This window comes from Streptosporangium longisporum, assembly GCF_039534895.1.
GTDB classification, from domain to species: Bacteria; Actinomycetota; Actinomycetes; order Streptosporangiales; family Streptosporangiaceae; genus Streptosporangium; species Streptosporangium longisporum.
In genome coordinates this window covers 1-57,671 of record NZ_BAAAWD010000014.1, presented here as the reverse complement: position 1 = coordinate 57,671, position 57,671 = coordinate 1, and the positions used below count along the sequence as shown (strand labels likewise).

The following is a 57,671-nucleotide window of genomic DNA, read 5'->3' as shown; positions in this document are numbered from 1 at the left end:
GCAGGCCGGCGAACAGCCCACGGGCCTTGGCGGCGACCACCGCGGACCGGGCGACCTGGGCCTCGGTGTCGAGGTTGAGCGGTTCGCGCTGGCGGGCGGTCACCTGGTTGACCTGCTCCTGCGGGCCCACCGGGGTCACCAGGACCTGCGCGGAGGCGGTGTAGGAGGGCGGGGTGAGCCACAGCAGGGTGACGCCACCGCCGGTCCCGGCGAGGAGCATGGACAGGACGGCCAGCCGGCGGCGGCGCAGGAGCGACACGTAGTCCGCCAGGTCTCCACCTGAACGACGGGCGGGGGCGTCCGGTGACGGGCTCATGTTTCGCGGGTGCCTCTCCGGCGAGCAGCTGCGGGAACCCTTGGAACTATAGGTCGGCTTTTCCTTTCCCCGGAGGGGTACGCAGGATTTTCCTCGCGTTGGCCCGGCTGATCACGTCCATATAACGACTGTTTATTGGATATGTCCCGCCGTCGGCTCCGGGACTGTGGAATGGAGCGGCAAAGTCCAGGGCGAGGCACGTCCGGGCGATGGAAAGGTGTTCCCCCGAGACGGCCGGCGAATGCCTGCGGACGACATCTGCGAGGGATCGTTGCATCAGACAAATGGTTCTATAGAGGTAATTCCGCGTATGGTCAAAATAGGCGGTTCAGGGCTCGTCCTGGCGCTCGGGCTGGGGTGTGTGGCACTGGCCGTCGCGGGGGTGAGCGGGTGCCAGGGCGCCGCCTGCGCAGCCGGGGCCGCGGGCTCGGACACCGGTACCGCGGGCGCCCGGGGCGAGCAGGACGGCCACGACGGCCACGGCGGCCGTGGCGAGCAGGGCGGGTCAGGGGCCGCGGGGACTGCGGGGGCCGCCGATCCCGGTACCGCCGATGGCGGGCAGGGGCGCGGTTGCGAGGTCACCCGCACGCTCGTCCCCTCCTGCGGCGCCTGGTGGGGGGTCGCACCGGAGATCTTCACCGGACGGCGCCCGGAGCGGGCGCTGGAGCGCGCCGAGAGGCGGATGGGCCGTCCGGCCGCCGTCATGCACGTCTACCACCGCGGCGACGAGCTCTTCCCGACCTCCGCCGAGCGCGCCATCGCCCGTGACCCGGACGGCCGCAGGCTCCTGCTGGTCAACTGGAAGCCGTCCGCGGACCGCTCCCACACCTGGGCGGAGATCGCCGACGGCGCGCTGGACGCGCGGATCGACCGGCTTGCCGCCCACATCGTGCGGACCTTCCCCGAGAGGTTCTTCCTCACCGTTCACCACGAGCCCGAGAACGACGTCGTGGAGACCCCGGGCGCGGGGATGTCCGCCGCCGACTACGCGGCGATGTTCCGGCACGTGGTACGGCGGCTGCGCGCCGGTGGCGTGACCAACGCCGTCACGGTGATGACCTACATGGGCGCGCCCAACTGGGCCTCCAAGCCCTGGTTCGAGCGGCTCTACCCGGGCGACGACGTGGTCGACTGGGTGGCGATGGACCCCTACGCCGACCGCCGGGTCGACGGCTTCGACGCGCTGGTCGACAAGGTCCGTCCGGACTTCCCCCGGTGGCCCGGGTTCTACCGCTGGACGGGGGAGCGCTTCCCCGGCAAGCCCGTCATGGTGGCCGAGTGGGGCGTCTTCGAGCGGCCCGGCCGGCCCGGCTTCAAGGAGTCCTTCTTCGCCTCGGTACAGGCCCGGCTGCGCGACTACCCGAGGATCAAGGCGCTGGTCTACTTCGACTCGCCGCGCGCCCCCCGGGGGGACACCCGGTTCGACACGACGCCGGGCGCGCGCAGGGCCTTCGGCGAGCTCGCCGGCGACCCCCGCCTGCGCCCCGCCGTCCCCTCCGGCTGACCCGCACGCCCCTGCGCGGGCGGGATCAGCGGATCCAGCCGCCCTGGATCAGCGGATCGAGCACCTGGTGCACCGCCCGGTCCACACCGATGTCGGTGGTGTCGATCTCCAGGTCGGCGTCGTCCGGCTCCTCGTACGGGTCGGAGACGCCGGTGAAACCGGGGATGAGCCCGGCGCGGGCCTTGGCGTAGAGCCCCTTGCGGTCGCGGCGCTCGCACTCGGCCAGCGGGGTCGAGATGTGGACCAGCACGAAGTCGGCGCCGACGGCCTCGACCATCGCGCGCACCTCCTCGCGGGTGGCCGCGTACGGCGCGATGGGTGCGCAGATCGCCAGCCCGCCGTGCCGGGCGACCTCGGCGGCGACGAAGCCGATGCGGCGGATGTTGAGGTCGCGGTCCTCCTTGGAGAAGGTCAGCCCTGCCGAGAGCAGGTGGCGCACCACGTCGCCGTCGAGGAAGGTCACCGTGCGGCTGCCGCGCTCCAGCAGCGCGTCGTGCAGCCCGCGGGCGACGGTCGACTTGCCCGAGCCGGACAGGCCGGTGAAGAAGACCACCAGCCCCCGCCGGTGCGGCGGCCCGGGGATCGTCACGGGCTCCGGGCCGGCCAGGTGCTCGGTCGCGCCGTAGGCCTCGGCGATCCGCTCGCGCAGCTCCAGGTCCAGCGCGGGCTCCCGGGGCGCCAGCGGCACCACCGCCACCAGCGTGTCCTCGGGCAGCCGGTCGCGGGCCTTGAGCGCGGCGCGGACCACCGCGGGCCCGCCCTCGCCGTACGCCAGCGGGAGCAGCAGGATCGACGCCTCCAGCTCCTGGGCGGTCGCCAGCAGGTCGTCGAGGTCGCCCAGCGGCCCGCGCATGGTCACGGCCAGCACGGACTCGCGCTCGCCCAGCTCCTTGCGGATCTCCGCGGGTTGGCGGCGGAGCCGGGCGAACGGGCCGTGCTCGGGGGCGTCCAGCGCTTCGACCGGCCCGCAGACGAAGCCGTCCTCGCGCCCTTCCACGGTCAGCACGGCCAGCGCCGCGCCCTCGGGGTCGCGCAGGGTGATCCGGTCGCCGGGTGCGGCCGGATGGTCGTCCGGCAGCACCAGGGTGACCGGCACCGGCCACGGCGTGCCGTCGGCGAGCGTGCCGCGCTCGTCGACCGAATGCGCGTCGGCCGAGCTCAGAAAGCCCGTCAGCGGCGTGAAGGCGCCGGAGAGCAACAGCTCGAGGTCGGCCAGCTCACGGGCGTCGGGGGTCCACTCGAAAGGCGCCGTCATCTGCTCCACAATCCCGCTCGTCGGACGTTCCGGCCCGCCCGCCCCGGATGGCGCCCCCCTCGGGCGAGCCGGAGACGACCGGCGGCCGGATCTCAGACCAGCCGGGCGAAGTGGCTCTGGGGCTTGCGGATCACCATGGTCACCTCGTCGCGAGATGCGGGCCGGCGCCCCCTGGAGAGGGTCTCCACCGCCGAGCAGGCGGCGCGGGCAAGCTTACCGAGAGGTCCGTCCAGCGCGGGCCCGCTGCGGGCGGAGATGTCCTCGGTCACCATCAGCCCGCGTACCAGGCAGAAGGAGTGCATCCCCTCGCGGGAGGCGATCGGCTCGTAGACGGCCGGCAGCGGGCCCACCGTGCCCGGCGGGGTGAACCTGCGCCACAGCAGCCGCCGCAGCGCCGCCGGTGTCCGCCGGTCGCACACCCCGTACGCCGAGGCGCGGTCGCGCATCCTGACCAGCAGCAGCCCGCCGGGGCGCAGCCCGGTCAGCAGCCGGTCGAGCACCAGCTCGGCGTGCTCGATCCGTTCCAGCAGGAACGACACGTAGACGACGTCGAACGCGCGCGGCGGCACCGGCACCGAGCGCAGGTCGCCCAGCGTCCAGGAGTCCAGGTCCTTGCGGGCGGACGTGCTGGTGCGCAGGACGGGCAGGTCCTCGTCGATGCCGATGACCCTGGTCTCCATCTGCGCCAGATCGAGTGGTTCCGGCCATCCGCACCCGGCGATCAGGACGTCGAGCCGCCGGCCGAGCAGGCCGCTCCATTGGTCCCTGACCCGCTGACTCAGCAAATCGTCTCGGTCGACGACCGATCTCACCTCAGACATATAACGGAGAGTAGTCAACACAGCACGATTCATCGTGCATTTACCGCTCCATGCGAGGGCGGGCGGCGGGCCAAGTAGCCTTGACGGGGTACCCCGTGTCTTCTCCGGCCCGGGGACGTCGTGTTGCCGTCGTGGGGCTGTGGGCGAATCTGATGAGCCTTTCCGGACTTCTTGATCTTGTCGTCGGGGAGCCTAAGCTGGCTTCCCTCCTCCGGGACGTGCGCGGGGGCGACCCGTCCGACGTGGCGCTGGTCGCGCCGCCCGCGCTGCGGCCCTTCGCGGTGGCCGCGCTGGCCAGGGAGGGGGCCAAGGGCGCGGCCAGGACCGTGCTGGCGGTGACCGCCACCGGGCGCGAGGCCGAGGATCTCGCCTCGGCCCTGACCAGCCTGCTGGACGAGAGCACCGTGGCGGTCTTCCCCGCCTGGGAGACGCTCCCGCACGAGCGCCTGTCGCCGCGCGGCGACACCGTGGGCCAGCGGCTCGCGGTGCTGCGCAGGCTGGCCCACCCGGTCGAGGGTGACCACTCGGCCGGGCCGCTGCACGTGGTCGTCGCACCCGTCAGGGCCCTGCTCCAGCCGATCGTGCGCGGCCTGGGGGACCTGCGGCCGGTACGGCTGCGCGCCGGGGACGACGCCGACCTGGAGTCGGTGGTGCACGCCCTGGTGGAGAACGGCTACCACCGGGTGGACATGGTGGAGCGGCGCGGCGAGGTCGCCGTCAGGGGCGGCCTGCTCGACATCTTCCCGCCCACCGAGGAGCATCCGCTGCGCCTGGAGTTCTGGGGCGACACGGTCGAGGAGATCCGCTGGTTCAAGGTCGCCGACCAGCGGTCCCTGGAGGTGGCCGAGGACGGCCTGTTCGCCGCGCCGTGCCGGGAGTTGCTGCTGAACCCCGAGGTCAGGGCACGGGCGCGGGAGCTGGCCGAGGCGCACCCCGCGCTGGCCGAGATCCTGGAGCAGCTGGCCGAGGGCGTCCCGGTGGAGGGCATGGAGGCGTTCGCCCCGGTGCTGGCCGGGGAGATGGACCTGCTGATCGACCACCTGCCCGAGCAGTCGGCGATCTTCGTGTGCGACCCGGAGCGGATCCGCGGGCGGGCCGACGAGCTGGTGCGCACCAGCCAGGAGTTCCTGGAGGCGTCCTGGATCACCGCGGCCTCCGGTGGCGAGGCCCCGATCGACCTGGGGGAGGCGGCCTTCCGCACGCTGGAGGAGCTGCGCGACCACGCGCGCGAGCTGAGCCTGCCCTGGTGGTCGATCGCGCCGTTCGGCGGCGGGGACGACGACGCGGACCCCGAGGGCGGCCGCGACGACGGGCTGGTGCTGACCGCGCGCGAGGTGGAGTCCTACCGGGGCGACACCCAGCGGGCGCTGGCCGACATCAAGGGCTGGCTGGACTCCGGCCAGGTCGTCGTCCTGCTGAGCGAGGGCCACGGCCCGGCCGAGCGCATGGTCGAGCTGCTCAAGGGCGTCGACCTGCCCGCGCGCCTGGAGCCGGGCCTGACCGGGACGCTCGACGCCAAGGTCGTCCACGTCGCCACCGGCCTGGTCGAGCACGGCTTCGTGACCCCGTCGCTGGCCGTGCTGACCCACCTGGACCTGGTCGGCCAGAAGGCGTCCACCAAGGACATGCGGCGGCTGCCCTCGCGGCGCCGCAACATGGTCGACCCGCTCCAGCTCAAGATCGGCGACCACGTCGTGCACGAGCAGCACGGCGTGGGCCGCTACGTGGAGATGGTGCAGCGCACCGTGCAGGGCGCCACCCGCGAGTACCTGGTGATCGAGTATGCCAAGGGCGACCGGCTCTACGTGCCCACCGACCAGCTCGACGAGGTCACCCGCTACGTCGGCGGCGAGTCGCCCACCCTGAACCGGATGGGCGGCGCCGACTGGGCCAAGGCCAAGACCAAGGCCAAGAAGGCGGTCAAGGAGATCGCCGGGGAGCTGATCCGGCTCTACTCGGCCCGGATGGCCTCGCCCGGCCACGCCTTCGCCCCCGACAGCCCCTGGCAGCGGGAGATGGAGGACGCCTTCCCCTACGCCGAGACGGGCGACCAGCTGGAGGCCATCGACGAGGTCAAGCGCGACATGGAGCGCCCGATCCCGATGGACCGGCTGATCTGTGGCGACGTGGGCTACGGCAAGACCGAGATCGCGGTGCGGGCGGCGTTCAAGGCCGTGCAGGACGGCAAGCAGGTGGCCGTGCTGGTGCCGACCACGCTGCTGGTGCAGCAGCACATGTCCACCTTCGCCGAGCGCTTCTCCGGCTTCCCGCTCAACGTCAGGCCGCTGTCGCGGTTCCAGAGCGACGGGGAGGTCAAGGCGACCCTGGAAGGACTGCGCGAGGGCTCGGTCGACGTGGTGATCGGCACGCACCGGCTGTTCTCGCCCGAGGTCAGGTTCAAGCAGCTCGGCCTGATCATCATCGACGAGGAGCAGCGGTTCGGCGTCGAGCACAAGGAGGCCATGAAGCACCTGCGCACCCAGGTCGACGTGCTGGCCATGTCCGCCACCCCGATCCCGCGCACCCTGGAGATGGGCCTGACCGGCATCCGGGAGATGTCCACGATCCTCACCCCGCCCGAGGAGCGGCACCCGATCCTGACCTTCGTCGGCCCGTACGACGAGAAGCAGATCGGCGCGGCGATCCGGCGCGAGCTGATGCGCGACGGCCAGACCTTCTTCGTGCACAACCGGGTGTCCAGCATCGGCAAGGTCGCGGCCATGCTGCGCGAGCTGGTGCCCGAGGCCAGGGTCGCGATCGCGCACGGCCAGATGCAGGAGCACCAGCTCGAGAAGATCATGGTGGGCTTCTGGGAGCGCGAGTTCGACGTGCTGGTCTGCACCACGATCGTCGAGTCGGGCCTGGACGTGCCCAACGCCAACACGCTGATCGTCGACCGGGCCGACACCTACGGGCTGTCCCAGCTGCACCAGCTCCGGGGCCGGGTCGGCCGGGGCCGCGAGCGCGGCTACGCCTACTTCCTGTACCCGCCGGAGAAGCCGCTCACCGAGACCGCGCACGAGCGCCTGGCCACGATCTCCCAGCACACCGAGATGGGTGCGGGCATGTACGTGGCCATGAAGGACCTGGAGATCCGCGGCGCCGGCAACATCCTGGGCGCCGAGCAGTCCGGTTTCATCGCCGGGGTCGGCTTCGACCTGTACGTGCGGATGATGGCCGAGGCCGTCCAGGAGCAGAAGGCCAAGCTGGCGGGCACCCCCCGCGAGGACGAGCGGCCCGACGTCAAGGTCGAGCTGCCGATCAACGCCCACATCCCGCACGACTACGTGACCTCCGAGCGACTGCGCCTGGAGGCGTACAAGCGGATCGCCGCGATCGGCTCCGACGACGACATCGCCGCGGTCCGCGACGAGCTCCTCGACCGGTACGGCCGGCCGCCCCAGCAGGTGGAGAACCTGCTGGAGGTCGCCCGCTTCCGGATCCGGGCCCGCCGCGCCGGGCTCACCGACGTCACCCTGCAGGGGCCGAACATCAGGTTCGCGCCGGTGGAGCTGCGGGACTCCCAGCAGGTCAGGTTGCAGAGGCTGTACCCGAAGGCGTTGCTGAAGCAGGCCACCGGTACGTTGCTGGTGCCCGTGCCCAAGACCAGACCGCTCGGCGGCCAGCCGCTGCGCGACCTGGACCTGCTCAAATGGTGTGGTGATCTCGTCGAGGCCATGTTCCTCGAAGCCGTACGGGTAGAGTAAGCGGCGTTTGTCGTGAAGGGAACGCATGTGAAGTCGACTCGAGTACGCGTCATCCTGGCGGTCGCCGCCGCAGGGGTCGCGCTGACCGCCTGTTCTCCCAACCAGGCCGGCGCCGCCGCCGTCGTGGGCGGGGAACGGATCAGCTCCGGTGAGCTGGACAGGAACGTGCGCGAGTACGAGGCGGCGCTGGCCAAGGCCGGCGTCAACCCCTCGCAGCTGCAGTTCCAGGACAGCGTCCCGCAGCTCGTGCTCTTCCAGCTGGTCAACGCCAGGCAGTACGCGAAGGTCGCCGAGAGCAAGGGCATCACGGTCACCGAGGGCGAGATCGACCAGGTGATCGCGAGCCAGGGCGGCCCGCAGAAGTTCGAGCAGGCGATGCTCCAGCAGGCCGTGGCCCCCTCGAAGGCGCGCGACTTCATGAGGTCGCAGGTGCTGATCAACAAGCTGGTCGCCAAGTACGGCGGCGGCAGCGACGAGGCGGCCCTGCAGCGCGGCCAGGCGCAGGCGATCAAGGACCTGCAGACCGTGAAGGTCGAGTGGAGCCCCCGGTACGGCCAGATCAACACGCAGCGCAGCGAGCAGCAGCCCAGCGTCTTCGTCGACGCCGGCCGTTTCGGCACCGCCGGGAAGTCCGCGGCCGCTCCCGCGCCGCCGCAGCAGTAGCGCCGGGCATGCCGCTGATCGTCGTCACCACCTCGCCCCGGGTCGCCCCGGGGCTGCTCGGCCACCACGCGTGGCAGGTGCTCAAGGAGGGGCCGGTCCGCACCGGCTCCGCCGCCCACCCGCACCTGCCCTACCTGGCCGAGGCCGGGGTGGAGGTGGAGGTGGTCGCGCCGGTCCCGGCCGCGCTGGTCCGCGAGGCGCAGACGGCGACCGTGGTGTGGCTGGAGGCCGACGAGGCGCTGATGCGCTCCATCGGCCACGCCGCCGTGGCGCTCGACGACCCGCCGGTGATCGAGATCGTGCCCGGTTCCTACGACCTGCCCGGTGCCCGGCTGCTGGACCTGGTCGCGGTGATGGACCGGCTCCGCGTCGAATGCCCCTGGGACGCCCGCCAGACCCACGAGTCCCTGGCCCCGTACCTCATCGAGGAGGCCTACGAGGTGCTGGAGGCCATCGAGGAGGGCGACCACGACGCGCTCCGCGAGGAGCTGGGCGACCTGCTGCTGCAGGTGGCCTTCCACGCGCGGGTCGCCAGGGACCGATCAGGCGGGGCCGGCGTGGCCGGTGACGCCGGTGACGCTGCCGGGGCGTTCGACATCGACGACGTGGCCGACGGGATCGTCTCCAAGCTCGTCCGCCGCCACCCGCACGTCTTCGCCGACACCCGGGTGGACGGCGCGGGCGAGGTCAGCGCCAACTGGGAGACGATCAAGGCGGCCGAGCGGGCGGCCAAGAACGGCGGCGACCCGGGATCGGCCGTCGACGGCGTCCCGATGGGCCAGCCCGCCCTGTCGCTGGCCGCCCAGCTGCTGCGCCGCGCCGAGCGCGCCGGAGCCCCGGTCGAGGTGCCCGGGCAGATCCCGGCCGACGGCCTGGGCGCGCGGCTGTTCGAGCTGGTACGCGAGGCGCACGCGGCCGGGCTCGATCCCGAGGCCGAGCTGCGCGCCGTCGCCCGCGCCTACCGCGACCGGGTCCGCGACCTGCCGCCCTGACGCCGCCGCGCGGCGCCGGACCGTGAGAGGCCCGGGGCCGTGCGGGGTCCGAGGGCGTGAGAGGCGCGGGGGTGCGAGAGGGTCCGGGGCGTGAAGGGGGACGGGCTCGTGAGGGGACGGGCGCGTGAGAGGTCCGGGACCGTTCACAGGGTGTCCGGGAGGTGAAGGGTTCCCGGCCGCGAGGTGACGGGATTGCGGTACCCGGTCCCGGTCGCCGTACCGGTAAGTAGGGCTCGGTAGGCTTCTGAGGCAAACTGTCCTGCGACTTTAGGAGCGCTTCGTGGCTTCCATCGAGGGCGTAACCGCCCGCGAGATCCTTGACTCCCGGGGCAACCCGACGGTCGAGGTCGACATCCTCCTGGACGACGGCAGCCAGGGTCGTGCCGCGGTTCCCAGTGGTGCGTCCACCGGCCAGTTCGAGGCCGTCGAGCTACGTGACGGCGACGAGCGCTACGGCGGCAAGGGCGTGGAGAAGGCCGTCCTGGGGGTGACCGACGAGATCGGCGACGAGATCCTCGGCTTCGACGCGGCCGAGCAGCGCAGCATCGACCAGGTCATGATCGACCTGGACGGCACGCCCAACAAGGCGCGGCTGGGCGCCAACGCGATCCTGGGCGTCTCGCTGGCCGTGGCCAAGGCCGCCGCCGAGAGCGCCGAGCTGCCGCTGTTCCGCTACCTCGGCGGGCCCAACGCGCACGTGCTGCCGGTGCCGATGATGAACATCCTCAACGGAGGCGCGCACGCCGACAGCAACGTCGACGTCCAGGAGTTCATGATCGCGCCCATCGGGGCGGAGACGTTCCGCGAGGCCGTGCGGATGGGCACCGAGGTCTACCACGCGCTCAAGGGCGTGCTCAAGGAGAAGGGCTACGCCACCGGTCTGGGCGACGAGGGCGGCTTCGCCCCGAACCTCCCCTCCAACCGCGACGCGCTCGACCTCATCCTGGTCGCGATCGAGAAGGCCGGATACGTGCCCGGCGAGGACATCGGGCTGGCGCTGGACGTGGCCGCCTCGGAGTTCCACTCCGACGGCGTCTACACCATCGACGGCAAGGGCCTGTCCTCGGCCGAGCTGATCGCCTTCTACGAGGACCTGGTCGCCAGCTACCCGCTGGTCTCCATCGAGGACCCGCTGGACGAGAGCGACTGGGAGGGCTGGAATGCCATCACCCGCGCCCTCGGCGACAAGGTGCAGCTCGTCGGCGACGACCTGTTCGTGACCAACCCCGAGCGCCTGGCCCGCGGCATCGCCGAGGGCACCGCCAACGCGCTGCTGGTCAAGGTCAACCAGATCGGCACCCTGACCGAGACCCTCGACGCGGTGGACCTGGCCCACCGCAGCGGCTACCGCTGCATGATGAGCCACCGCAGCGGCGAGACCGAGGACACCACGATCGCCGACCTCGCCGTGGCCACCAACTGCGGCCAGATCAAGACCGGTGCCCCGGCCCGTTCCGACCGGGTGGCCAAGTACAACCAGCTGCTCCGCATCGAGGAGCTTTTGGACGACGCGGCCCGTTACGCGGGTCGTGCCGCGTTCCCGCGGTTCCGGCGGTAGTTTCTCGTCTGGCGGCCCGCTCCCGCTCCGGGCGCGGGCCGTCACCCGGGCGCGCCGCCGCCGGTCCGTCCGGGACCACCGGAACCGGCCGGGATTCCCGGAACCGGAGGGGATCCACCGGGGTCGGTGCCCGTACGGCGTCGGGGTCGCCGTACGGGGCAGGGGGCGGTGCCATGGGGGCGCACGGACGAAGGAGGGGCGATGGCGGCACGACCGCAGCTGACCGGACGGGCCGCGATCCTCGCGATCGTGGTGTGCGCGATCGCCATGAGCCTCGCCTACCCCATCAGGGAGTACGTCGCACAGCGGCGCCAGATCGCCCAGCTGGAGCAGGAGAGGGCCAGGGAGCTCGCCGCGATCAAGACCCTGGACGACCGCCACAGGCAGCTGGTGGACCCCGGTTTCATCAAGCGTCAGGGCAGGGAGCGGCTCTTCTACTGCGCTCCCGGGCAGAAGTGCTACGTCGTCATGGGCGGGTCGCCCTCGCGGGACTCCGGCGCCGCCGGTGAGCGCAGGACCGCCACCAGGCCGCCGTGGTACGCGACCCTGTGGGACTCGGTCAAGGCCGCCGACAGCGGCGAGGGGCAGAAGGCGGCGAAGGCGGCCGGGTGACGCCGATACCCTGGTCGTCGTCTTTCAGGGGGTGTCACGAATGGTCGATGACCGCGACGTGGCGGCGGTGGAGCGACAGCTCGGCCGGACGCCGCGAGGACTGCGCGGGGTGGCGCACCGCTGCCCGTGCGGGCTGCCCGACGTCGTCGAGACCGCGCCGAGACTGCCCGACGGGTCGCCGTTCCCGACGCTGTTCTACCTCACCTGCCCCCGGGCGGCCTCGGCCATCGGCACGCTGGAGACGTCGGGGATGATGCGGGACATGCAGGCCAGGCTGGCCGAGGACCCCGAGCTGGCCGAGGCCTACCGCGCGGCCCACGAGGACTACGTGGCCCGCCGCGACCGCGCCGCCGCCGAGGACGGGCTGGAGCCGCTGCCCCGCGACATGCAGAGCACCGGGGGCATGCCCACCCGGGTGAAGTGCCTGCACGCCCTGGCCGGGCACGAGCTCGCGGTGCCCGGCGGCAACCCGTTCGGCCGCGAGACGCTCGACGCGCTCGGCGAGTGGTGGGCGGCCGGGCCCTGCGTCGGGGACGTGGACCCGCGATGACCCCGGCCGTACCCGCGCGCGTGCCCGTGGTGCCGCCCCCGGGCCCGCCTCTCACCCCACTCCCGGCCGCGCCCGTGCGTGTGGCGGCGCCTGTCGGCCCGGCCCTCTCCCCGCCCCCGGCCGTGCCTTCGCCGGTGTCCCCGGCCACGGCCCTCCCATGACCTTCCACGCGATCCGGGCCGTGCGCCCGGCCGTACCCCGAGCCCCGAAGGAGGCCGCGTGATGCGCGTCGCCGCGATCGACTGTGGCACCAACTCCGTCCGCCTGCTCGTCGCCGACGTCGGCGAGGGCGGCCTGTCCGACGTCGAACGGCGGATGGAGATCGTCCGGCTGGGCCAGGACGTCGACAGGACCGGCAGGCTGGCACCCGAGGCCCTGGAACGCACGTTCACCGCGATGCGCGGCTACGCCGGTCTCATCGACGCCCACGGGGCCGCCGCGGTACGGGTGGTCGCCACCAGCGCCACCCGGGACGCCGCCAACCGCCAGGAGTTCGTGGACGGTGTGCGCGAGATCTTCGGGGTGGAGCCCGAGGTGATCACCGGGGCCGAGGAGGCGGAGCTGTCGTTCACCGGGGCCACCCGTGACCTGGTGCGCTTCTCGCCCGAGACCGGGATGCCGTCCACCGGCGGCACTCGCCCCCCGTACCTGGTGGTCGACATCGGCGGGGGCTCGACCGAGTTCGTGCTCGGCTCGACGCACGTGGAGGCGGCGCTGTCGGTGGACATCGGGTGCGTCAGGCTGACCGAGCGGCACCTGCGCGACGGCGGTGACCCGCCGTCGGCCGAGGCGGTCGCGGCGGCGACGGCCGACATCGACGACGCGCTGGACCGGGTCGCGGCCGAGGTGCCCGTGGAGCGGGCGATGACCCTGGTCGGCCTCGCCGGTTCGGTCACCACCGTCGCCGGCATGGCGCTCGAACTACCGGAATACGACCCGGAGAAAATCCACCATTCGCGAATCACAGCAGGTCAGGTACATGACATCGCCGAGCGCTTGCTTGGAATGACCGTCGAGCGCCGGGCCGGGATTCCCGTCATGCACCCGGGCCGGGTCGACGTCATCGGCGCCGGGGCGCTCATCCTGGACCGGTTGGTGCGCCGGTACGGCTTCGCCGAAGTGGTCACCAGCGAACGAGACATCCTCGATGGCATCGCCTGGTCCATCGCTAAACATAACAAGCCCGACAATTCTCGCGTTTAACCGCTAGGGAACGACTTTTCCGTTTATCGTGTGGTAAAGGAGCCTCGGCGAGGCTTTGCCGTGAGACCCGGCGCGACTGCCGTCGGGGCGGCAACCGTCTCCTGGGGTGATCTTGTGCCTCCCAACGAACGGAGCATCCCCTCATGAAGTCCGGACTAGCACGAAAGCTAGCCGCAACAGGAGCCGGCGTGGCCATGCTGGCGACGATGGCGACGGGTCTGCTGGCCACGCCCGCAGCGGCGGCCAGCACGGGCCAGGCGACGGCGGCCTCCGCCGTGGCCAAGCCCAAGCCCAAGCCCGCCGTCTGGGCCGGTACGCCTAAGGCCTCGCCCGCCAAGTACAGCGGCGAGTGCCCGGTCTCGGTGACCTTCTCCTCGAAGATCAAGGTGAAGGCCGTCAAGAGCAAGACCACCGTGGCCTACCGCTGGCTGCACGGTGACGGCTCCAAGGGCAAGGTGAAGTCCTTCACCTTCCGCGGCAAGGGTGTCAAGAACTTCACCGTCAAGGAGAAGGCCACCTTCAAGGGCGACGTCAAGGGCTGGCAGGCCATCCAGCTCCTGGCTCCCCGCGCCGCCACCTCCGCCAAGGGCCGCTTCGCGGTCTCCTGCGGTGCCGGTGAGGACGACCACGAGGTCATCCAGCCGCCCAAGCCCCGCGTCGACGCGCGGATCTGGGTGGACGAGGGTGACTGCAAGGCCACTCTGATCGGCCGTATCAGCGCCTCCGGTGTCCGTTGGGTGCGCTACCAGTGGGTCGTCAACGGCCACGTGGTCGACCGCGACGCCGTGCGCGTCGACGGTTCGCGCAGGGTCTACCACGTGATCAAGCCCCGTGACGACTTCAGGGGCTGGGCCTCGCTGGAGATCGTGGGCCCGGTGGACGCCTCCTCCGGCCGCGAGTACTTCAAGATCCGCTGTGAGGACGAGGCGCCGAAGGTGTCGGCCTCGGTCAGCGCCCCGTCCGAGGCCTCCGGCACCTGCCCGGCGACCCGTGCCTTCACCGGAACGATCAGCGTCTCCCGCGGCCACGTCGCGGTGAAGTACCGCTGGATCCGTGACGGTGTCGCGGGTGACTGGCAGAGCCGGTACTTCGGCGGTCACGGCCCGCAGAGCGTGAGCGTGAGCGACAACTGGAGCGTCTCGACCCTCGGCAAGAACGAGTCCAAGCGCGCGATCGAGGTCTACGGCGGTCCGACCACCGGCACCGTGACGGGCACGTTCACCTGTGTCCCGCTTCCGACCCCGACCCCGACCCCGAGCGCCTAGATCTCCGGCGTACGGCGAAAGGGCGGGTCACGGTGACGCGGCCGGCGCCTCGGCGCCGGCCGTTCCCGGAGCACTGAGCACGACAGGCGGCGTCCGCACCTCGCGGGCGCCGCCTTCTCGCGTGCCGGTACGGCCCTGGGCGGACCGGGGATCGGGCACCATCGAAGGATGACCCACGTTCCTCCCGGCTCGGGCTGGCCCGAAGACCCCGCCCGGCCCGACACCCCCGTCGCCCGGAACCCGGGCGAGGTGCGCGAGCTCGCGCTGAAGATCTCCGACCTCGGCGCCCTGGTGGCCGCCCAGTCCGTATGCCGGGCCTGCCCGCGCCTGGTCGAGTGGCGCGAGGAGGTGGCGACGGTCAAGCGGCGGGCGTTCGCCCAGGAGACCTACTGGGGACGGCCCATCGCCGGGTGGGGCGACGAGCGGCCGCAGGTGCTCATCGTGGGACTCGCCCCGGCGGCGCACGGCGGCAACCGGACCGGCAGGATCTTCACCGGGGACCGCAGCGGCGACTGGCTGTTCGCCTCGCTGTACCGGACGGGCCTGGCCGCGCAGGAGACGAGCGTGCGCGCCGGTGACGGGCAGCGGCTGATCGGCGCGCGGATGGTGGCGGCGGTCCGGTGCGCCCCGCCCGCCAACAAGCCCGAGCCGGCCGAGCGGGCGGCCTGCTCTCCCTGGCTGGCCCGCGAGATCGCCCTGGCCTCGGCCGGCCTGCGGGTGGTGGTCGCCCTCGGCGGGTTCGCCTGGCAGGCGGTCTGGCCCGCGCTCAGGGACGCCGGGTACACCCTGCCCCGCCCGAGGCCGCCCTTCGGTCACGGTGCCGAAGTGGAGATCGTCTCACCCGAGGGGGCCGCGGTACGGCTCCTGGGCTGCTACCACCCCAGCCAGCAGAACACCTTCACCGGCCGGGTGACCGAGCGGATGCTCGACGACGTCTTCACCAGGGCGAACGTGCTGCGCGGCTTGTGAAGTCGATCACAAAGAGAAGATCATCGGAATTTATCACGTGAAAGAAGGGCTTTTCACAACGTAGGAGAAAAAATCGACGGTCTTGCCAGGAGTGCTCCTGGCGCGGGGGAGATCGTACGGCTATTCTTGTGAAAAGTTTCACAAGCCTCGAAGCTTAAGGATGGCGTCACAGTGGACCGCAACTCCAAGCACATCGTCGTGGTCGGCGGAGGCTACGTCGGTCTCTACACCGTGCTGCGCCTGCAGCAGACCCTTCGCAGGGAACTGCGCGACGGAAGCGTGCGCATCACCGTCCTCACCCCCGAATCCCACATGACCTACCAGCCCTTCCTGCCCGAGGCGGCCGCCGGAAACCTCTCGCCCCGGCACGTCGTGGTCCCCCTGCGCCGTGTGCTCTCGAAGGCGACGATCCTCAACGGCAAGGTCACCAAGGTCAACCACGCGGCCAAGACCGTGACCTTCGCCCCCAACGTCGGCACCCCCCACGAGATCGGGTACGACATCGTGGTCATGGCCGCCGGCTCGGTCTCCCGCACGCTCCCCATCCCCGGCCTGGCCGACTCCGCGATCGGCTTCAAGACCGTCGGCGAGGCCATCGCGCTCCGCAACCGGGTCCTGGAGCTCCTGGACCGGGCCGAGAGCGACGACGACGAGGGCCTGCGCAGGCGGGCGCTGACGTTCGTCGTGGTCGGCGGAGGCTACGCCGGCATCGAGGCGCTCGCCGAGCTGGAGGACATGTCGGTCGACGCCGCCCGCTACTACCGCAACATCTCCCGCAAGAACATGCGCTGGGTCCTCGTCGAGGCCACCGACCGCATCCTGCCCGAGGTCGGCCCGGAGATGGGCAAGTGGACCGCCGAGCAGCTGCGCGAGCGCGGCATCGAGATCAAGATGAACACCCGCCTGAACTCCTGCGAGGGCGGCCTGGTCAAGCTCTCCGACGGCGACGAGTTCGAGGCCGCCACCATCGTGTGGACCGCCGGGGTCAAGCCCAGCCCGGTCGTCAACGCCGGTGACCTGCCGCTGGACGAGCGCGGCCGGATCAAGGCCACCACCCGCCTGACCGTGGTCGGCGTCGAGGACGCCTACACGGCCGGTGACGTGGCGGGCGTGCCCGACGTGACCAACCCCGGCCAGTACTGCGCGCCCAACGCGCAGCACGCCGTACGGCAGGCCAAGGTGCTGGCCGACAACATCACCCGCAGCCTGCGCGGTCAGGAGCTGGTCGACTACCGTCACCGCTACGTCGGTTCCGTCGCCGGGCTGGGCCTGCACAAGGGCGTCGCCAACGTCTACGGGATCAAGGTCCGCGGGCTGCTCGCATGGTTCCTGCACCGGACCTACCACCTGTCGCGGGTGCCCACCTTCAACCGCAAGGTCCGGGTGACCGCCGACTGGACGCTGGCGCTCTTCTTCAAGCGCGAGACCGTCTCCCTGGGGGAGATCGAGGAGCCGCGTACGGAGTTCCGCAGGGCTGCGGCGAGCTGAGCCCCGCGAATCCGCGGCCGGGCTCCGTGAATGCGAAGCCGAACGGTGCGAATCCGGAGGCGGGCGATACGCCCCCTCCGGATTCGTCGTTTCAGGCGTCCCCTGCGTCGCCGAATCCCCATTATCAGGACGATTAGGAGATTTCCGCCCATCGAACATGCGAGCGTTGGCTTCAGCAGTTACGCATGAGTGGTCCGTTACGTATGATTACGGCGCCCCCGTAGCCCAATGGCAGAGGCAAACCCCTTAAAAGGGTTCGAGTGAGGGTTCGAGTCCCTCCGGGGGCACCCGTGAAGACCTGCCGAACCTCCGGAACCCGGGACCCCGCGAGATGCCCGGGGCCCGTGGGGCGTGCCACCCCCGGTCGCCGGGTCCGCCCGCGAGGGGCGGCACCCCACCCTTGGCCGAACCGGGCCGCCGGCCGCCCCTGGGGTCCTCCCCGCGGAGCGCGGCCGGGCCCGGGCCGGGTCCACGACCGGGCGGGAGGTCGCAGGCATAAAACGCGGGTCACGGGGGTTGGGACGGGTGTGACCCACATGCGCGGCCGGGGGCGCCGTACCCTGGAAGAGGCGAAGACCTCGCAGACCTCGCGGTGCCTTTCCGGCCGGTGGCCGGTGAAATCAATGTGGGGGTCGGGAACCGGGCGCGGCACTCGTTCGTTGGCACTGTCGGCGGTAGCCGTGCGGCCATCCGAACAGCATGGATATCAACACGATACGGCCGTGTGACAACCGATCTAATACGCTGATCGCGTAGGTTGCAGCGTGGAGGCAGCGATGGAGAGCAGGAACCCCGTATTCGGTCGGCAGACTAAGGGGAATCAGCAGGGCTGGGGCATGCCGACCCCCACCCCTGACCAGCTTCAGGGAATGTACGACACGCCCTCGTACGCACCGCCCGCACAGCGGACGATGACGATCGACGACGTGGTCGTACGCGGTTTCATCACGCTGGGCACGCTGGTCGTGTCGGCGGCGGCCGCCTGGGCGCTCAACCTCGGCATGGTCGCGGCGATCGCCGGCGTCCTCGTCGGCCTGGTGCTCGCCCTGGTGATCTCGTTCAAGCAGAGCACCAACCCGGTACTGATCCTGGGCTACTCCGTGGCCTACGGTATCGCCATCGGTGTGATCAGCCATGTCTACAACGATCTTTACAGTGGCATCGTCTTCCAGGCGGTGGTGGGCACGGCCCTGGCCTTCGGCGCGATGCTGACGGTCTACTCGCTGCGCATCATCCGGGTCACGCCGAAGTTCACCAAGTTCGTCGTGGCGGCGGGCCTGGGCCTGATGGGCCTCATGCTCATCAACCTGGTGGCCGGGTTCTTCATCGAGGACGGCATCGGCATCCGCGCCGGTGGCCCGCTGGCGTACGTGTTCAGCATCGCCACGATCCTCATCGGCTGCTTCTTCCTGCTCCTCGACTTCGACGAGGTCGAGCGCGGGGTGCGGAACGGCGCTCCTGAGAAGTACTCGTGGCTGATGGCCTTCGGCCTGACCGTCACGCTGGTCTGGATCTACCTCGAGATCCTGCGCCTGCTGAGCTACTTCAGCAGCAGCGACTGACCGATCCTCCAGAAGGGCCCCGCCGGGACACCTCCGGCGGGGTCCTTCGTTTTTCCCGCCACGACGAGTGAACAGGTGGCGGCCGGGGGATGGACGAGGCACGACGGAAGAAGCGTCGCGGGGCTTGCCAACTGGGCTTTCGTGATGCACTGTCGAGCAAAGGAGCCTATCCGTGGAGGTGCCCATGTCGTTGAACCACTCAATGGAGACGCAGAGCAAGCTGATCGCAAGAGTTCCGGACATCACGGGACGCGCACTCCCGGAGTGGTTCCAAGCAATCGACAACGGCCCGTCGTTCCTCCGCTGCGACGAGCGCGCCACCTGGCTCGCCGACGAGCACGGGCTGTCCCACGGCTACGCCGCCGCCATCGTGCACGAGCACGAGCGGCACCGTCGTACCCGTTACCTGTAGAGGCCGCCGATCTCAGCCGAGCCCGTGCCACCTCGGTGGTGCGGGCTTCGACGTACCCGTCATGATGGGCCCATGGATCATGACAGGGCACGCGCCTTCATCCGAGCCAACCACCGCGCGGTCATGCTGACCACGCATGCCGACGGCCGTCCCCAGCTCTCCCCGGTCACGGTGGGGATCGACGCCCGGGGGAACCCGGTCGTCAGCACCCGGGAGACCGCCGCCAAGGTCCGCAACCTGCGCAGGGATCCCCGGGTCTCGCTCTGCGTGACGACGGACGCCTTCTTCGGCGAGTGGATCCAGATCGACGGCACGGCGGAGATCGTCCCGCTCCCCGAGGCGATGGAGCTCCTCGTCGCCTACTACCGCGACATCTCCGGCGAGCACCCCGACTGGGACGACTACCGGGCGGCCATGGAACGGGACCGGCGGGTGATCGTGAGGATCGAGCTCACCCGCGCGGGCCCCGACGTCCACGGCTGACGGCCCGCGCCGATCGGTCCGCGCCGATCGGGCCCGGCGGGACACGGCCCGGGCGACAGGGGGATCCCCGACGGCCCGGAGCGGCCACGACGGCCCCGTGGCCGGGGCCTGCGACGGCTCGCCGCCGACCGGCCCCGAGCACCCCCGGCAGCGGAACCGCCCGGGGCACGTCGTCCCCGGGCGGTGTCCTTGCACGGTGTTCTTGCGGGTGTCCTTGCAGGTGTCCTTGACCGGTGCTCCGAAGGCGCGTCCGGTCAGCCGAGGCGCTCCAGGACCATCGCCATGCCCTGCCCGCCGCCGACGCACATGGTCTCCAGGCCGATCGACCTGTCGTGGAAGGCCAGGCTGTTGAGCAGCGTGGAGGTGATGCGGGCACCGGTCATCCCGAAGGGGTGCCCCACCGCGATGGCGCCGCCGTTGACGTTGAGCCGGTCGAGGTCGATGCCGAGCTCCCGGTAGGACGGGATGACCTGGGCGGCGAACGCCTCGTTGATCTCGACGAGGTCCACGTCGCCGATGGACATGCCCGCCCGCGCCAGGGCCTGCTTCGAGGCCTCGACCGGGCCGAGACCCATGATCTCGGGGGACAGCCCGGTCACGCCGGTGGAGACGATCCGGGCCAGCGGGGTGATGCCCAGCTCGGCGGCCTTGGTGTCGCTCATCACGATCACCGCTGCGGCGCCGTCGTTCAGCGCGCAGCAGTTGCCCGCGGTGACCGTTCCGTCGGGCCGGAAGACCGGCTTGAGCCCGGCGACCGCCTCGTAGGTGGTCCCGGCGCGGGGGCCGTCGTCCTTGCTCACCACGGTCCCGTCGGGCAGGGTCACCGGGGTGATGTCCTTCTCCCAGAAACCGTTGGCGATGGCCTTCTCCGCCAGGTTCTGGGACCGGACGCCGAACTCGTCCTGCTCCTGCCGGGAGACGCCCTTGAGCGCGGCGAGGTTCTCCGCGGTCTGGCCCATCGCCACGTAGATGTCGGGCAGCAGGCCGTCCTCGCGCGGGTCGTGCCAGACGTCGCCCCCGCCCTCGGCGGCCCGGGCCGAGCGGGCGCGGGCGTCCTCGAAGAGCGCGTTCTGGGTGTCGGGCAGCGAGTCGGAGTTGCCCTTGCCGAAGCGGGAGACGCACTCCACGCCCGCGGAGACGAAGACGTCGCCCTCGCCCGCCTTGATGGCGTGCAGGGCCATCCGGGTGGTCTGCAGCGAGGACGAGCAGTAACGGGTCACGGTGGTGCCCGGGACGGTGTCCAGGCCGAGCAGGGTGGCGACCACGCGGCCCATGTTGAAGCCCTGCTCACCGCCGGGCAGGCCGCAGCCCAGCATGAGGTCGTCGATCGTGGTCGGGTCGAGCTGGGGGACCTTGGCAAGCGCCGCCTGGATGATCTGTACGGTCAGGTCGTCGGGGCGGATGTCCTTGAGGGACCCCTTGAAGGCGCGTCCGATGGGCGAGCGCGCGGTCGCGACGATGACTGCCTCGGGCATGTGGCTCTCCTGGGTTCGTATCTGCTCCTGCAGCGGAGCGTACCGCGCGGTATGCCGGAATCCACGCCCCGGGGGCGGTCGGAACAGAACGTTGTACCGGACGCACAGGGCCCCGTCCGGGGACGGGGCCCGTCGTGAGGGGTCGCCCGGCCCGGCCGCGCGGCGTGCCGCGCGGGCCGGTCGGGTGAGCCGGTCGGGTGGACCGGGGGACAAGGCCCGTCGTGCGGGCCGGGCGCCCGTCAGCCGTACATGCCGGGAGCGGTGCCGTCGCCGTCCTTGATGCCGTGCAGGCCGCCCTTCTCGTCGCGCCACATCCGCCAGCCGTTCTGGCTGCCGGTGAACCAGGCGGGCGGGGCGCCCGATCCGGCGACCCGGGTGCCGTCGGCGAGCCTGAACTCGCACAGCGAGGCCACCGAGTAGAAACCGGCGGGCTGGCCCTTGAGCGGGAGCGGCTTGGGATCGGTCACGCAGAAGGACCAGGCGCGCGCGTCCTTGACGTCGGCGGGGCGGCCGGTGGGCAGGTCGAAGGCGGTGCCCGGCTTGCCGTGCCGCAGGAAGCCGACCCTCTCCATGCGGGGCGGGAACGCCAGCCACCAGCCCGCCTCGGGGACCTGCGCGGCGGAGATCTGCCCGAGCACCCGGCCGTCGTCGGCGGCCAGCCGGGCGAACCCGCCGTAGCGGCCCTCCTGGTCGACCGGGCGGACCACCGGCGCCAGGCCGGGGCTGCCGCTGGGGTAGACGCGGACCACCGAGGGGCGCATCCAGTTGACCCTGCCGTCGGAGAGCCTGACGGAGAACAGGCCGAAGGACGAGGCCTTGTTCGTCTTGGGGTTGGTGTAGGGGGCGACGTACCCGACCAGGTCGTTCGCGGTCGCGCCGAACGACCAGCCGCCCGACAGGTCGATCCCGGTGCCGAGGGCCTGCTCGACCGGGACCCGCCACAGCACCTTTCCGGTCACCACCTCGTGCGCCTGCAGGACGGGGCGGCGGGCCAGGCGCAGGAAGACCACGCGCGAGGCGTCGGACCACTGGGCCTCGGCGATGCCGGGCAGCCGCCAGGCGACCTTCCCGGTGAGCGGGTCCAGCACGACGACACGGGCGCCGGCCAGGGCGGTGTTCTCGGACACGCACACGTACGCCCCGCACCGCTGCGGGCCGAAGGTGGAGTGCACCGGCCGGCTCCACCTGCGGGCCCCGGTCCGCCCGTCGAGCCCGACCAGCGTGGCCTTCCAGCGGCCGCGCCTGGCCGGGTCGATCGCCACCGCGACGGTCCGTCCGGAGGCGGTCTCGACGATCGTCGGGGGGGAGACCCCCATCCCGGGCAGGCGGCCCGCCATGGTCGAGGGGTGCGCCCACAGCCTCCTGCCGGTGACCAGGTCCAGGGCCACCGTCTCGAGGGTGCCGTCGGGCCTCATGGAGGTCGTGGCGGCCACGCCTCCGGCGACGGTGGTGCGGCTGACCGCGTTCATCTCGGTGTTGTGCCAGGTGGGATGGTCCGGGGTGGCCGCTTCACTGCCGGAGCAGCCGCCCAGGGTCAGAACTCCGGCGAGCACCAGGGCCGGTTTCGCGAGGGGCCGGATCACGGGTATTCCACTCCAATGCGGACGAGGCGTCACGGCTTCGCCGCGGAGGGTGACCGTGTTCAGGCGCGGCGGGGCCGCGCTCCGGTTCTGCGGCCGAGCATGGTGGCCCACCGTCCGTGAGGTCCGGTGGCCCGGCCGCCGACACGGGTCGCGGTGACCTCGGCGCCGGGCTCCTCCGCGGCCTTGGCCGCCGCGAGGTAGATCGACTCGGCGCGCCGGGCCCGGGGTTCGGGCCACAGTTCCAACGCGCCGCACACAGAAGGTAGCACCGCGTAAGCGATCTGTAGATAACCTTGTGCAGATGGGTGGTAACGATCAAGGCCGAACATCTCCGCCGGGTTCGTGTCGAACTCCTGTCCCAGCAGGTCGGCGAAGGCCACCGTCCGCCCGCCCGCCTCGACCACCGCGACGGTCTGCGCGGCGGCCAGCTGGCGGCTCCAGCGACGGGTCACCCAGCGCAGCGGCTGGGCGATCGGCCGTACCGTGCCCAGGTCCGGGCAGGTGCCCACGACCACCTCCGCGCCGGCCTCCCGCAGCCGCAGCACGGCCTTGCGCAGGTGCCGTACGGCCTGGGCGGGAAGGGTCTGCGAGGTGACGTCGTTGGCGCCGACGAAGACGACCGCGATCTCCGGGCGGGCCTTGAGCGCCCGGTCCACCTGGTCGCCCAGCTCGGCCGAGGTCGCCCCGGACCTGCCGGCGACGGTCAGCCGCACCGGCCGCTCGGCGATCAGGGCGAGACCGTTGGCGATCAGGGCGCCGGGCGTCTCGGCGGGGTCGGAGGTGCCCAGCCCGACCGAGAGGGAGTCGCCGAGCATCACCAGCCGGACCGGCTCGCCGCCGAAGGGCCCGTACACGCCGTCCGAGGGCGGTCCCTCCATGCCGTGCGGGCGTCCGACCGCGCGGCGGGCCACCAGCGCCTCGGCCAGCAGCAGCCCGTAGGCCGCCGCGCCGAGCGCGGTGACGCCCCCTCCTCCCACCGCGGCCGCGGCGGCGATGCGGCGGGCGGCGCGCGCCGTCCCGGACGTCCGGATCACGAGGCGTTGCTCCCTCCGTGCGGGGCGGTAGCGTTGCCTTGGAACCCACGCCGAGGCCCGCCACCCCCATGGGATCACGGCGCACGACAAACAAGCTGACCCAGCTTTGGTATTTCGAGGTGATTATCCCGGTGCGCGTACATGATTCGCTCGTCGAGCTGATGGGCAACACCCCCCTGGTCCGGCTGCACAAGGTGACCGAGGGGATCTCCGCCCAGGTGCTGGCGAAGGTGGAGTACTTCAACCCCGGCGGCTCGGTCAAGGACCGCATCGCGGTGCGGATGATCGACGCCGCCGAGAAGTCGGGCGAGCTGCGCCCGGGGGGCACGATCGTGGAGCCCACCTCGGGCAACACCGGGATCGGCCTGGCCATCGTGGCCCAGCAGCGCGGGTACCGCTGCCTGTTCGTGGTGCCGGACAAGGTGGCCCAGGACAAGATCTCCGTCCTGCGCGCGTACGGCGCCGAGGTCGTGGTCTGCCCGACCGCGGTCGCGCCCGACCACCCCGACTCCTACTACTCGGTCTCCGACCGGCTGGCCAGGGAGACGCCGAACGCCTGGAAGCCCGACCAGTACTCCAACCCGCACAACACCGAGAGCCACTACCACTCCACCGGCCCGGAGATCTGGGAGCAGACCGAGGGCCGGGTCACCCACTTCGTGGCGGGCGTCGGCACCGGCGGCACGGTCAGCGGCACCGGCCGCTACCTCAAGGAGGTCTCCGGCGGCCGGGTCAAGGTCATCGGCGCCGACCCGGAGGGCTCGGTCTACTCCGGCGGCACCGGGCGGCCGTACCTGGTGGAGGGCGTCGGCGAGGACATCTGGCCGGCCAACTACGACACCACGATCTGCGACGAGATCATCGCGGTCTCCGACCGGGACTCCTTCGGCATGACCCGGCGCCTGGCCCGCGAGGAGGCGCTGCTGGTGGGCGGCTCGTGCGGCATGGCGACGGCCGCCGCGCTGCGGGTGGCCGAGCGGGCCGGACCGGACGACGTGGTCGTCGTGCTGCTGCCCGACGGCGGCCGCGGCTACCTGTCGAAGATCTTCAACGACGAGTGGATGGCCGACTACGGCTTCCTGACCACCCCCAGCGAGGAGGGCCTGGTCAAGGACGTGCTGGTCCGCAAGGGCCCCGGCATGCCGGAGTTCGTGCACACCCACCCGCACGAGTCGGTCGACACGGCCATCTCGATCATGCGCGAGTACGGCGTGTCCCAGCTCCCGGTGATGAAGGAGGAGCCGCCGGTCATGGCCGCCGAGGTGGTCGGCTCGATCCTGGAGCGCGACCTGCTGGACGCCCTCTACCGGGGCCGGGTGCGGCCGACCGACCCGATCGCCGCGCACATGTCGCAGCCGCTGCCGACGATCGGCGCGGGCGAGCCGGTCTCCATCGCCGTCGAGGCGCTGGAGAAGGCCGACGCCGCGGTCGTCCTGGACGACGGCAAGCCGGTCGGCCTGCTGACCCGCCAGGACCTGCTGGCCTTCCTGGCCAACCACTGATCCCACCGGTCGCCGGCCCGGCCGGATCGCCGGACGGCACGGGGCCGGGGGGATCCCCCTCCGGCCCCGCGCCGTCCACGGTCAGAGCGGGAACTCCACCAGCACCTCCCACGCCCCGGAGGGGGTGGGACCGGCCAGCAGCCGCCCGCCGAGCGCCTCGACGCGCTCGGCCATGCCCACCAGGCCGAAGCCGCCGCCCAGGCGGCTGATCCGCGTGTCGGTCACCGAGCCGTAGTTGCGCACCCGCAGCCGCACGGTGATCCCGCTCCAGGGGACGGTCCCGCTCCAGGGATCCAGGCCGGCGCCGTCGACCAGCTTCAGGTCGGCCTCGATCCAGTCGGTGCCCGGGGCGTGCCGCCGGACGTTGGTCAGCGACTCCTGCAGGACCCGGTGAAGGGTGGTCATCACCTCCGGGGGCACGGTCTCGTCGGTGATGCCCTGGCCGATGTCGAAGGCCACCTGGGGGCCGGCCGTGGAGAAGCGCTCCACCATCGTGCGCATGTCCATGAGCGTGCTGCCCGGTGAGCGGGCGGCCTCGTCCTGGGCGCGCAGCACGCTGACCAGCCTCCGCATCGAGGTCAGCGCGTCGGCGCCGGCGCCTGCGATGGCCTCCAGCGAGGGGACCACGGCCTCGGGCTTCTGCTCGGCGACGACCTTGGCCGCCTGGGCCTGCACCACGATCCCGGTGATGTGGTGGGCCACCAGGTCGTGCAGTTCCCTGGCGAGCTCCAGGCGCTCGGCCCGCCGTACCGAGTCGACGGCCTCCCGGCGGCGCTCCAGCTGGAAGCGCAGGTAGGCACCGGTCCCGGCGGCGAAGGACCAGCCGACGAAGAGCAGGAACCCCGAGGCCACCGCCGCGTTCGCCTCGTTGATGCGCGCGCACGAGACCTCCAGCACGATCATCACGGCCAGCGAGGACAGCGCGGCCCGCCGGACCGGCTCGATGGCGCGCAGCCCGCCGACCGTGAGGATCAGCAGCGCGCCGATCTCGGCCGTCCCCGGTCTGCCGTCCGCGCCGGTGGCCCCGATGACCAGCGTGGACAGGACCGACACCGCCAGCAGGACGCGCAGGTCGCCCACCCGGTGGCGGCGCCGTCGCAGCACCGCCACGATGCCGACCACCCCGCACACGGGGCTCAGCCACCCCACCACGTCGCCCGAGGACGCCGCCAGCAGCACGTCCACCAGGAGCAGCAGCACGAGCCAGCCGATCAACGCGATCTCGCTGAGCCTCTTGACCCAGTAGACGAGCCGGCTGTTCTCTCCCACGGTCACCGAGCCTAGGCCTCATGGCCGACATGTCGTATCGGCCGTTCGGCCGAGCGCCACCGGCCCGGACGGAACCTTCAGCGGAGGCGGCGCGGGGCCCCGGCCACGCATGCTGGAGACGTCACGACGGAGAACGAACGGGGAGAAGAGATGGACATCCTGGGGATCCTGCTGCCGATCGCGGGCCTGGTGGTCGGTGTGGTCCTGATGCTGGCCGACCCGCTGCTGCTCTCGCGGGTCGGCGGCGAGCGCGACGACGGGACCGGGGCGGTGCCGACAAGGGCCACCGGGGCAGGTGGGGAGCGTCTTTCCTGGCGGTGAACGGGTTGCCGTAGCGAGTAGCGTTGGGCCCATGAACCATGGATTCGAGACGCTGGCCATCCACGCGGGTCAGGACCCCGACCCCCACACCGGGGCCGTGGTACCGCCGATCTACGCGGTGTCCACCTACAAGCAGGACGGCGTGGGAGGGCTGCGCGCCGGATACGAGTACAGCCGGTCGGCCAACCCCACCAGGACCGCCCTGGAGGAGGCCATGGCGGCGGTCGAGGGCGGCGCCCGGGGGCTGGCCTTCGCGTCCGGCCTGGCGGCCGAGGACACGGTGCTGCGCGCCCTGTGCAGGCCCGGCGACCACGTGGTCATCCCGAACGACGCCTACGGGGGCACCTACCGCCTGTTCGCGAGGGTCCACGAGCGCTGGGGCCTGCACTACGACCCGGTCCCGCTGGGCGACCTGAGGGCGGTCGCGGCGGCGATGACCCAGAAGACCAGGATCATCTGGGTGGAGACCCCCACCAACCCGCTGCTCGGCGTCGCCGACATCGCGGCCCTGGCCCAGCTCGCCCGCGAGAACGGGGCGCTCCTGGTGGTGGACAACACCTTCGCCTCGCCCTACCTGCAGCAGCCGCTCGCGCTCGGCGCGGACGTCGTCGTGCACTCCACCACCAAGTACGTGGGGGGCCACTCCGACGTGATCGGCGGCGCGCTCGTCGCGCGCGACGCCTCGGTGGGCGAGGAGCTCGCCTACCACCAGAACGCGATGGGCTCGGTGCCCGGCCCGTTCGACGCGTGGCTGACGCTGCGCGGCCTCAAGACGCTCGGGGTGCGGATGGACCGCCACTGCGAGAACGCCGAGCGGGTGGTGGACCTGCTGCTCGCCCATCCGCGGGTGACCTCGGTGCTCTACCCGGGCCTGTCCGACCACCCCGGCCACGAGGTGGCGGCCAAGCAGATGAAGCGCTTCGGCGGCATGGTCTCCTTCCGGGTCGCCGGGGGCGAGGCCGAGGCGGTCGAGGTGTGCGACCGCACCAAGCTGTTCATCCTGGGCGAGTCGCTCGGCGGGGTGGAGTCGCTGATCGAGCACCCCGGCCGGATGACGCACGCCTCCGTGGCGGGCTCGCCGCTGGAGGTCCCCGGCGACCTGGTCCGCCTGTCCGTGGGCATCGAGTCGATCGACGACCTGCTCGCCGACCTGACCCAGGCCCTGGGCTAGCCGTACCGTCCCGCGGGCCTCTCCGCGGGCGCCCGGGACGTCCGGGGTCTCCTGGGCCGCCCGGGTCTCCCGGATCGCCCGGGTCTCCCGGATCGCCCGGGTCTCCCGGATCGCCCGGGTCTACTGGATCGCCCGGGTCGCTTGGATCGCCCGGGTCGCGGGGCCGCGACCCGGGTTCGGACCCGATGTCCTCGGACGCCCGCGGGGGCGTGACCCCGGCTCAGACCGGATCCCCCCAGACCATCAGCACCAGGATGACGATCCAGATCAGCACGATCACCCCGGACAGCGCGGCGATCCGGCCGGTCTGCACCTTGGCGTCGTCGTCGGGGCTGTCGCTGGTCAGGACCCGGATGGCGGTGCCCTGGTCGCGGTCCACCATGACCAGCAGCACCGCGGCGACGATGAACAGCGTCATGGACACCGACAGGTACGGCCTGCTCAGGAACTCGCGGCCCAGCAGCACCCCGAACAGGAAGACCCCCACCGAGGCGACGCCGTAGACGCGGGTGGTCTTGTGCAGGTAGCGCAGGACGCCGACGTCCTTGGCGCGGATGAATCTGGGGGTGGACATCGTGGCGGCGGTGATCGGCCCCAGGGCGAAGATCGCGAAACCGATGTGCAGCCAGAGCAGCAGGTCTGTCATGGGCCAGACATTAGTCTCCACCGGTGTCCTCGTGGTACGCCCCCGTACGTCCTGTACGTCTCATCGCGCCTCGTCACGTCCCGGCGCGGCAAGGGCCGGGCAAGGATCCGTACAGGTAACGCAAAGTGCTCGATCTTCGCATTCTTGCTCTGAGCACCCCCCGAGGGTCAGTAGGATCACTGGCGAGCTCGTTCCCGTGTGAGGAGACCTGCGACGGTGAGGTCGCGGTCGTGCCGGGCGGGCGTTCCATCGGGCAGGACGGCACAAGGGAGTGCCCCGTGAGCATCAGACATGTCGAGCCGTACGGCGAGGAGTGGCGCGAGCGCCCGGCCGGTTACGCGGCCCTCGTCGTCAGGGCGCTGGGCGATCAGGTGGAGGGCTGGTGGCAGGGACCCTGCGACCCGCGTACCGTCACCATCCGGCTGGCCGGGGGCGACGCGCTGGTCTGGGACGAGGAGAGCGGCTGGCGTCACGGCCGCTACGCGAGCGGTGACCGGGAGAACCCCACCGTCCTCGCCGACCCCCGCTATCTGGGCGGCGGCCTGCTGCCCGCTCCGGAGCGGATCGGCCCGGCCGTCGCCGACGCCCGCGCGGGCGTCGGGAACTGCACGGCCTGGAGGCCCTGCTACCGCTCCCACCGCCACCACCGCGACGGCTTCGACCTGGCGCTCGGCGCCTACGCCGTCTACGCGGACGTCTGACCGGCTCGGACGCCCGACCCGCGCGGACGTTCGGCCGGTTCCGGACGTCTGACCGGCCCGGACGCCTGACCGCCCGCCCGCCGGAGCCCGGGAACCGGGCCCCGGTGAAGGGTCCGGCCCGGGTCCGGCGGGTCAGCGGCTGCGACGCGTCCGCAGGAAGTCGCTGACCACGTACTCCCCCAGGTGGTCGGCGCCGGTGGAGAAGACCCGGCCGCCGTTGCGGCGTCCCACCTCGTCGACGAAGTCGCGCAGGCGCTCGTCGTCGGCCAGCATGAAGACGTTGAGCGTGGCCCTGCGCCGGGTCATCTTGTCGACCTCGGCCAGGGTCAGCTCCAGCGTCTCGGAGGTGGGCGGCCACTCGAAGGCCGCCGACCCGTCGCGCCGCAGGTGGGCGGTGGGCTCACCGTCGGTGACCACGAGCACGACCGGCTCGAAGTCGGGGTGACGGTCCAGGTGGCGCCCGGCGATCAGCAGGGCGTGGTGCAGGTTCGTGCCCTGGACCATGTCCCACTCCAGGCCCGCCAGCTCGTCGGGCTGCAGCACCCGGGCGTAGTTGGAGAAGCCGATGATCTGCACCGAGTCCTGGGGGAACTTCGAGGCCACCAGGGCCTGCAGGGCCATCGCGGTCTGCTTGGCGGCGGCCCAGGTGCCGCGCAGGGCCATCGAGTACGACAGGTCCACCAGCAGGCAGACCGCCGCGGCCGTGCGCCGCTCGGTCTCGGCCACCTCGAAGTCGTCCACCGTCAGGGTCACCGAGCCGGTGCCCCCGCCGCGCCGGACGCCGTTGACCACGGTGCGGACCACGTCGATCGGCTGCTCGTCGCCGAACCTCCACGGCCGTGAGGAGCCGGTGAGCTCCCCGGCCGAGCCCGCGTCCACCTGGTCGTGGTCACCGCGCCGGCCCCCCTCCAGGGAGGTGAAGACGCGGCGCAGCGCGGTCTCGCCCAGCCGCCGGACGGCCTTGGGGGTGAGCTCCACCTTGCCGCGCTGGCGGCGCAGGTACCCCTGGGCCTCCAGCTCGCGCTCGACCCGCTTGAGCGCCTCCAGGTCGTCCACGGCGGAACGGCCCAGGGCACGGCGGATCGCGTCCTCGTCGATGTCGTCCATCCGGGCGCCGGGGTAGTCCTGGCGCAGCGCGGACTCCAGCTGCGTCAGGTCGGCGAGCTCGTCCAGCGCGCCCACCGCGTCGGACATGCCCATCGGCTCCTCGCCGCCGAACCGCTCCGGGGTGTTCCAGGACAGGTCGGGACGACGGGCGTAGAGGGACTCGCCCAGGCGGCGCATCTGCTCGTCCAGCCCGGCCTGCTGGAGGGTCTGCCCGATCAGGGCGTCGAGCTCCTCCCGCTGGGCCGGGGTCAGCGAGGCCAGCAGACGCTGGGTGGCCGCGGCCCGGCGGGCCAGGGTGTCGACCAGCTCCTCCAGGTTCCGCGGCGCCTCCGGGAACATGTCCCCGTACTTCTCCATGAACCGCTCGAAGTCGGCCTGGGTGTGCTCACCCCGGGCGTCCCGGTCGAGCATGTCGTTCAGGTCGGTCATCATCTCCCGGACCCGCTCCATGGCGGCCGGGTCGGGATTCTCCAGCGCCTGGCGCATGCCGCGGAACTGGCTGTCGAGCACCTCCCTGCGCAGCAGGTCGCGCAGCTCCTCGAAGGTCCGCTGCGCCGCGGCCGAGCGCCAGCGGTACTCGCCCAGCTCCCGGATGGCGCTCGCGGTGTCGTCCGGGAGCGCGGCCAGCTCGGCCTCGCGCAGCCGGGCGTCGTCGGAGGGGTCGGGGAACAGCTCGGCCCGCTCCTGGCCGATCGCCTTGTCCAGCAGAGTCCTGGCCCGCTCCAGGGTGCCGTCCAGGCGGCCGCGCTCGCGCAGCTCGCGCCTGCGCCGCCGTACCTCGCGGAGCAGGTCCTCCAGGCCCCGCCGGTTCTCCGCCCCGGGCAGCCCCTCCCTGAGCAGGTCGCGCAGGGCGTGGGCGGGGTTGGAACCGGACAGGACCGCGTCGCCCATCCGGTCCAGCGCCGAACGGACGTCGTAGGGCGGGGCGAGCGGGTCGGGCCCGTCCCGGTATTCGCCGTAGCGATAGCTCATGCGGACCCCTCAGGTGCGGTAGACCGTCGTACCGTCCACCTCGTCCTTGGACAAACGGCGCAGAAGGTAGAGACCCTCCATGGCGAACTCCAGCGCGGCGGCGGCGTGCCCGGGGGACTCGTCGCCGATGCCGAGCTGGGACATGATCCTTGCCAGGCCGGGCACGGGCCCGACCCTGCGCAGCAGTTCCGAGGCCGGGACCGTCACGCCCGACTCGACCTGGGCCCCCTCGGAGAACCTCTCCAGCAGCGGGTTCAGGTCCGTGCCGCCGAGCGTGCCGCGGAAGGTCTCGGCCACCGCCCTGCGGAGCAGGTGCGAGAGCACCTCGGTCTCCCGGCCCTCCTCGCTGACCTCGAACTCCACCTTGCCGCGCAACGTGTGCACGATCCCCGGCAGGTCGGCCACCCGGGCCACCGCGTGGTCCTCGCCGGTCAGCGCGGCACGCCGTACGGCGGAGGCGGCCGCGGTCTCGGCCGCGGCGATGGAGAAGCGGGCCGAGACCCCCGAGCGCGAGTCCACCGCGGTGGACTCCCGGACCAGCCGGGTGAAACGGGCGATCACCTCGATCAGGTGGTCGGGCAGGTCGGCGCCCACCTCGGCGAGCGCGGCCTCCTGGCGGATCAGGACGAGCTCGGTCTCGACCGACAGCGGGTAGTGGGTACGGATCTCGGCGCCGAAGCGGTCCTTCAGCGGGGTGATGATCCGGCCCCGGTTGGTGTAGTCCTCGGGGTTGGCGCTGGCGATCAGCAGGATGTCCAGCGGCAGGCGCAGGTTGTAGCCCCTGACCTGGATGTCGCGCTCCTCCAGCACGTTGAGCAGCGAGACCTGGATCCGCTCGGCCAGGTCGGGCAGCTCGTTGACGGAGAACACGCCCCGGTTGCTCCGGGGGACCAGGCCGTAGTGGACGGTCTCCGGATCGCCGAGCGTCCGCCCCTCGGCGATCTTGATGGGGTCGATGTCGCCGATCAGGTCGCCGACGGAGGTGTCGGGGGTGGCGAGCTTCTCGCCGTACCGGTCGTCCCGGTGCTTCCAGGAGATCGGCAACTCCTCGCCCGACTCGGCCGCCAGGCGGCGGCAGCGGGCGCAGGAGGGCTCGTAGGGGTGGTCGTTGATCTCGCAGCCCTCGACGACGGGGGTCCACTCGTCCAGGAGCCCGGTCACGGTGCGGATCAGCCGGGTCTTGCCCTGGCCGCGCTCACCGAGCAGGACCAGGTCGTGCCCGGCGAGCAGCGCTCGCTCCAGGTAGGGCAGGACGGTGTCGTCGAAACCCACGATGCCCGGGAACCGCGGCTCCCCGGCCCGCAGGCGGGCCAGGAGGTTCTCGCGGATCTCGGCCTTTACCGTACGGTGAATATGGCCGCTCGCGCGCAGCTCGCGCAGAGTACGTGGCTCTGGGATATGAGGCACGGGATCGAGCCTACGTCCACAACGCACCATCCGGCACTCTCCTCCCTCTTCCGGATCTTGATCCCTTCCGCCGGAGCCCCGCGTAGCCCCGCGGAGCCCCGTGGGACGGGCCGCCGATATTGCGTGGCGGCCGGGGCGAGTGCTTGTCCCGGCAGTGGGGACAATCGCTCCAGGAACAGGCACCGGACGGCTCCGGCACGGGGCGGCCGGCGCTTGCGACGGGAATCACGACGGACAGGGGGTGCGGACGAGTGGCGCTGATGACGAGTCGTTTCGCCGACGGCCTCGCGGTGGGGACCGACCTGGTCGCCGCGGCCGAGACCGCGGTGCGCCGGGCCCTGTCCGGCCTGTCCGGGCCGGCGGACCTGCTCTGCTTCTTCATCTGCGGGGACGACCCCGACGAGGTCTCCCGGGCCGGGCTGCGCGCGATGGGCATGGCGCCCGGCGCGGCCGTGCTGGGATGCAGCGCCACCGGGGTCATCGGGGACGGCCAGGGGATCGAGGTGACCCCCGCGGTCAGCGCCTGGGCCGCCACCCTGGAGGGGGCGAGGCTCACCACCTTCGCCCTCGACACGCTCAAGACCGAGGACCGCTTCGTGGTGGTCGGCCTGCCCGACCGGGCCCCCGACGACCGGGCGGCCGTCCTGCTCGCCGACCCCTACAGCTTCCCCACCGACGGCTTCGTCGAGCGCTCCGCCGAGGTCATGGGAGATCTCCCGCTGATCGGCGGCCTGGCCAACGCCGTCCAGGGCCGCGGCGCGGTGCGGCTCTTCGCCGACGGCCAGGTGCACACCGAGGGCGCGGTGGGGGTGCTGCTCAGCGGCGACGTCAACGTGGCCACCGTGGTCAGCCAGGGCTGCCGCCCGATCGGCCCGACCATGGCCGTCACCTCCGCCGAGGACAACCTGCTGCTGGAGCTCGCCGGACAGCCCGCCCTGGCCCGGCTGGAGGAGATCGTCAGCGCCCTGGACGAGGACGACCGCGACCTGGTCGCCTCCGGGCTGCAGATCGGCGTCGCCATGGACGAGTACGCCGAGCGGCACGAGCGCGGCGACTTCCTGATCCGGGGCGTGCTCGGCATCGACCCCGAGCGGGAGGCCGTGGCCATCGGGGACGTCGTCGAGATCGGCCGTACCGTCCGCTTCCAGGTCCGTGACGCCGCCACCGCCGACGAGGACCTGTACGAGCTGCTGGACGCCCACCGCGAGGAGTTCGGCCGGGTGGACGGCGCCCTGCTGTTCTCCTGCAACGGCCGGGGCTCGGCCATGTTCGGCAGCGCCGACCACGACGCCGTCGCCGTCCACGACACGCTGGGCCCGGGCGGGGTGGCCGGGTTCTTCGCCGCCGGCGAGGTGGGCCCGGTGGGCGGCCACAACCACGTCCACGCCTTCACCGCCTCGGTCCTGGTCTTCTCCGCCCGCCCTCCCGCCGACCGTTCGTGACGCCCCTCGGCGGCCCGGCGGCCGGGGGATCAACCGACCTTGAGCTGTTCGTCACCGAAGTCGGCGACGAGCATGAGGGTGCCCCCGAGCGCGGCCACGTACCGGTCCAGGACCTCACGCGTCGACACGTCGCCCTTCTCGATCTGCGACACCCGGCCGACCGAGACCCCCATGCTCTGCGCGACCTGGTTCTGGCTGAGCCCGCGCCGTTTGCGCATCTCGGCGAGACGCCACGCCCGGTTCTCGTCCTGCAGGTGCCCGACCTCCGCCTCGAACCGCTCCGGCCCGCCCGCCGTCTCGATCGCCCGCTCCAGATGGCCGCTCTCACGCCACCTGCGATGGCTGCTCACCGCGTCATCTCCTTCCGCCGGTCCGCCAGGTAGACCTCGTACGAACGCTCGGCTCTCGGGATCGCCTCCCGGTACCAGCGTTCCCAGTTTCCGGCCTTGTCCCCCGCGGTCAGCAGGATCGCCGCTCGCCACGGGTCGAAGACGAACAGAATCCGGATCTCGCTTCGGCCCACGGACCCGGGCCGGAGTTCCTTCATGTTGGAGAGGGTGGACCCGGCGACGGTGTCCACCAGCGGCCGCCCCTCCGCGGGTCCGCCGCGCTCCAGCATCAGGATCGCCTGGTTGACCAGTTTGTGTGACTTCCTATCTGTGTCATGAAGCATGTCGAGAAACTCCCCCACCTCTTCGGTGAGGAAGATCTCCCATTCGCCCACTGTGCCCCCAACTCTACTTAAACTTTAGAATATTCTAAAGATCGACACGATGATCGAGTCGGGAAACGGACGATCCCGCTGCTGATCAGTGGTGCGCGCGGGGAGGCGACGACAGGGCCATCGCGACGGGGGCGAGAGTGCCGGCCGCCCCGTCCGAGGGCGCCGGGGCTCGGATGCGGGGGCGGGGCGGCGCCGGTCGTACGATGAGCCGCATGCAGGACCCTCAGGTGACCTATGACGACGTGGTCGCCGCGCGCGGGCTGCTGGCCGACGTCGCGCTGCGCACCCCGCTGCTCCACTCGCACGTGCTCTCCGGTGTGGTGGGCGGTCCCGTCCACCTCAAGTGCGAGAACCTGCAGCGCTCCGGCTCGTTCAAGATCCGGGGAGCGTACGTCAGGATCGCCGGGCTGACCGGGCAGGAGCGGTCGCGGGGGGTGGTGGCCGCGAGCGCGGGCAACCACGCCCAGGGCGTGGCGCTGGCCTCCGGGCTGGTCGGGACCGGCGCGACCGTCTACATGCCGCGGGGGGGCGCCGCTGCCCAAGGTGGCCGCGACCCGCTCGTACGGCGCGGAGGTGATCTTCGCGGGGGACACCGTGGACGTGGCGCTGGAGCGGGCCCGCGAGCACGCCGGGCGGACCGGGGCGATCTTCATCCACCCCTTCGACCACCCGGACGTCATCGCCGGGCAGGGCACGATCGGGCTGGAGATCGTCGAGCAGCTCCCCGAGGTCGGCACGATCGTGATGTCGCTCGGCGGTGGCGGGCTGGCGGCCGGGGTGGCGCTCGCGGTCAAGTCGCTGCGGCCGGGGGTGCGGATCGTCGGCGTGCAGGCCGAGCTGGCCGCCGCCTACCCGGCGTCGCTGGCCGCGGGACACCCGGTCGACGTCAGGCCCGCCCTGACGATGGCCGACGGCATCGCGGTGGGCCGGCCGGGGGAGCTGCCCTTCGAGCTGATCCACTACCTGGTGGACAGCGTCGTGACCGTCACCGAGAGCGAAATCTCCCGTGCCCTGGTGCTCTGCCTGGAGCGCGCCAAGCAGGTCGTCGAACCGGCGGGCGTGGCCGGGGTGGCCGCGATCCTGGCCCACCCGGAGATCTTCGAGCCACCGGTGGTGGCGGTGCTGTCGGGGGGCAACATCGACCCGCTGCTGCTGGCCAAGGTCCTGCGGCACGGCCTGGCCGCGGCCGGGCGCTACCTCACGGTGAGGGTGCCGCTGGCCGACCGGCCGGGCGCCCTGGCGACGCTGCTGACCCGGCTGGCCGACCTGGGCACGAACGTGCTCGACATCGTGCACCAGCGGCTGGGCATGCACCCGGGCGAGGTCGACGTCCAGCTCCAGCTGGAGACCAAGGGGCCGGTGCACTCCGAGGAGGTGCTGGACTCCCTGCGGGTGGACGGATACAAGATCGCCTGCACCTGAGGCGGCCCGGCGGGCACCGTCCCGGCCGTGATCATCGTGGGTCCGCCCCCGGGCTGGCCCGCAGGTAGGCGAGCACGGCCAGGACGCGGCGGTTGTCGTCGGCGGCGGGTTGCAGGCCGAGCTTGCCGAACAGGCTCCCGATGTGCTTGGAGACCGCCACCTCGGTGACGCCCAGCGCCCGGGCGACGGCCGCGTTGGAGCTGCCCTGCGCCATGTGCTGGAGCACGTCGAGCTCGCGCGGGGTGAGCCCGGCCAGCGGCGAGCGGTTCCGGCTGAGCAGGCGGCGCACCACCTCGTGATCGACGACGACGCCCCCGCAGGCGACCTGCTCGACCGCCGCGAGGAAGTCGGCGGTGTCGGTCACCCGCTCCTTCAGCAGGTAGCCGATCGCCGCGGCGTGCGAACGGAGCAGCTCGGCCGCGTACTCCTGGGCCACGTACTGGCTGAGGACGAGGATCGGCAGGCCCGGCCGCTCCCGCCGCAGGCGGATCGCCGCGAGCAGCCCCTCGTCACGCTGGTCGGGCGGCATGCGCACGTCGGTGACGACCAGGTCGGGCTCGTGGGCCGCCACCGCCTCCAGCAGGGAGGGCACCTCGCCGACCTGGGCGACCACGGTGTGGCCCGACATGGACAGAAGCCGCGCGAGCCCGTCGCGCAGCAGCACGGAGTCCTCGGCGATCACGATCCGCACGGGATCTCCAGACGCAGTGTGGTGGGCCCGCCGACGGGGCTGGCGATGAGCAGCCGCCCGCCCAGGGCGTCGGCCCGGTCGGCCAGCCCCTGCAACCCGGTTCCGCGTCCGGTGCCGGCCCCGCCCCCGCCGTCGTCGGTGATCGTCACCTCCAGCAGTTCCCTGACGAGCCGGACCGTCACCTCCACCTCGCGTGCGCCACTGTGCTTGGCGGCGTTCGCCAGGGCCTCGCTCACGGTGAAGTACACGGCCCCCTCCACGGCGGCCGGCAGGCGGCCGGGCAGCAGTACCTCCACGCGCAGCGGGAGCACCGACTGCGCGGCCAGCTCGTCGACGGCCGCGCCGATGCCGCGGTCGGTCAGCACGTGCGGGTGGATGCCCTGCACCACCTCGCGAAGCTGCCGCAGCGCCCGCCGGGACTCCTCGTGCAGCGCGCTCACCTCCGCGTCGTCGCCCAGCCGCAGCCGCAGCAGGCCCAGCCGCATCGACAGGGCGAGCAGGCTCTGCTGCACACCGTCGTGCAGGTCGCGCTCGATCCTGCGGCGTTCGGTCTCGAACCCCTCGACGAGCCTGCTGCGCGACCGCTGGACCTCGACGAGCCGGCCGGCGCCTCCGGTCGTGAGGAACCGGCGGGCGATCACGGCACGCGCCCCGGCCACCGCGGCCAGCACGTACGCCGATCCGATCATCACCACCACGCCGATCGGCGGCGTGAGCCAGATCCAGTCGCCGAGCCGCAGCCCGGCGGGCACGGCGGCGGGCGGCAGGACCGAGACGACGACCGGGCCGAACAGCATGGACGACGTCAGCAGCACCGTCGCGACGGACACGCCCAGCTCGACGGGCCACAGCACGGTCGCGGCGAGCAGGCCGTACCCCAGCACCCGCCACCGGTCCGGCGGCGGTGCCCGCCGCGCGTCCACCAGCCTCAGCCGTGCCCTCTCCAGGGCGGCGTACGGCCCGGTCAGCCGGAGCAGCGCGGACAGGATCACCACCCCCACGACCAGGACGCTGAGCAGCACCCCGGACGTGCCGAGCACCACGACGACCACCATCGCGAGCGCGCCCGTCACCGCTCCCGACGCCAGATAGGCCAGGCAGCGCAGCGGCCAGAGGGAGAACAGGAAGCGCTGCGGGCCGGCCGTCATCGCTTCCCACGGGGTGGACATCCTGGCAGGGTACGGCCGTGGGCGGCGCGTGCCCATATGGCTGGCTATACCCGTGACCCGCACCCAGCAGGATTCCCCCGGGGGCCGCCCGCCGCGACCGTTGTGGCATGAAACGCGTGACGAGACGTGGCAAGCAGATCCTCGACGTCCTCCACTACACGACCTCGGTCGGCTGGCTGGGCGTCGGGTTCACCCAGCTCGCCCTCAACCTCTTCGCCCTGTCCGTCCCCGAGCTGCGGGTGCCCGCGCACGAGATCGCCCACCTGCTCGACCGGTGGGTGCTGATCCTGCTCGCCCTCGGCTCGCTCGTCACCGGCCTGCTGCTGGGGCTGAAGACGAGGTGGGGCGTGCTGCGGTACCGGTGGGTGCTGGTGAAGCTGCTGCTCACCCTGGCCCTGCTGGTCTTCGCGCCGGTGTGGCTGGGCGGCTGGGTCGTCGAGGCGATCCGCCTGGCCGGACTGCTCGACCCCGCCTACTCGGCCGTCCGCGACGACCTGATCATGGGATCGGTCGCCATGGTGAGCACGCTGGCGCTGATGGTGGTCGTCTCCGTGGTGAAGCCGTGGGGCAGGGTAGCCCCCGCGCGGCGTCGCGAGGCCACGGCGGGGGACGGTCCCGCGTGACTGACGGTCCCGCATGACGGGGTCGCGTGACGGGACCGGAGGCGCCCTACCAGGTGGTGGGCTTGCGCGGGGTGAACAGCCAGGCGTCGAAGAGGGCGTCCAGGTCCCTGCCGGAGACCTTCTCGGCCTTGGCGAGGAACTGCGCGGTGGTGACGTTCCCGTACCGGTGCTCGGCGGCCCACTCGCGCAGCAGCCTGAAGAACGCCGGATCGCCGATCCGCTGCCTGAGCGCGTGGAGCGTCATGGCGCCCCGGGTGTACACCGAGTTGTTGAACAGGTCGTCGGCCCTGGCCCGGCCCGGGGCGTAGCTCCAGATCGGGTCGTCGGCGCCGGCCGAGTGGTTCCTGCGGAACAGCTGCTCGGCGGTGGTCCGGCCCTCGTGCTCCGACCAGAGCCACTCGGCGTAGGTGGCGAAGCCCTCGTTGAGCCACAGGTCCCGCCAGCGCTTGATGCTGAGGCTGTCGCCGAACCACTGGTGGGCCAGCTCGTGGGCGATGATGGAGTCGTCCGGGGCGAACCCGCCGTACATGGGCTTGGTCTGGTTCTCCAGGGCGTAACCGGCCGGGAAGTCGTCGACCACGCCGCCGGTGGAGGAGAAGGGGTAGGGGCCGAACAGCGTGCTCCAGTGGTCGGTCACCCTGCCCGAGGTGTCGTAGAGGTGCTGCAGCTCGCCGCGGTACTTCGGGTCGACCGCGGCCAGGTTCTTCAGGCCCCCCGGGGTCCTGCCCTGGCGCAGCTCGAACCTGCCCAGCGTCATGGTGGCCAGGTAGCTGGCCATCGGGTGGTTCTCCCGCCACTGGAAGGTCGTCCTGCCGCCGGAGGTCCTGGGCGTGCCGACCAGTTCCCCGTTGGCCAGCGCGGTCAGCCCGGCCGGCACGGTGATCGAGAACTCGTAGCGGGCCTTGTCCGCGGGGTGGTCGTTGCCCGGGAACCAGGTCTTGGCGCCGTTCGGCTGGCAGGTGACGAACGCGCCGTCCTTGGTCGGGATGAAGCCGTACGTGCCGAGGTTGGAGGAACCGCGGACCGGCTTGGGCTCCCCGGCGTAGGTGACCTCGGCGGTGAACGCCGCGCCGGTACCGACGGGGGTCGCCGGGGTGACGGTGAGCTCGGTGCCGCTGCGGCCGAACCTGGCGGGCCTGCCGTTCACCGTGACCCGGCGGACGGTGAAACCCGACAGGTCGAGGTTGAAGGAGGTCAGCGGCTGGGTGGCCCGCGCCTCGATCCCGGCCACCCCGGACAGGCGCCGGGAGGAGGGCTCGTACGCCAGCCTGAGCCGGTAGCGGTCCACGTCGTAGCCGCCGTTGCCGTCGGTGGGGAAGTCGGGGTCGCCGATCCCGGGGGCACCGGGCCCGGACTCGCGGTCCGGTGCGGAGATCGAGGCCGAGGCCGACACCGGGGCCGAGGCGGACATCGGGGCCGAGGCGGAGGCCGGGCCCGTGCCCAGCACGCTCTGGCCGCTCGACGCCGAGCAGGCGACCGTGCCGACGATGCCGAGCACGCCGAGAAGAGCGGTGGTCGCCGTGGTGGCCGGCCGCTTGGACGCCATACCCTCAAGCCCCCTTCCCCGGCCCGTACGGCCGAGCCAGTGAATGGCACCCTACGCGACCTGCCCGTGCCGATCAGGCGTCTCGGGCAAGCGCCCGGACGCCGGGACCGGACACGGCCCGCCCGTGCGACCGACAAAGTACGAAAGGCGGGTTCATCCACCCCGGGGGCGGGTGGCGCAGATCACTCGGGTCCCGGACACCGGCGTCCACCGGGACGGCTCCCCGGCGGACGCGGGACCGGGAACGGCCGGTCGACGGTGACCGGCCGTGACGGTGCCGTTCCCGATTGATCGCCCCGAGGGGGTCGTGGCAAAGCCAAGGGCGGTCATCGGTTGTCCCCGGGAGGCGTTACCCGGGACGGTCCGTCCCGGGGGCACGCGCGGTGCGGCTAGAGGTTGCCGCGCAGGTCCTGCTCGCGCTCGATGGCCTCGAAGAGCGCCTTGAAGTTGCCCTTGCCGAACCCGAGCGAGCCGTGCCGCTCGATCAGCTCGAAGAACACGGTCGGGCGGTCCTGGACCGGCTTGGTGAAGATCTGCAGCAGGTAGCCGTCCTCGTCGCGGTCGACCAGGATGCCGCGCTTCTTGAGCTCCTCGATCGGGGCACGGACCTCGCCGATGCGGGCGCGCAGCTCCGGGTCGTCGTAGTAGGAGGCGGGCGTGTCCAGGAAGGCGACCCCGGCCGCGCGCATGTGGTCGACGGTGGTCAGGATGTCGTTGGTGGCCAGCGCGATGTGCTGCACGCCGGGGCCGCCGTAGAACTCCAGGTACTCGTCGATCTGCGACTTCTTCTTGGAGATGGCCGGCTCGTTGAGCGGGAACTTCACCTTGCGGGTGCCGTCCGCGACGACCTTGGACATCAGCGCCGAGTACTCGGTGGCGATGTCGTCGCCGATGAACTCGGCCATGTTGGTGAAGCCCATGACGCGCCGGTAGAAGTCCACCCACTCGTCCATCTTGCCGAGCTCGACGTTGCCGACGCAGTGGTCGATCGCCTGGAACAGCCGGCCGTTGCGCACGGCGGGGGGCGCCACCAGGGGCTCGGCGGCCGCGAAACCGGGCAGGTAGGGGCCGCTGTAGTTGGACCTGTCGACCAGGGTGTGCCGGGTCTCGCCGTAGGTGGCGATCGCCGCGAGCACGACCTTGCCGTGCTCGTCCTCCATCACGTACGGCTCCGCCAGCCCCTTGGCGCCCTGGGCGAGCGCGTGCCGGTAGGCCTGCTCCACGTCGGGGACGTCGATGGCGAGGTCGATCACACCGTCGCCGTGCTCGGCCACGTGCCGGGAGACGCCGGTGCCCGGGCGCACCGCGCCCCGGAACTCGAACCGCGCCGAACCCGAGGTGAGCACGTAGGACACCTCGTCGCGGCTGCCGTTCTCCGGGCCCCGGTAGGCCACGAGCCGCATGCCGAACGCGCTGGAGTAGTAGTGGGCGGCCTGCTTGGCGTTGCCCACGGCGAAGACCACGGCATCCATGCCGTTCACGGGGAAGATGTCGTTCATGCCCATACTGTCCGTTTTATTGGGCGACCTGTGCAAGAGTGACTTGAAACTCTGTACAATTTGCCTAGTTACTCATCGGTCACCCTGGAGAATCTGTACACCATGACGATCGACGAGCTGGACGCCCGGCTCATCGCCCTGCTCGCGGCCGAGCCCAGGCTGGGCGTGCTGGAGTGCTCGCGGCGGCTGGGCGTGGCCCGGGGGACCGTCCAGGCCCGGCTGGACCGGCTGTCGGCCCGCGGGGTGGTCACCGGGTTCGGGCCGGACGTCGCCCCCGCGGCGCTGGGCTACGACGTGACCGCGTTCGTCACCCTGCAGATCCGCCAGGTCAGCGGGCACGACCCGGTCTCCGACCAGCTCGCGGCCATCCCCGAGGTGCTGGAGGTGCACACCATCACCGGCGGCGACGACATGCACTGCCGGGTGGTGGCGCGCAGCAACGCCGACCTGCAGCGGGTGATCGACCAGATCGTCGACGTCCACGGCGTGGTCAGGACGTCGTCGGTGATCGCCTTGGACACTCCCGTGCCATACCGTGTTCTGCCTTTGGTGGCCGATGTCCCCCGCAAGGCGAGAGGGTAGCCGTACCATGCCAAGCAGGGGCCAGACACCGTTATCCATCGTTTACCCTTGGCGGTCCGTGCAGGTCGCAGGGGGTCTGCGATAGGTCCTACCGGGGGGTCACGCGTGGTGAAGGGTCGGACGAGCGTTTCCAGGAGAAGGATCCTGAGGATCACACTCGTCCTCTTCGGCGTTGTCGTGCTCTCGGTGGCCGGCCTTCTCGGGGTGGTCTGGGCGATGACCCCCATCCCGGACAGCACGCAGCCCGACGCCACCGCGCAGGGCTCGGTGATCTACTACCGCGACGGCAGGACCGTGCTGGCCCGCCAGGGCGTCAACCGCAGGAGCGTGACCCTCGACAGGGTGCCGCAGAGCCTGCGCAACGCGGTCATCGCCGCGGAGAACCGCTCCTTCTACGACGACCAGGGCGTCTCCCTCAAGGGCACCTTCCGCGCGATGTGGTCCACGCTCACCGGCCGGCAGCTCCAGGGCGGCTCCACGATCACCCAGCAGATGGTCCGCAACTACTACAGCGGCCTGAGCCAGGAACGGTCGATCGTCAGGAAGCTCAAGGAGGTCATGATCTCCCTGAAGGTGGACCGTTCCAAGTCCAAGGACTGGGTGCTGGAGCAGTACCTCAACACCATCTACTTCGGACGGGGGGCCGACGGGGTGCACGCCGCGGCCGGGGCCTACTTCCGCAAGGACCTGAGCAGGCTGACCCTCGCCGAGAGCGCCTACCTGGCCGCCGTGATCCAGCAGCCCTCCCGGTTCGCCGACCCCTCCGGGCCCGACCTGTACGCGGCCAGGGAGCGCTGGAGGTCGGTGATCGACGGGATGGCGGCCATCGGGGCGATCACCTCCGAGGAGGCCGCCCGCGCGACCTTCCCCGCCCTCGCCCGGCCCAGGGCGATCTTCGAGCCCACCGGGCAGCAGGGCTACATGCTCGACCAGGTGACGGCCGAGCTCAAGAGCAGGGGGTACACCGACGAGGTGATCAACCAGGGGGGTTTGAAGATCGTCTCGACCTTCGACAAGAACCTGATGGCCGCCGCCGAGCGCGCCGTCACCTCGGTGCTGCCCGAGGGCACCCCCCGCAAGGTCCGCACCGGCCTGGCCGCCGTCGACCCCGCGACCGGCGAGGTCACGGCCTTCTACGGCGGCCGCGACTACACCGCCAACAAGTTCGACAACTCCTTCTCGGCCAAGGTGCAGGCCGGATCGACCTTCAAGGCGTACACGCTGGCCGCCGCCCTCGACAACGGCTTCGGCCTGGAGACCCAGGTCGACGGCAACTCGCCGCTGCGGGTCGCCTCGGCCGACATCCCCAACTCGGGCGGGTACTCCTACGGCCCGGTCAACCTGGTCAGGGCGACACAGAGCTCGGTGAACACCGCGTTCGTCGACCTCGCCCAGAAGGTCGGCCTGGACAAGGTCGTCAAGGTCGCCCAGAACTCCGGGATCCCCGCCGAGCAGCTCGCCCCGCACCGGGGCGCCGCGACGCTCCCGCTGGGCGTGGCCTCGGTCAGCGCGGTGCAGAACGCCTCGGGGTACGCCGTCTTCGCCGCCGAGGGGGTCCACCGCGAGGCCCACGTGATCCGCTCGATCACCGAGGCGAGCGGCCGGACCGTGAAGAGCTCCACCAAGGGCAGGCGCGCCTTCGGCGAGCAGGCCGCCGTCGACGCCACCTACGCGCTCCGGCAGGTCGTCGAGGCCGGCACCGGCTCGGGGGCCCGCCTGGACGACCGCCCGGTGGCGGGCAAGACCGGCACCACCGACGAGTCGGCGGCCGTGTGGTTCGCCGGGTTCACCCCGCAGCTCGCGGTGGCCGTCGACATGTTCCGCGACGACAACAAGCCGGTGACGGTCAACGGCAGCGCCCTGTACGGCGGGTCCTACCCGGCGCAGATCTGGCGTGCCTTCATGACCGAGGCGATGAAGGGCAAGCCGGTCAAGGAGTTCAAGGAGCCCTCCAGCTACGGCTACTCCAACCCCTACGGCGACCACGGCTACGGCCAGGAGGATCCGCGGGGGCAGGCGGGCGTCGGCCCGGCCCCCGGGCCCGGCGACACCGGCACCCCTGAGCCGGGAGCCCCGTCCCCGGAGCGGGAGGTCCCGGTCCCCGACCGGGGGCCCGGGGAGGGGCCGGGGGAGTGGCCCGGAGACGGCGGCGACGGTCCCGGCGGCTGGGACGAGAACCGGGGCGACCGGGGCGACGGGGACGACGGGTACGGAGACTTCGGCCTCGACGGCCTGGGCCGCAGGCTGGGGACCTCCCCCGGGCAGGGCTGACCCCTCCCGGGCCGTGGCCGGACGAGGGGCGTCACGTCCTTCTCGCCCGGCCCTCCCGGGGGTCGGCGGACGGCCGGACCCTCAGACCCCGGCCCAGGCCCAGGCTCCGGTTCAGGCCCTGGCTCCGGCTCAGACCCCGGCTCAGACCCCGGCTCAGACTCAGGCTCAGGCTCCGGCCGCGAGCTCGGCCAGCAGGGCGGCCGGGGTGGTGACGGGCATCCGGCAGGTGAAGCCCCGGCACACGTAGGCCGCGGGCTCACCCCCGACCGGCCCCCGCCCCTGAAGCAGCGGGACCTCGCCCGAGTCGCCCCCGCCCGAGTCGCCCCCGCCCGGGTCGCCCTCGCCCAGCGCCACGACCAGGCCGGGCAGCGGGGAGAGCAGCGCGGTCCGGTGCAGGGCCGCGGTCGCCGGGTCGCCGGCCGGGCCCACGACGGCCACCTCGATCGGGCCGGAGACCGCAGCCTGGGCCGCGGCCAGACCCCACCCGGCGAACCGCGCGTGCCGGTCGGCCAGGACGGTGACCGTGCCCAGGGCCGCCTCGGCCGCCTCCCGGTGCCGGGCCGAGCCGGTCAGCGCCGCGTACGACAGCAGGGCCCCCGCGGCGGCGAACTGGCCCGACGGGGTGGCGTTGTCGGTGGGGTCCTGCGGACGCTGGAAGAGTCTCTCGCCGTCCTCGGCGGTGTCGTAGAACCCGCCGGCGCCGTCGGAGAAGCGCTCCAGGATCGCGTCCAGGAGCGTCCCGGCCCGCCGGAACCACCTGACCTCGCCGGTCACCCCGTACAGGGCGAGCAGGCCCTCGGCCAGGTCGGCGTAGTCCTCCAGGACGCCCGCGTTGGCGCCCGCCCGGCCGTCCCGGGAGGTGCGCAGCAGCCGGTCGCCGTCCAGGTGGAGCTCGTCGACCAGCGTGGCGGCCCGCCGCGCCGCCTCGACGAGGTCCGGCCGGTCGAACAGGGCCCCGGCCTCGGCGAGGGCGGCGACGGCCAGGCCGTTCCAGGCGGCCACCACCTTGTCGTCGCGGCCGGGCCGCACCCGGCCGGCCCGCGCGGCCAGCAGCGCGGAGCGCACCCGGGCGAACCGCTCGGGGTCGTCGGGATCCTGGCGGAGCTGGAGCACCGAGGTGCCGTGCTCGAACGTCCCGGTCACCTCGAACAGGCCGATCGCCCAGTCGCCGTCCTCCTCGCCGAGGACCTCGCGGAGCTCCTCGGGCGACCAGACGTAGAACTTCCCCTCCTCGCCCTCGCTGTCGGCGTCCAGCGCGGAGGCGAAGCCCCCCTCGGGGGTGCGCATCTCGGCCAGCAGCCAGTCGGCGGTCTCCAGCGCGATCCGCCTGCCCAGCACCGAGCCGGTGACGCGCCACCAGTGCGCGTAGACCCGCAGGAGCAGGGCGTTGTCGTAGAGCATCTTCTCGAAGTGCGGCACCACCCAGTCGGCGTCCACGCTGTAGCGGGCGAACCCTCCGGCGAGCTGGTCGTAGATCCCGCCCCGGGCCATGGCCTCCAGCGTGTGGACGGCCATGGCCGCCGCGGCCTCACCGGTCGCCCCGGCCTCCTCGCCGGAGCCCTCCCCGGCCGCGTCGTCCCGGGCAGCGTCGTCCCGGGCCGCACCGGCCGCCTGCGCCGCGGCGTGGCGCAGCAGGAACTCCAGCGCCATCGACGGCGGGAACTTGGGCGCGCCGCCGAAGCCGCCCCGCTCGGCGTCGAAGGAACCGGCCAGGCTCCGTACGGCCCGCGCCAGCGTGTCCGGGGTGGGCAGCGGCCCGGAGGGCAGCGCGGACCGCTCGTTCAGCGCCTCCACGATCTTCGAACCCTGCTCCAGCACCGCGGCGCGGTCACCGGTCCAGGCGTTCGACACCCCGGTCAGCAGGCGCTGGAACTGCTGCCTCGGGAAGTAGGTCCCGGTGTAGAACGGGTGGCCCTCCGGGGTGGCGAAGACCGTCATCGGCCACCCGCCGTGGCCGTTCATGGCCTGGGTGGCGGACATGTACACCGCGTCCACGTCCGGGCGTTCCTCGCGGTCGACCTTGACGTTGACGAAGCGCTCGTTCATCAGCGCGGCCGTGCCCTCGTCCTCGAACGACTCGTGGGCCATCACATGACACCAGTGGCACGCGCTGTATCCCACGCTGATCAGCAGCGGCACGTCGCGGCGCCGGGCCTCGGCGAAGGCCTCGTCCCCCCAGGGGAACCACTCCACCGGATTGTCGGCGTGCTGCAGCAGATAGGGACTGGTCGCGTCCTTCAAGCGGTTCATGATGACCTCTCTCCTACGCGGTGCGTACGCTCTTCTCGCGAGGTGCGCGGGTCGCGCGTCACGGTTTCTACCCGCAGGGTCCGGCTCACACCTGCCGGTTCCACCCGCGGGGTCCGGCTCAGACCTGCCGGCCGGGGGCGGGCACGCCCAGCGCCAGCAGGGCGGTGTCGTCGTCCAGGCCGTCGCCGAAGGTGCCGAGCAGCTCGGTCACCGCCGCCACGGCCGCGGGCGCGCCGGCGGGCGACAGATCGGCGGCGAAGGCGAGCAGGGCCTCGTCGCCGTACCGGTCGCCGCCGGGGAGACGGGCCTCGGTCAGCCCGTCGGTGTAGAGCAGCAGGGTGTCGCCGGGCCCGAGCCGGGTCTCGACGGCGGTGAAGCGGGCCTCGGCCAGGGCGCCGATGAGCAGGCCCTCGGGGGTGTGCAGGTACCGAGTGTCCTCGCCTGCGGCGCGCATCAGCAGCGCCGGGGGGTGGCCGCCGCTGGCCAGGGTGGCGGTGAAGCCGTCGCCGTCCGGGGTGATCAGGCCGAAGATGACGGTGCAGAAGCGCATCTCGTCGTCGGTGTACTCCTGGCGCAGCACGGTGTTGAGGGTGCGCAGCACCTCCAGCGGCTCGGGGGCGTAGGCGGCCGCGGCGCGCAGCGTGTACCGGGTCAGCGAGGTCAGCGCCGCGGCCCCGGCCCCCTTGCCGCACACGTCGCCCAGGAAGATCCCCCAGCGGCCGTCGCCGAGCGGGAACACGTCGTAGAAGTCGCCGCCCACCTGGTCGGGAGAGGCGATGTGGTAGTGCGCGGCGATCTCCATCCCGGGCACGTGCGGCAGGACAGGGGGCAGCAGGCTGCGCTGCAGGGTGGCCACCAGGCGCTTGAGCCGCTCCCGGTCGCGTTCGGCCTCCTGGCGGGCGCGGAGCAGCTCGCGTTCGTAGGCCCGGCGGTCGCGGGCGTCGAAGACGGTCGTGCGGATCAGCAGCGGCCGGCCGTCGGTGTCGGTCTTCAGCACCGAGGTGACCATGACGGGTAATCGGGCGCCGTCGGCGGTCCGCATCTCCAGGGCCACCCCGCCCAGCTCGCCCTGCATGCGCAGCAGGGGCGCGAAGTGGGTCTCGTGGTAGAGCCTGCCGCCGACGGTGAGCAGGTCGCTGAAGCGGCGCCGGCCCACCAGCTGCTCGCGGGTGTGGCCCAGCCAGGTCAGCAGGGTGGTGTTGACCTTGACGATCTGGCCGTCCAGGAGGGTGGACAGGTAGCCGCACGGCGCGTGCTCGTACAGGTCCTCGGAGCTGTCCTCCAGCAGCGCGTTGAACAGCGCGGCCTGGGACGGGTCGTGGGCACCGGTCTGACGGGGGGACGCCCCCGTGATCCGGCGTCACCCGGTACCGGCCGCGAAGGAGGCGATCGCCTCCGCGGTGGGCCGGGGCGCGCTGAGCTGCGGGCAGTGGCCGACGGCGTCCAGGGTCACCAGCCGGCTGCCGGGGATCTGGGCGTGGACGAACGCGCCCACCTCGCGCGGGGCGATGGCGTCGCTGGCGCACTCGATCACCAGCGTCGGCACGGTGACCTTGACCAGGTCGGCCCGGTTGTCGGACAGGAACGTGGTCCTGGCGAAGACGCGCGCGATCTGCGGGTCGGTACGGCAGAAGCTGTTGGTCAGCTCCTCGCCCAGCTCGGGACGGTCCGGGTTCCCCATGATCACCGGGGCCATCGCCGCGGACCAGCCCAGGTAGTTGCTGTCCAGCGACTCCAGCAGCTCCTCGATGTCGGCCTCGCTGAAACCGCCCCGGTAGCCGTCCTCGTCGTCGATGTAGCGCGGTGACGGGGTGAGCAGGACCAGCTTGGCGAAGCACTCCGGCTCCCGCGCCGCCGCCAGCACGCCGATCATGGAACTGACGGAGTGACCCACGAACACCGTCTCGCGCAGGCCCAGCTCCCGGCAGATGTCCAGCACGTCGTCGGCGTAGCCGTCCAGCGTGGAGTACCGCTCGGGCAGCCAGGCCGACATGTCCGACCCGCCCGCGCCCACGTGGTCGAAGAGCACCACGCGGAAACGCTCGGCCAGGACCGGCACCACCAGGCGCCAGAGGTTCTGGTCACAGCCGAAGCCGTGGGCGAGCATGACCGGCGTCCCGTCCTCGGGGCCGGTGATCACGACGTTGTTCCGTCTGGTCGCGCTCATCCGTACATCATTTCATCTTTTACCGTGACACTTGGAGCCCGGCCCCGGGCTCCGCCGCCGTCCCCGTGCGGGCCGGGCCCCCGGCCCGCGACGATCTCCCGGTGCCGTAGCGGTGCCCTGCCGGTGCGCCATCGCTGTCCACCGGGGGTCCGGTACGGCACCGGGACGGGCCTCAGCCGCCGGCGGGAGGCTCCGGGACGAGGACGAACCCGCTCGCCGGGCGGGCCGGGATGCGGTGCAGCGCGATGCGGAGGTCCTGGGCGGGCACCTCGTACTCCAGCCGGGCCAGGCGGACGCTCAGGGCCCGCAGGAGCGCGACGCTGATCGCGTCCCCCGGGCACCGGTGGCCGGTACGCGGGTCGCCGCCGCCTTGGGGGATCAGGTCGAACGAGCCGGGCCGGTGACCGGCGAACCGCTGCGGGTCGAACGTGTAGGGCTCCTTCCACAGGGAGGCGGCGTGGTTCTGGCCGTAGACGTCCAGCAGCACCAAAGAGCCCTCCTCGATCGGCTGCCCCTGCCAGGACAGGTCCCGGACGGCCCTGCCGCCGACGAAGGGGGCGAAGGGGTAGAAGCGGCGGATCTCCTGGGCGAACATCTCGGCGAACAGGCTCCGGTCGTCGACCTCGCGCAGGGCGGCGCGCTGCTCGGGCCAGCGGTGCAGGGCGTGGGCCGCGAACGTGACGTACCAGCACACGGCCACGGTCGGCCGGATCACGTTGAGCAGCTCCACCGCGGCCACGCGCGGGTCGAGGAGTTCCCCGTCGGGGCCGCGATGACCGGCGACCACCGCGAGCGCCGAGCTCGCCGGCGCGGAGCGCACCCCGTCCCGCACGTCCCTGACCAGACCGGACAGCCACGCCTCCAGGCGCCCGCGGGCCGCGCGGGCCCGCCAGTGCCGCGGCCCGCCGGTGGCGAAGCCGTCGACCAGGGCGACGAGGGAGCGGGCCGTTGCCTCCACGTCGTCGTCGGCGACCGGGACGCCGGTCCACCGGGTCACCCCTCGGGTCAGCACCCTGGAGACCTCGTCGAAGAGCACGACCGGCCGGCCGGCGGGCCAGGAGGCCGCCGCGTCGTCCCAGGCCGCCACGGTGTGGTCGACCAGGTCGCGGACGCCGTCCTCGGTCATGAGCGACATGAACATCGCCTTGCGCAGGCGGTGGTCGGCGCCGTCCAGGGTGTGCACGGCCCCGTTGCCGGTCAGCGTGCTCTTGACCGGGCCGGGCAGGGCGTCGACGCGCCTGATGTGGTCCTCGTCGTAGAAGAAGCGCGCCGCCTCGGGACCGCACAGCGCCGTCACGCGCATGCCCAGCAGGCGCGTGCGGACCACGTCGTTCCCGGTACGGCGCCGGAGGTTCGGCAGCCAGCCGTAGCCCTCGAGCAGCAGCGGAAGGGTGTTGTCGAGATCAGGCATACGGTCGTGCATGCCCTGGCTCGCCCGCCGAAAACAGCCGGGAGCCGCGGACGGAGTGACGGCGGGAACCCCGCCGCCCCGGCCTGGGCGTGTCGCGCCCGTGACCGGACGGGTCTCGGGAGACGGTGTGATAATCACGTCCGACGGGGCAGGAGCGACGGATGAGAGTTGACCGTACGGTGCGGGCCGCGACGGCGGTGGTGGCGTGCGCGGTGGGCCTGACGTGCCTGGCGGGCTGCGCGTCCGCGGACGAGGAGCCCGCCCGCGAGGCCGCGCGGCGCTTCTACGACGCCCTGCAGGCCCGCCAGCCCGAGCGGGCCTGTGCCCTGCTGGTCCCCGAGGCGGCCGAGAGCCTCGCCTCGGGCGACCGGACGTGCGCCTCCACCATCGCCGAGCTCGACCTGCCCGGCGGCGAGGTGCTGGACGCCGAGGTCTGGGGGGACGAGGCCCGGGTGCGGCTGGCGCGCGACACCGTCTTCCTGCACCGCCTCCCCACCGGCTGGCTGGTACGCGGCGCCGGATGCGCCCCCCGCCGGGACCTGCCCTACGACTGCGAGGTGAGCACCTGACATGCGCCTCATGTTCGCCACCACCGTCACGATCATCGCGGTCGGGCTGGTGTACTTCTTCGCCATCGGCCTGCTGCAACGCTAGGAGGGAATCACGGTGAGACGCTTCGTCCGGGACAACTCCCTCAGCCTGTTCTTCCTGGTCGCCTTCGTGCTGGCCCTGATCGGGCAGTCCTTCGCCGGGAACGCCGCCGTCAACGAAGATCGCCTCGCCGAGGGGTCGGCGCCGCTGTCCTGGGCGGAGTACGTCACCTCCTCGGACTTCGCGGTCGACGTCGCGGAGAACTGGCAGTCGGAGTACCTGCAGTTCCTGCTGTTCATCCTGGCGACGGTCTGGCTGGTGCAGCGGGGGTCGCCGGAGTCGAAGAAGCCGGGCGACGAGGGCACCGAGGACGACGCCGAGCAGAAGGTCGGAAGGCACGCACCCCCCGACGGTCCGGACTGGGCCGGTGCGGGCGGGCTGCGCCAGGGCCTGTACGGCCGCTCCCTCGGCCTGGCCATGGGGGCGATCTTCCTGCTCTCCTGGCTGGCCCAGTCGGTGGCGGGCACGGCGGCCTACAACACCGAACGACTCACCCGGCTGGAGGATCCGGTGAGCTGGGGGCAGTACGCGCTCTCGGCCGACTTCTGGAACCGCACCCTGCAGAACTGGCAGTCGGAGTTCCTGGCGGTGCTGTCGATGGTGGTGCTCTCGATCTACCTGCGCCAGCGGGGGTCACCGGAGTCCAAGCCGGTCGGCGCCCCGCACGAGGCGACCGGCGTGGAGGGCTGAACCGGACGCCCCGCATCCGGGGCCGGTCCGGACTCGGGACGACGGTTCAGCCGGGAACGCCGACCTGGCCGCCGTCGGCGTCGGAGCGGCGATCCACGGCGGCCTCGGTGCCGCCGCGGTCCTGACGGCCCCCAAGGCCCCGTGGGACCCCTTCCAGGGCCTCCACCAGGGTGTCGCGGAGCTCGAACACCGTGTTCAGGCCCGTGATCCTCAGGGTGCGGCACAGTGACGGCGGTGGGGCGGCCAGCACGAAGCGCACCTCGCGCGCCCGGCACCCCTTGGAGATCTCGATCAGCGTGCCGAGCCCCATGGAGTCGCAGAACGTCATCGGGCCCAGGTCCAGGATCAGGAAACCGTCCCGGAGGAAGTCCCACAGGTGCTCGACCATGGTGGTGAGGGTGGGGGCGCTGTTCCAGTCCAGTTCACCGCGGACGTGAACCACGGCATGGCTGCCCGGCTCGCCCAGATCGACGGTGAAGGCCAGCTCGTCGGAGGGGTGCGTGCCCATCTTCTCCAGTCCTTCTCGCGTGTCCCGCCCTCCATTGTGCAGCCAGATCGGATGAACGTCTCGCACACCCCCGGACGGGCGCGACGGCCCCTCGGATGGTGTGCTCGGGGCACTTCGGGCGTAGGCTCACTGGGCGTGGATCTCGACTTCGTCTGTGCGCACGCCGGAAGAGCGGCCTCCGGGCTGACCCGGCGTGATGTTGCCCGCGCGCTGCTCGCCGTGCCGTCCGGTGTGGCGCTGGTGGCGCTGCCCGACCTGAGAAGGGCGATGCTCGCGGCGGGCAATCCGCTCTCGGTCCCGTTCTGGGAATCGGCCAAGGCGACGCTCAGCGCGATCGAGTCCGGCGGCGCCACCGTGGGGGACGTGCAGCGCTGGATGGAGTCCACCGGCACCGAGCCGCTCCTGCTCACCCGGAGCTTCTTCGTCTGGCCCGAGGAGGACGAGCGCGGGCCGGTCGGCGAGGAGATGTTCCGCAGGCTGGTCGCCCACCTGGAGGAGAAGGTCGCCGAGGGTGAGATAGACCCGGACGCCCTCGCCCGGGGCGACGAGGGGGGCCGGAGGGAGGTGTAACGCGGGACCTGCAGGAAACGCTGGCTCACCCGGCCCGCTTGCCGGACGGGCGGATCCCCGGCCGCGGCCGTCTCCGACGAGCAGGACGAGGAGCCTCTTCGCCGGCCTGGGACGAGGAGGAGGCGTTCGCCCTGGGCGAGCTTGCGCCGCATCTGGCCGAGCTGCCCGTCCCCCGAGAGCGTCCGGCCCGGGACCTTGCGGGGGTCCGCCGCCGCGCGGGCCGCGAGATGCTTGGACAGGCCCGGCTATCCGGGCAACGTTGCTGCGGGCGCCTGGCGGCGGGTACGAGGAGGAGCCGCTGCCCGCCGACGACGAGGAGCTGTGGATGACCGTCACGGGCGGGCATCGCGGGGCCGATCTCTGCGGACCTGCCGGAGGAGGACGACCGGGTGGAGGTCTTCTCCGACCTGGAGGGGGAGCTCGGCCCGGAGGACGCGGTGCTGGCCGCGCTCTGGCGCGATCCAACCACGCCGACTGGCTGGCGCGTGGTCGTTCGCGGCCCTGGCCAGGCGCGGTCCCCGGGGTGTGCTGGCCCTCGCCGGAACGGATCGCCCGGCTCATCGCGCCGAGTCCGAGGACATCGGACGTCGACATGGACGAAGCCCGAGGAACCTGGACGCGGCCGAGACGCTCTTTCAGCTCGGTCACCCCGCTCTGGGGCCTGCTGGGGATCGTCGACTCGGACCGAGGTGCTTCACCCGCTGGGGGCACTGGGGCCTGCCCAAGGCACTGGGCGGGCCCTGGTCTCTCGAACGACGCCCTCGGGCGACTGACGGCCGGGGCCTCCGAGCGGCCGGCGGGGCGGATCAAGGTCTGCGTGGTCTCCTCGTCGACGAGGTTCCGCGTACCCCTCCGGAACCAGGTTTCCCGGTAGGCGGGGTGCCGGACCGGATGTAACCGGGCGACAGAACGGGCAGAGCGGCACGGACGCCGGCCCGAGGCCCGGCCTCGCGTCCAGTGCCGCCGAGGCGAGGCCGTCCGCCCAGGCCCCTGCCCTCGAACGCGGGCGAGATCTCGGGTGTGGGTGAAGATGATCTTCCCGGCCCGGAGCCGGTACGCGCGGCCGATCCCGCGGCCGGTGCCGTCCACCGTGATCTCGAAAGCGGGAGGCCCCGGGGTCGTCGGAGGACGGCCACGGCCGTGACGGTTGGGGAAACCGGTGGGACCGGTGGTCCTCGGCCTGCTCGTCCTCGAAGGTGTCGGCCGGCCGGAGCCGGGGTCAGGGAGCGGTGGTCGGCGCCGGGGGTGCCGAAGGCCCCGGAGGCACCTGAGGGGCCGTGGACCCGCGGTGGAACCCCGTGGACGCGCGTGGACGCCGGGGGCCTCCGCCGGCCCGGTGGAAAACCGTTCGGCCCGGCGTCGTTCGCCGCTTGCCCGCCCAGGCTCCGCCTCAGAGGGGACCTCGATCCTGGAGATCTGCTTCCTCATCGACTTGGACGAGCACTGTACAGGGCGAACCCCCAGCCCGGCCACGACCATGAAAACCCAGCAGGCGCGGGACTGACGTCACCCGTGGGCCCGTAGGGGCGGTGTCGAAATTGCAATCACGGTTCAAGTCTGCCACCGGCCCCCCCGCGGTCGTGGTCAGTGGCAGGCGGGCCGAGACGCGTGTCCGCGTGGATGCCGGTGAAACAGGTCGTTTCTCAGGGAAGCTTCGAGCGTCCACGAGCGAGCGGGCCAGGTGGTAGTCCTCGGGTCGGCGCCAAGATTCTCCGCGCTGGCAGGGTTCGCGCGCGGGCAGACGAACCAGAAACCCGTCGGGTCCACCTGGGTGGCGTGCGCGAGGCAGCGGCCTCGTCGCGGACCTCGAAGTAGTCCCCGCGCGGGGACGCGGGGGGTCACCGGCCACTTTCCTGCGGCCGGTCCTCCCCAGCGGGAGATCCAGTCGGCGTACGGGGAGCCGATGCCCCGGGCGTTCATCGCCTCCGTGCAGAGCGCCTTCGAAGCGGTCCTTGGTGAACCCATTGTGGTAGTAGAGGCTTCAGGGGCTGCCAGGGGCCACCGGTGCCGGGGTAAGCGGTCGGGGGTCGCCGGCCGCCTCGAAAGGCCTCCACCGAGACCCGGTGGTCATGATGTGGTCGGGGTGCGGGTAGCCGCCGTCGTCGTCGTAGGTGAGATGAACGTGCGGCCTGAACTCCCGGACGGCCGCCACCAGGCCCTCCCGAGGGGACCTCGATCGGCTGCCGGCGAAGCGCCCTCGGGCAGGCGCCTCGTTCTCGTCCTCGGGCAGGCCGAGTCGACGAACCCCATGAAGCGCGCTGCTGCAACGCCGAGGATCTCGCGGGGCGCGCTCCCAATCTCCAGCCCGCCGGACCCTCGTCGGATGTTCTCGCAGGATCTCGGGACGGTCCCATCTTGGGTTCAGGATCGACCCGCGCTCCGCTCCGGTGAGCGTACAGACGCAGCACGTCCACGCCCTCGGCCACGTAGCCGCGCCATGGTGGGCGGCGCCCTTGCTCGACTCGTCGTCGGGATGCGCGGTGAACGGCCATCAGGCCTGAGCGGTGCACTCACGGGCTCGGTGTCTCCTCTGTGTGTCGGTTCCACGCTCTTCGATGTCACCGGGCCGCCGCGCGGGCGACGGCCTGTCCGGCGTGCCCCCGCGCGCCACTGGCGGCGGCCTCGTCCCGCGTGCCCTCGGCTTCGTCACTCCGAAGAAAGGTAGTTTCTCCTGGGCGGTCGCGAGGGCGACACCCCCAGCGAGGGACAATCGTCTCGGATAACACCGAGGTAGTGCAGGGAGATTCCCGTGATGGCCACCAGCGAGCCGAGAAGGGGCCGTCAGGAACCGTCCGTCCTCGGCAGCCGGGCGACTTTCCCGACCGCCCGGAGGCGCCCGGGCGCCTGGGTCGTGTGCAGTCGTGGTGATCGCCCATCCTCTGCGCGGTTCTGCGCGCGCGTGGGGTACGTGATGTGGGCGTCGAAGGGGAATACGGAGGTCTTCGAGCAGGTCGTCACGTTCGACGTCAGCCGCGGCGATTCCTGTGGGCGGATCACCTTCGAGGCGTACAAGCCGGCGGACCGCTTCGGCGCGCTGCCCGTCTCCGGGCCATGGACGTCGAACCATGCCGAGGTGGGCAACAAGGAGGTCGGTATCCCCCCCTGGTGAGGAGCATGTCGGCTTACCGAACGGCTAGACACCAGTGCCCAGGCCACTTCCGTCGATGTCCAGTACTGCTATCTCGTATAGTGAGACATTTGGGGAGGCGGTGGAGGCTTAAAACTTGTTAGCCTTTCGAGATTCGTCCGACCGCAACCCCCTGAAGCACCATGCCCCCTAGAGGAAGCAAGGAGAACCCGTGGCCGACTCCCACAACGAGAGCGTCACCTGGCCTCACTCAGGAGGCGTAGCGAACCGCCTGAAGGCTGAGTTTTGAGCCACGCGCTCTCGGGGCCCCGGGCGCGTCGACATCGGCCAAGAAGATCGAGGCAGCCCGCGAAGAGGGAGGAACCCTGAAGGAGAAACGGCGGCTACCACGCGGCCAAGGACGAGCAGGCAAGTAATGGGCGCGTCATCTTCCACCTTCCGTTCAGATCCTGGACAACGCCAAGGTCGGGCGAGGCGCCCCGGACCGAGGGCGTGGTCGGCCCGGGGAATGACGGTCACCGTGCGTTTTCGAGGGCGAACGACGAGGAGGTGGCCTTTCCTGCTGGCCTCCCGCGAGGAGAGGCGGCGCCCGATCGACGTCTAACTCGCCCCAAGTCGCCCCTGGGTGCGGCATCAACGGCAAGAAGATCGGCGAGAGGGGCGACCTACACCATGCCGAAACGGCCGTTCAACACGTTGGAGATCCTTGAGGTGCGGTGCCCTACATCGGCAACTGAGCCACCGCGTCCGCCGCTCGCGCTTCCACTCCTGAGCCGCGCGTCCTTCCTCCACGAATCCGCCGCGGACCTCCGTCCCGGCGGGATCGCGTCACGTACCGGGGACGGCCGCCCCCCACCACCAATTAAGGCGGTCGCGAGGTTCGCGTAACATCGTGGCGCGGGGCGTAGGGCACTCTCGTAGGGCGGCGTCCCAAATCGGGGAGGGAAACAAAGACGAGGTCGTGTTCTAATCGGCGGCGCGGCGTCTCCGACTCTGATCGGGAGGCGCCAGGAACCTCGCCTACCGTCCCCGGTACTCGGCCCCCGTACCCGTACACCCCTAACCGTTCCCCGCGAGCCGCCCGTCTGCGGGTTGGGCTGTCGTGCCGGTCCGGTCCTCCCCGCGGTTCATGACCGTCAGCGTTGGCCGGGCCCGGCCGGCCTGGGGATCCTCACGCAGTGCCGGGAGGACGAACGCGGGACAAACCGTCGGGAAATTGTCGCAGGTCCGTGGCCACCGCCGCCCGCGCCGCCGCGGCCGAGCCCGCCCGCGGGACGGCCGCGACCCCGGCACCCCGCCAGCGCCGTCGTCCGCGCCGCCGTCGTCCGGGCCGTGTCCCCGGTGTGCGCCGCTGACCGCGCGATGCGGCAGCCGCACCTGTTTTGTTCGTCGTGGCGCCTCGGTCGCTCGGTGACCGACGTGGTCGCCAGGATCACCCGCGGCGCTGGCCGGGGTACGGCCCCGTTGGACGCGCGCCGACGGCCGCGGCGAAGGTGGTCCTCGACGGCAAGCGGGTGCAGACGCTGGGGTCGACCCTCGACGTTCCGCGCGTAGCACACAGGCGACCGCGCGCTCGGACCGGCTCTGAGGAACGTCTCGGCCGGCGAGGTCCGCGCGTCTCTCTTCGTCCTGGGCCAGCGACGGGGGCATGCCGCTGGGCAAGGACCTTCAGCGACCGCCGGCGGAACCTGCGCGTCGGCGCCTACGCCACGATGGGAATGGGTGCCATCGGAGCGGTGGGTCTCCCGCCAGACCGCCCGAGACCTGGGCTTCCCGTGAGATACAACGGCGCTGTGGTGAGGCGCTCGCCCGCGCCGAC

Annotated in this window: 48 protein-coding genes, 1 tRNA gene and 2 pseudogenes (1 of these 51 running past the window's edge); 29 read left to right on the top strand and 22 right to left on the bottom strand. The window is 72.0% G+C overall.

The features are described 5' to 3' along the window. Positions 1-316 carry the 5' end (the start) of a YveK family protein gene (locus ABD832_RS23665; protein WP_344899033.1) on the bottom strand. The gene continues 1,313 nt to the left of window position 1, outside the view, so the window shows 316 of its 1,629 coding nt (coding positions 1-316); its start codon is at positions 314-316; its stop codon lies off the left edge, out of view. 310 nt (positions 317-626) lie between these two features. Between ABD832_RS23665 and ABD832_RS23660 the strand changes: the two genes are divergently transcribed. Further along, positions 627-1,820, top strand: coding sequence for a glycoside hydrolase family 26 protein (locus ABD832_RS23660; RefSeq protein WP_344899031.1), 1,194 nt, complete (start codon positions 627-629; stop codon positions 1,818-1,820). Between the two features lie 25 nt (positions 1,821-1,845). On the opposite strand, the gene cysC is transcribed toward ABD832_RS23660, so the two are convergent. After that, positions 1,846-3,075, bottom strand: coding sequence for an adenylyl-sulfate kinase (cysC, locus tag ABD832_RS23655; protein WP_344899029.1), 1,230 nt, complete (start codon positions 3,073-3,075; stop codon positions 1,846-1,848). A gap of 92 nt (positions 3,076-3,167) precedes the next feature. Then, positions 3,168-3,896 (bottom strand): class I SAM-dependent methyltransferase, encoded by a 729-nt coding sequence (locus tag ABD832_RS23650; protein ID WP_344899027.1) that lies wholly within the window; start codon positions 3,894-3,896, stop codon positions 3,168-3,170. Positions 3,897-4,048: 152 nt separating this feature from the next. Between ABD832_RS23650 and mfd the strand changes: the two genes are divergently transcribed. The 14 genes from mfd to ABD832_RS23580 all read left to right on the top strand — a co-directional run bounded on the left by mfd (position 4,049) and on the right by ABD832_RS23580 (position 19,360). Further along, a complete protein-coding gene (gene mfd, locus ABD832_RS23645) occupies positions 4,049-7,603 on the top strand; it encodes a transcription-repair coupling factor (protein ID WP_344899025.1) in 3,555 nt (1,184 codons plus the stop codon). 27 nt (positions 7,604-7,630) lie between these two features. Next, complete coding sequence (locus ABD832_RS23640; protein ID WP_344899023.1) at positions 7,631-8,266, top strand: SurA N-terminal domain-containing protein; 636 nt, start codon at positions 7,631-7,633, stop codon at positions 8,264-8,266. 8 nt (positions 8,267-8,274) lie between these two features. Continuing rightward, positions 8,275-9,258 (top strand): nucleoside triphosphate pyrophosphohydrolase, encoded by a 984-nt coding sequence (locus ABD832_RS23635; RefSeq protein WP_344899021.1) that lies wholly within the window; start codon positions 8,275-8,277, stop codon positions 9,256-9,258. Positions 9,259-9,538: 280 nt separating this feature from the next. Beyond that, on the top strand, positions 9,539-10,816 hold the full coding sequence (gene eno / locus ABD832_RS23630; RefSeq protein WP_344899019.1) for a phosphopyruvate hydratase: 1,278 nt from the start codon (positions 9,539-9,541) through the stop codon (positions 10,814-10,816). Between the two features lie 201 nt (positions 10,817-11,017). Further along, a complete protein-coding gene (locus ABD832_RS23625; RefSeq protein WP_344899017.1) occupies positions 11,018-11,428 on the top strand; it encodes an FtsB family cell division protein in 411 nt (136 codons plus the stop codon). A gap of 40 nt (positions 11,429-11,468) precedes the next feature. After that, the gene (locus ABD832_RS23620) at positions 11,469-11,978 is read left to right on the top strand and encodes a DUF501 domain-containing protein (RefSeq protein ID WP_344899015.1); all 510 of its coding nucleotides are present in this window, start codon (positions 11,469-11,471) and stop codon (positions 11,976-11,978) included. 219 nt (positions 11,979-12,197) lie between these two features. Next, on the top strand, positions 12,198-13,181 hold the full coding sequence (locus tag ABD832_RS23615) for a Ppx/GppA phosphatase family protein (RefSeq protein ID WP_344899013.1): 984 nt from the start codon (positions 12,198-12,200) through the stop codon (positions 13,179-13,181). A 188-nt stretch (positions 13,182-13,369) separates the two neighbouring features. Further along, complete coding sequence (locus ABD832_RS23610; RefSeq protein ID WP_344899011.1) at positions 13,370-14,446, top strand: hypothetical protein; 1,077 nt, start codon at positions 13,370-13,372, stop codon at positions 14,444-14,446. A gap of 168 nt (positions 14,447-14,614) precedes the next feature. Beyond that, positions 14,615-15,415, top strand: coding sequence for a uracil-DNA glycosylase (locus ABD832_RS23605; RefSeq protein WP_344899010.1), 801 nt, complete (start codon positions 14,615-14,617; stop codon positions 15,413-15,415). A 171-nt stretch (positions 15,416-15,586) separates the two neighbouring features. After that, positions 15,587-16,903, top strand: coding sequence for an NAD(P)/FAD-dependent oxidoreductase (locus tag ABD832_RS23600; RefSeq protein ID WP_344899009.1), 1,317 nt, complete (start codon positions 15,587-15,589; stop codon positions 16,901-16,903). Positions 16,904-17,117: 214 nt separating this feature from the next. Beyond that, a tRNA-Leu gene (locus ABD832_RS23595) sits at positions 17,118-17,190 on the top strand. A gap of 489 nt (positions 17,191-17,679) precedes the next feature. Beyond that, a complete protein-coding gene (locus ABD832_RS23590) occupies positions 17,680-18,465 on the top strand; it encodes a Bax inhibitor-1/YccA family protein (protein WP_344899008.1) in 786 nt (261 codons plus the stop codon). A gap of 184 nt (positions 18,466-18,649) precedes the next feature. After that, a complete protein-coding gene (locus ABD832_RS23585; RefSeq protein ID WP_344900051.1) occupies positions 18,650-18,877 on the top strand; it encodes a DUF4287 domain-containing protein in 228 nt (75 codons plus the stop codon). 72 nt (positions 18,878-18,949) lie between these two features. Beyond that, entirely contained in the window at positions 18,950-19,360 is a 411-nt protein-coding gene (locus ABD832_RS23580) for a PPOX class F420-dependent oxidoreductase (protein ID WP_344899006.1), read from the top strand. Between the two features lie 254 nt (positions 19,361-19,614). On the opposite strand, the gene ABD832_RS23575 is transcribed toward ABD832_RS23580, so the two are convergent. The 3 genes from ABD832_RS23575 to ABD832_RS23565 all read right to left on the bottom strand — a co-directional run bounded on the left by ABD832_RS23575 (position 19,615) and on the right by ABD832_RS23565 (position 23,452). Beyond that, the gene (locus ABD832_RS23575; protein ID WP_344899004.1) at positions 19,615-20,835 is read right to left on the bottom strand and encodes an acetyl-CoA C-acetyltransferase; all 1,221 of its coding nucleotides are present in this window, start codon (positions 20,833-20,835) and stop codon (positions 19,615-19,617) included. 239 nt (positions 20,836-21,074) lie between these two features. Then, positions 21,075-22,418 carry an outer membrane protein assembly factor BamB family protein gene (locus ABD832_RS23570; protein ID WP_344899002.1) on the bottom strand — a complete coding sequence of 448 codons (1,344 nt, stop codon included), beginning with the start codon at positions 22,416-22,418 and terminating at the stop codon, positions 21,075-21,077. A 59-nt stretch (positions 22,419-22,477) separates the two neighbouring features. Beyond that, the gene (locus ABD832_RS23565) at positions 22,478-23,452 is read right to left on the bottom strand and encodes an SGNH/GDSL hydrolase family protein (RefSeq protein ID WP_344899000.1); all 975 of its coding nucleotides are present in this window, start codon (positions 23,450-23,452) and stop codon (positions 22,478-22,480) included. 131 nt (positions 23,453-23,583) lie between these two features. Here ABD832_RS23565 and ABD832_RS23560 point away from each other — a divergent pair, with 131 nt between their 5' ends. Then, a complete protein-coding gene (locus ABD832_RS23560; protein WP_344898998.1) occupies positions 23,584-24,954 on the top strand; it encodes a cystathionine beta-synthase in 1,371 nt (456 codons plus the stop codon). A gap of 81 nt (positions 24,955-25,035) precedes the next feature. Here ABD832_RS23560 and ABD832_RS23555 read toward each other — a convergent pair whose 3' ends face one another. Further along, positions 25,036-26,223: a sensor histidine kinase gene (locus ABD832_RS23555; RefSeq protein WP_344898996.1), complete on the bottom strand. Its 1,188-nt coding sequence runs from the start codon at positions 26,221-26,223 to the stop codon at positions 25,036-25,038. 150 nt (positions 26,224-26,373) lie between these two features. On the opposite strand from ABD832_RS23555, the gene ABD832_RS23550 reads away from it, so the two are divergent. Both ABD832_RS23550 and ABD832_RS23545 read left to right on the top strand, forming a co-directional pair. Next, a complete protein-coding gene (locus ABD832_RS23550) occupies positions 26,374-26,544 on the top strand; it encodes a hypothetical protein (RefSeq protein ID WP_344898994.1) in 171 nt (56 codons plus the stop codon). 31 nt (positions 26,545-26,575) lie between these two features. Further along, a complete protein-coding gene (locus ABD832_RS23545) occupies positions 26,576-27,715 on the top strand; it encodes a cystathionine gamma-synthase (RefSeq protein ID WP_344898992.1) in 1,140 nt (379 codons plus the stop codon). Between the two features lie 220 nt (positions 27,716-27,935). Here ABD832_RS23545 and ABD832_RS23540 read toward each other — a convergent pair whose 3' ends face one another. Next, positions 27,936-28,361, bottom strand: coding sequence for a hypothetical protein (locus ABD832_RS23540; protein WP_344898990.1), 426 nt, complete (start codon positions 28,359-28,361; stop codon positions 27,936-27,938). Positions 28,362-28,639: 278 nt separating this feature from the next. Between ABD832_RS23540 and ABD832_RS23535 the strand changes: the two genes are divergently transcribed. Next, complete coding sequence (locus ABD832_RS23535) at positions 28,640-29,062, top strand: DUF6292 family protein (RefSeq protein WP_344898988.1); 423 nt, start codon at positions 28,640-28,642, stop codon at positions 29,060-29,062. A gap of 132 nt (positions 29,063-29,194) precedes the next feature. Here the strand turns inward: ABD832_RS23535 and ABD832_RS23530 are convergent, their stop codons facing one another. Together ABD832_RS23530 and ABD832_RS23525 are read right to left on the bottom strand one after the other, a co-directional pair. Then, complete coding sequence (locus ABD832_RS23530) at positions 29,195-31,141, bottom strand: vWA domain-containing protein (protein WP_344898986.1); 1,947 nt, start codon at positions 31,139-31,141, stop codon at positions 29,195-29,197. A gap of 9 nt (positions 31,142-31,150) precedes the next feature. After that, positions 31,151-32,578, bottom strand: a complete 1,428-nt coding sequence (locus tag ABD832_RS23525) for a sigma 54-interacting transcriptional regulator (protein WP_344898984.1) — start codon at positions 32,576-32,578, stop codon at positions 31,151-31,153. A 230-nt stretch (positions 32,579-32,808) separates the two neighbouring features. On the opposite strand from ABD832_RS23525, the gene ABD832_RS23520 reads away from it, so the two are divergent. Continuing rightward, complete coding sequence (locus tag ABD832_RS23520) at positions 32,809-33,990, top strand: FIST signal transduction protein (RefSeq protein ID WP_344898982.1); 1,182 nt, start codon at positions 32,809-32,811, stop codon at positions 33,988-33,990. A gap of 29 nt (positions 33,991-34,019) precedes the next feature. Here the strand turns inward: ABD832_RS23520 and ABD832_RS23515 are convergent, their stop codons facing one another. Continuing rightward, positions 34,020-34,340 (bottom strand): helix-turn-helix domain-containing protein, encoded by a 321-nt coding sequence (locus tag ABD832_RS23515; protein WP_344898980.1) that lies wholly within the window; start codon positions 34,338-34,340, stop codon positions 34,020-34,022. Continuing rightward, entirely contained in the window at positions 34,337-34,714 is a 378-nt protein-coding gene (locus ABD832_RS23510; RefSeq protein WP_344898978.1) for a type II toxin-antitoxin system RelE/ParE family toxin, read from the bottom strand. The genes ABD832_RS23515 and ABD832_RS23510 overlap by 4 nt, the downstream gene beginning before the upstream one ends. Positions 34,715-34,887: 173 nt before the next feature. Between ABD832_RS23510 and ABD832_RS23505 the strand changes: the two are divergent. Next, positions 34,888-35,184: pseudogene (locus ABD832_RS23505) on the top strand (pyridoxal-phosphate dependent enzyme); the annotation flags it as partial. 73 nt (positions 35,185-35,257) lie between these two features. After that, the gene (locus ABD832_RS23500) at positions 35,258-36,136 is read left to right on the top strand and encodes a pyridoxal-phosphate dependent enzyme (RefSeq protein ID WP_344898976.1); all 879 of its coding nucleotides are present in this window, start codon (positions 35,258-35,260) and stop codon (positions 36,134-36,136) included. A gap of 31 nt (positions 36,137-36,167) precedes the next feature. Here ABD832_RS23500 and ABD832_RS23495 read toward each other — a convergent pair whose 3' ends face one another. Both ABD832_RS23495 and ABD832_RS23490 read right to left on the bottom strand, forming a co-directional pair. Then, positions 36,168-36,827: a response regulator transcription factor gene (locus tag ABD832_RS23495; protein ID WP_344898974.1), complete on the bottom strand. Its 660-nt coding sequence runs from the start codon at positions 36,825-36,827 to the stop codon at positions 36,168-36,170. Next, positions 36,815-37,996, bottom strand: a complete 1,182-nt coding sequence (locus ABD832_RS23490) for a sensor histidine kinase (protein ID WP_344898972.1) — start codon at positions 37,994-37,996, stop codon at positions 36,815-36,817. The genes ABD832_RS23495 and ABD832_RS23490 overlap by 13 nt, the downstream gene beginning before the upstream one ends. 107 nt (positions 37,997-38,103) lie before the next feature. Here ABD832_RS23490 and ABD832_RS23485 point away from each other — a divergent pair, with 107 nt between their 5' ends. Further along, a complete protein-coding gene (locus ABD832_RS23485; protein ID WP_344898970.1) occupies positions 38,104-38,619 on the top strand; it encodes a hypothetical protein in 516 nt (171 codons plus the stop codon). A 46-nt stretch (positions 38,620-38,665) separates the two neighbouring features. Here ABD832_RS23485 and ABD832_RS23480 read toward each other — a convergent pair whose 3' ends face one another. Further along, entirely contained in the window at positions 38,666-40,165 is a 1,500-nt protein-coding gene (locus ABD832_RS23480; RefSeq protein WP_344898968.1) for a M1 family metallopeptidase, read from the bottom strand. A gap of 389 nt (positions 40,166-40,554) precedes the next feature. Continuing rightward, entirely contained in the window at positions 40,555-41,664 is a 1,110-nt protein-coding gene (gene hppD, locus ABD832_RS23475) for a 4-hydroxyphenylpyruvate dioxygenase (RefSeq protein ID WP_344898966.1), read from the bottom strand. 102 nt (positions 41,665-41,766) lie between these two features. Here hppD and ABD832_RS23470 point away from each other — a divergent pair, with 102 nt between their 5' ends. Continuing rightward, on the top strand, positions 41,767-42,246 hold the full coding sequence (locus ABD832_RS23470) for an Lrp/AsnC family transcriptional regulator (protein WP_344898964.1): 480 nt from the start codon (positions 41,767-41,769) through the stop codon (positions 42,244-42,246). 186 nt (positions 42,247-42,432) lie between these two features. Next, a complete protein-coding gene (locus ABD832_RS23465; protein ID WP_344898962.1) occupies positions 42,433-44,517 on the top strand; it encodes a transglycosylase domain-containing protein in 2,085 nt (694 codons plus the stop codon). Between the two features lie 165 nt (positions 44,518-44,682). Here the strand turns inward: ABD832_RS23465 and ABD832_RS23460 are convergent, their stop codons facing one another. The 4 genes from ABD832_RS23460 to ABD832_RS23445 all read right to left on the bottom strand — a co-directional run bounded on the left by ABD832_RS23460 (position 44,683) and on the right by ABD832_RS23445 (position 50,345). After that, entirely contained in the window at positions 44,683-46,767 is a 2,085-nt protein-coding gene (locus ABD832_RS23460; RefSeq protein WP_344898960.1) for a thioredoxin domain-containing protein, read from the bottom strand. A gap of 118 nt (positions 46,768-46,885) precedes the next feature. Continuing rightward, complete coding sequence (locus tag ABD832_RS23455; protein WP_344900049.1) at positions 46,886-48,067, bottom strand: PP2C family protein-serine/threonine phosphatase; 1,182 nt, start codon at positions 48,065-48,067, stop codon at positions 46,886-46,888. A gap of 60 nt (positions 48,068-48,127) precedes the next feature. Then, complete coding sequence (locus ABD832_RS23450; protein ID WP_344898958.1) at positions 48,128-48,934, bottom strand: alpha/beta fold hydrolase; 807 nt, start codon at positions 48,932-48,934, stop codon at positions 48,128-48,130. 172 nt (positions 48,935-49,106) lie between these two features. Further along, positions 49,107-50,345 (bottom strand): cytochrome P450, encoded by a 1,239-nt coding sequence (locus ABD832_RS23445; RefSeq protein ID WP_344898956.1) that lies wholly within the window; start codon positions 50,343-50,345, stop codon positions 49,107-49,109. Positions 50,346-50,506: 161 nt separating this feature from the next. Here ABD832_RS23445 and ABD832_RS23440 point away from each other — a divergent pair, with 161 nt between their 5' ends. Next, positions 50,507-50,914: a hypothetical protein gene (locus ABD832_RS23440; protein ID WP_344898954.1), complete on the top strand. Its 408-nt coding sequence runs from the start codon at positions 50,507-50,509 to the stop codon at positions 50,912-50,914. Between the two features lie 97 nt (positions 50,915-51,011). Then, a complete protein-coding gene (locus ABD832_RS23435; RefSeq protein WP_344898952.1) occupies positions 51,012-51,686 on the top strand; it encodes a DUF6766 family protein in 675 nt (224 codons plus the stop codon). 46 nt (positions 51,687-51,732) lie between these two features. Here the strand turns inward: ABD832_RS23435 and ABD832_RS23430 are convergent, their stop codons facing one another. Beyond that, the gene (locus ABD832_RS23430; protein ID WP_344898950.1) at positions 51,733-52,194 is read right to left on the bottom strand and encodes an STAS domain-containing protein; all 462 of its coding nucleotides are present in this window, start codon (positions 52,192-52,194) and stop codon (positions 51,733-51,735) included. Positions 52,195-52,329: 135 nt separating this feature from the next. Here ABD832_RS23430 and ABD832_RS23425 point away from each other — a divergent pair, with 135 nt between their 5' ends. Beyond that, positions 52,330-52,764 (top strand): hypothetical protein, encoded by a 435-nt coding sequence (locus tag ABD832_RS23425; RefSeq protein ID WP_344898947.1) that lies wholly within the window; start codon positions 52,330-52,332, stop codon positions 52,762-52,764. A 1,981-nt stretch (positions 52,765-54,745) separates the two neighbouring features. On the opposite strand, the pseudogene ABD832_RS23420 reads toward ABD832_RS23425, so the two are convergent. Next, positions 54,746-55,189 (bottom strand): annotated as a pseudogene (locus tag ABD832_RS23420) (PIG-L family deacetylase); the annotation flags it as partial. A 327-nt stretch (positions 55,190-55,516) separates the two neighbouring features. On the opposite strand from ABD832_RS23420, the gene ABD832_RS23415 reads away from it, so the two are divergent. Then, a complete protein-coding gene (locus ABD832_RS23415; RefSeq protein WP_344898945.1) occupies positions 55,517-55,873 on the top strand; it encodes a DUF4307 domain-containing protein in 357 nt (118 codons plus the stop codon). Positions 55,874-57,671 lie beyond the last annotated feature (1,798 nt).

Excerpts from the sequence above, each read along its gene's own strand:
- ABD832_RS23485 (WP_344898970.1), top strand. The coding sequence starts at position 38,104 with ATGAAACGCGTGACGAGACGTGGCAAGCAGATCCTCGACGTCCTCCAC.
- ABD832_RS23650 (WP_344899027.1), bottom strand. The coding sequence starts at position 3,896 with ATGTCTGAGGTGAGATCGGTCGTCGACCGAGACGATTTGCTGAGTCAG.
- cysC (WP_344899029.1), bottom strand. The coding sequence starts at position 3,075 with ATGACGGCGCCTTTCGAGTGGACCCCCGACGCCCGTGAGCTGGCCGAC.
- ABD832_RS23440 (WP_344898954.1), top strand. The coding sequence starts at position 50,507 with ATGAGAGTTGACCGTACGGTGCGGGCCGCGACGGCGGTGGTGGCGTGC.
- ABD832_RS23470 (WP_344898964.1), top strand. The coding sequence starts at position 41,767 with ATGACGATCGACGAGCTGGACGCCCGGCTCATCGCCCTGCTCGCGGCC.
- ABD832_RS23525 (WP_344898984.1), bottom strand. The coding sequence starts at position 32,578 with ATGGTGCGTTGTGGACGTAGGCTCGATCCCGTGCCTCATATCCCAGAG.
- ABD832_RS23460 (WP_344898960.1), bottom strand. The coding sequence starts at position 46,767 with ATGAACCGCTTGAAGGACGCGACCAGTCCCTATCTGCTGCAGCACGCC.
- ABD832_RS23490 (WP_344898972.1), bottom strand. The coding sequence starts at position 37,996 with ATGTCCACCCCGTGGGAAGCGATGACGGCCGGCCCGCAGCGCTTCCTG.
- ABD832_RS23450 (WP_344898958.1), bottom strand. The coding sequence starts at position 48,934 with ATGAGCGCGACCAGACGGAACAACGTCGTGATCACCGGCCCCGAGGAC.
- mfd (WP_344899025.1), top strand. The coding sequence starts at position 4,049 with ATGAGCCTTTCCGGACTTCTTGATCTTGTCGTCGGGGAGCCTAAGCTG.
- ABD832_RS23620 (WP_344899015.1), top strand. The coding sequence starts at position 11,469 with ATGGTCGATGACCGCGACGTGGCGGCGGTGGAGCGACAGCTCGGCCGG.
- ABD832_RS23590 (WP_344899008.1), top strand. The coding sequence starts at position 17,680 with ATGGAGAGCAGGAACCCCGTATTCGGTCGGCAGACTAAGGGGAATCAG.
- ABD832_RS23415 (WP_344898945.1), top strand. The coding sequence starts at position 55,517 with ATGGCCACCAGCGAGCCGAGAAGGGGCCGTCAGGAACCGTCCGTCCTC.
- ABD832_RS23585 (WP_344900051.1), top strand. The coding sequence starts at position 18,650 with ATGTCGTTGAACCACTCAATGGAGACGCAGAGCAAGCTGATCGCAAGA.
- ABD832_RS23625 (WP_344899017.1), top strand. The coding sequence starts at position 11,018 with ATGGCGGCACGACCGCAGCTGACCGGACGGGCCGCGATCCTCGCGATC.
- ABD832_RS23530 (WP_344898986.1), bottom strand. The coding sequence starts at position 31,141 with ATGAGCTATCGCTACGGCGAATACCGGGACGGGCCCGACCCGCTCGCC.
- ABD832_RS23550 (WP_344898994.1), top strand. The coding sequence starts at position 26,374 with ATGGACATCCTGGGGATCCTGCTGCCGATCGCGGGCCTGGTGGTCGGT.
- ABD832_RS23635 (WP_344899021.1), top strand. The coding sequence starts at position 8,275 with ATGCCGCTGATCGTCGTCACCACCTCGCCCCGGGTCGCCCCGGGGCTG.
- ABD832_RS23480 (WP_344898968.1), bottom strand. The coding sequence starts at position 40,165 with ATGGCGTCCAAGCGGCCGGCCACCACGGCGACCACCGCTCTTCTCGGC.
- ABD832_RS23520 (WP_344898982.1), top strand. The coding sequence starts at position 32,809 with ATGACGAGTCGTTTCGCCGACGGCCTCGCGGTGGGGACCGACCTGGTC.
- hppD (WP_344898966.1), bottom strand. The coding sequence starts at position 41,664 with ATGAACGACATCTTCCCCGTGAACGGCATGGATGCCGTGGTCTTCGCC.
- ABD832_RS23545 (WP_344898992.1), top strand. The coding sequence starts at position 26,576 with ATGAACCATGGATTCGAGACGCTGGCCATCCACGCGGGTCAGGACCCC.
- ABD832_RS23445 (WP_344898956.1), bottom strand. The coding sequence starts at position 50,345 with ATGCCTGATCTCGACAACACCCTTCCGCTGCTGCTCGAGGGCTACGGC.
- ABD832_RS23605 (WP_344899010.1), top strand. The coding sequence starts at position 14,615 with ATGACCCACGTTCCTCCCGGCTCGGGCTGGCCCGAAGACCCCGCCCGG.
- ABD832_RS23580 (WP_344899006.1), top strand. The coding sequence starts at position 18,950 with ATGGATCATGACAGGGCACGCGCCTTCATCCGAGCCAACCACCGCGCG.
- ABD832_RS23575 (WP_344899004.1), bottom strand. The coding sequence starts at position 20,835 with ATGCCCGAGGCAGTCATCGTCGCGACCGCGCGCTCGCCCATCGGACGC.
- ABD832_RS23540 (WP_344898990.1), bottom strand. The coding sequence starts at position 28,361 with ATGACAGACCTGCTGCTCTGGCTGCACATCGGTTTCGCGATCTTCGCC.
- ABD832_RS23430 (WP_344898950.1), bottom strand. The coding sequence starts at position 52,194 with ATGGGCACGCACCCCTCCGACGAGCTGGCCTTCACCGTCGATCTGGGC.
- ABD832_RS23660 (WP_344899031.1), top strand. The coding sequence starts at position 627 with ATGGTCAAAATAGGCGGTTCAGGGCTCGTCCTGGCGCTCGGGCTGGGG.